The following is a 57671-nucleotide window of genomic DNA, read 5'->3' as shown; positions in this document are numbered from 1 at the left end:
GCCAGCCGGCCGAGCGTCACCGCGACCTTCTTCTGAGCGGCCTCGTCCGAGGCATAGAGCCACTCCTCGGCCAGTTCCTCGGCCTTGGCGTTGGTCCACCAGCCGAACCAGCCCGTCGTGCCCGGGCCGCGCACCAGGTTGGACAAGGCCGGGTTGCCCCAGCCGATCGCCGCGCCTGTGGTGTGGAAGATGCTCCAGCCACCCTTCTCGACCGGCTCACGGCTGTTGCGGCGCTGGACGACCGTGCCCCAGTCGCTCGCCGCCATCTCGACATTCATGCCGAGCGATTTGAGCAGCTCATGGGTGACGTCGCCGAGCGGGCCGATGTCCGGGAAGTCGCTCGGGTTGATGATGACGACCTTCTCGCCGTTGTAGCCCGACTCCTTCAGCGCCGCCTTGGCCTTGTCGAGGCTCTGCGGCATCAAATCCTCGAGCTCGCCGGTGTAATAGGGCGTGCCGCGCCACCAGAGATTGCGGCAAAGCTGCCAGGCCGTGGTGTCGTCGCCCTGCGACGCCCGCATATAGTCCTCCTGGTTGACCGCGAGCCGGATGGCGGCGCGGACCTTCGGATTGTTGAAGGGCGGCTGGAGATGGTTCAGCCGCATGATCGAGCCGCGGCCGGCCTTGTCGATGACCTCGCGGGTGATCTCGGGGCTTTGTGCCAGCAGCGGCTGCAGATCGGCGAGCGGGCGCTCCCACCAGTCGATCTCGCCCTTGGTGAGGGCGGCGGCCGCCGTCGCAGGGTCGGGCAGGATCGGCCATTCGATGCGCTTGAAATGGGCGACCTTGCCGCCGGCATTGCGGCTGGGGGGCTCGCTGCGCGGCTTGTAGGCCTCGTTCTTCTCGTAGACGACACGGCTGCCGGAGACGTATTCGGCGGCGATGAACTTGTAGGGGCCGGAACCGACCATCTCGGTGACCTGCTTGGTCACTTCGGTCTTCGCCAGCCGCTCCGGCATGATGAAGGGCGGGTTGTCGGCCTTGGCGAGGCAGTCGAGCATCATCGGGAAGGGCCGCGTCAGCTTGATCTCGATGGTGCGCTCGTCGGCCGCGTTCCAGGCCTCGACGGCCCGGGCGAGCAACTGGCCGTAGGGATCGCGCTGGCACCAGCGCTTCAGGCTCTGGATGCAGTCGGCCGACCTGACGGGCTGGCCGTCATGGAAGGCGAGACCCTCGCGCAGCTTGATCCGCCAGGTCTTGCCGTCCGCCGAGATCTCGTGGCCCTCGGCCATTTGCGGCTGCGGCTTCAGGTTCAGGTCGCCGCCATAGAGCGTGTCGTAGATATAGTAGCCATGATTGTTGGTGACGGTCGCCGTCGTCCAGATCGGGTCGAGCGAGGTTAGATTGGCTTGCGGCGCCATTTTCATCACGGTGGTGCTGGCGCCCTGTGCCACGGCCTCCCTGGCAAGGGCGGGAGCGAACAGCGCGGCGGCGGCCGTGCCCTGCAGAAACTGACGACGCTTCATCCTGACTTCCCCTTTTTTATGGTTGTGGTGACGGGCGGCTAAAAATCCCTAATCGAAGCCCAGGAAGTTCGGGCTGTCCTGCAATCGCGGCGCGGCCTCGAGCCGGGCGATGTCCGGCACCGGGCGGGCGGTGAGCGGGTCGCCGGCCAAGAGTGCCTCCAGCGCGGCCGCAACTGCAAGCACCTTGGCGTCGCCGCCGCGCGGACCGACGATCTGCAGGCCGAAGGGCATGCCGTTGCGGTCGAGCCCGACCGGCAGCGAAATCGCCGGATGGCCGACGATCGTCACCGCATAGGCGTTCGCCAGCCAGTGGAAATAGGTCCGCGTCGGCTTGCCGTCGATCTCGGCGGGATAGAGCTCCGACCAGGGCCGCGGGGAGAGCGTCATCGCCGGCGAGAGGATGACGTCGTAATCGGCGAAGAAGCGCTGCCACTCCTGGTAGATCACTGTCTGCTGCTTCAGCGCCCGGGTGATGTCGAGGGCGCCATAGCGCAGGCCCTCCTCGACATTGGCGCGGACATTGGGGCCGACCTGCTCCGGCGTGTCGCGCACCCGCTCATACTGCCCGGCGAGGAAATTGACGGCGCGCAGCACCTCGAAGCTCTCATCGGTGCCGCGGCAATCGGGGCTGGTTTGGTCGGCGCGGGCGAAGACGCCGCTGAAGCGGCCGGTCTTGTCGGCGAAGACCTCGCGGATGTGCTTCTCGGTTGGCGCGAAGCCGAAATCCGGCGTCAGCGCGACCCTGAGCGAGGCGAGGTCGCACGCTTGCGGCCGGGTGAAATCCTCGGGCCGGCGGACATCCTTGCCATGGATCGTCGTCGCCAGCGGATCGCAGGCATCGTCGCCGACCATGGTCGAAAGCAGCAGACAGAGATCGGGGACGTTGCGGGCCATCGGGCCGAGCACCGAGAGCGGGTTCCAGCCGAGCGCCCGCTTGTCACTCGGCACCAGGCCCGGCGAGGGCCGGAAGCCGACGATGCCGTTGAACGCCGCCGGGTTGCGCAGCGAGCCGCCGGTGTCGGAGCCGGTGGCGATCGGCACCATATTGGTCGCCAGCGCGACGCCCGAGCCGCCCGAGGAGCCGGCGGCCGAGCGCGACGGATCGAACGGGTTGCCGGTGACGCCGTAGACGGCGTTGCGGGTATTGGCGCCGGCGCCCCATTCCGGGGTGTTGGTCTTGCCGACGATGACGGCGCCCGCCTTGCGGACGGAAGCGACGATGCCCTGGTCCTTGGTCGGGACATGCTGGGCGAAGAGCGGGCTGCCATAGGTGGTGGTGAGGCCCGCGACGTCTTCCAGATCCTTGATGCCGATCGGCAGGCCGTGCAGTGCGGGCAGCGCATCGCCGCGCATGGTCGCGGCATCGGCCGCCCTCGCCGCGGCGCGGGCCCGCTCGTCATCGCGCGCCACCATGGCGTTGACGGCGGGGTCGACCGCGTCGATGCGGGAAAGGCAGCTTTCGAGCAACTCGCCAGCCGAGAGCTTCTTCTCGCCGATCAGGCGTCGGGCCGTCACGGCATCGAGGTCGCAGGGTTCGGTCATGGCGGTCGGCTCCGGCGCGGCAAGGGCGGGCCGTCTGCGGGCCCGTTGCCTCCAGTCGAAGCGGCTTGCCGGCCTGCGTCAACCCTCGCCGGGCGAGGAGCCGCCCCGCGCCGATCGCGCGCTTTCGATCAGGCTCCGCGCTGCCCCCTCTCCGTCTCTCCCCCGTTTCCGGGAGAGAGATGCGCCTACTGCGGCATCGGCACCGCTGCGGAATGGGGCGCGGGAGCCCTCTCCCGGAACGGGGGAGGATTGGGAGGGGGCAGCGCCGGCTTCTGACGTAAGATCAGATGTGCAGCGCGTGGCCGAGCGCCTTCAGTGCCGCCTCCTGGAAACCCTCGCCCAGCGTCGGATGGGCGTGGATCGTGCCGGCGACATCCTCCAGCCTCGCGCCCATCTCGATGGCGAGGCCGAAGGCGGTGGAGAGCTCCGAGACGCCCTGGCCGACCGCTTGCACGCCGAGCACGAGATGGTTGTCGGCCCGCGCGACGATGCGCACGAAGCCCTGCTCGCCATGGCGGGTCATCGCCCGGCCGTTCGCCGCGAAGGGGAAGAGCCCGATCTTCGTCTCGAAGCCGGCGCGCTTGGCTTCCTGCGGCGAGAGCCCGGCGGAAACGATCTCGGGATCGGTGAAGCAGATCGCCGCGATGCCGGCCTTGTCCCAGGCGCGCCGCTCGCCGGCGACGATCTCGGCGACCATCTCGCCCTGCGCCATGGCCCGGTGCGCCAGCATCGGCTCGCCGGTGACGTCGCCGATGGCGTAGATGCCGCGCATCGAGGTCTCGCAGCGCTCGCCGATGCGGATGAAGCGGCCATCCATGTCGAGCACCAGCTCCTCGAGGCCGAGATCGGCGGTGGTCGGCGCCCGCCCGACCGTGACCAGGATCTTGTCGGCCGCCAGAGTCCGCTCCTTGCCGTCGGCCGCCTCGATCCGCAGGCCGGCGCCCTTGGCGGCTAGTCCGAGGGCTTTGGCGCCGGTCAGCACCTCGACGCCGAGCGCAGTCAGGCTCTTGCCCACCGGCGCGGTCAGCTCCCCATCATAGAGCGGCAGGATGCTGTCCTGCGCCTCGACGACCGTGACCTTGCTGCCGAGCTTGGCGAAGGCGGTGCCGAGCTCGAGGCCGATATAGCCGCCGCCGACCACGACGAGGCGCTTGGGCAGTTCGGTGAGGGCGAGCGCGCCGGTCGAGGAGATGACATTGCCGCCGAAGGGCAGGAAGGGCAGCTCCACCGGCTGCGAACCGGTGGCGATGACGATCGCCTCGGCCCGTACCGTCCGCGGGCCGGTCTCGGTCTCGACCGTCACGGTCTTGCCGTCGCGGAAGCGGGCGCGGCCGTGCAGGATCTTGACCTTGGCCTTGCGCAGGAGCCCGGCGACGCCGTTGTTGAGGCGCTGGACGATGCCGTCCTTCCAGGCCACGGCCTGCTTCAGGTCCAGCGCCGGCGCGGAGACGGTGAGGCCGAACGGGGTCTTGCCGGCGGCGGCATGCGCCGCCTTCTCGAACTCCTCGGCGACGTGGATCATCGCCTTGGAGGGAATGCAGCCGACATTGAGGCAGCTGCCGCCGAGCTTGGTGCTCTCGACGATGACGGTGTCGATGCCGAGCTGGCCGGCGCGGATGGCGCAGATATAGCCACCGGGCCCGGCGCCGATGATGAGCAGCTTGCAGGTGATCTCGGTCATAGCCTGATCTCGGTCATGATTGCACTCCGCCGTCATCGGCTGGGGTTCTGCGTTGGAACCGCATCGTCATTGCGAGCACAGCGAAGCAATCCAGTCTTGTAGAGCTCTGCCGCCCCTGGATTGCTTCGTCGCTCCGCTCCTCGCAATGACGGGAAGGCGCCGACATTGCTCCCGAATCTCCGGCCCGGGCGCGTGTCATGACCGTCGACATCACATATCCACGAACAGCGTCGCCGGCGTCTCCAGCAATTGCTTGAGGCGCTGCACGAAGACGGCGGCGTCCCAGCCGTCGACGACGCGATGGTCGAAGCTGGAGGAGAGGTTCATCATCTTGCGCGGCACGAAGCTGGTGCCGTCCCAGACCGGGCGCACCACCATCTTGTTGACGCCGACGATGGCGACCTCGGGATGGTTGATCACCGGCGTCGTGGCGATGCCGCCGAGCGCGCCGAGCGAGGTGATGGTGATGGTCGAGCCGGTCAGTTCGTCGCGCGTCGCCGAGCCGTCGCGGGCGCGCTCGGCGAGGCGCGAAAGCTCGATGGCGCAGCCCCAGAGATCGCGTGCCTCGGCATGCTTGACCACCGGCACGATCAGGCCCGAAGGGGTCTGCGTCGCGATGCCGATATGGATGCCGGCATGCTGGTGGACGATTCCCGCCTCGTCGTCGAAGAGCGCGTTCAGCGCCGGCTGCTCGCCCAGCGCCTTGACCATGGCGCGCATCAGGAAGGGCAGCAGCGTCAGCTTCGGCCGTTCCGCGGTCGGCTTCCTGTTGAGCGCGGCGCGGAGTTCCTCGAGCGCCGAGACGTCGATCTCCTCGACGATGGTGATGTGCGGGATGCGCGACTTCGACAGCGCCATCTTCTCGGCGATGCGCCGGCGCAGGCCGACGACCTTGACGTCGGTGACCGCCGTCTTCGGGACGAGCCCGCCGGCGGCCGGGGCTTCCGGGCCGCGCTGGATGAAGGCGTCGATATCCTCATGCGTGACCCGGCCGGCCGGACCGGAGCCCGCGACCTGGCGCAGGTCGACACCGGCCTCGCGCGCCTTCAGCCGCACGGCCGGCGAGGCCAGCGGCTTTTCGCCGGCGGCGCGGCGCGGCGCGCCGGGGGCTGCAACAGGGGAAGGCGCCCTGGTGGCGACCGGAGCCGGCTTCGCCGGGGGCGCGGCTGGCTTGGGCGGTGCAGGCTCGACGGCGGTGGCCGAAGGGGCGGCCGCGGGCTTGGCCGCTTTGGCGGGCGGCTTCTCGGCTGCTGCCTGCTTTTCCTCGGCCTTGTCCTCGTCGGCCTTCTCCTCGGCCGCAGCACCGTCGCCGGCCACCTTCAGGCGGACGATAGCCGAGCCGATCGCGACCGTGTCGCCGATCTCGGCGCCGATCCAGAGCACTTCGCCATCGATCGGCGCCGGGATCTCGACGGTCGCCTTGTCGGTCATCACGGCGGCGAGCAGGTCGTCCTCGCGGACGATATCGCCGACCTTGACGTGCCACTCGACCAGCTCGGCCTCGGCGATGCCCTCGCCGACATCCGGCAGCTTGATGATGCGCTCGGCCATCAGCGGCTCTCCATGATCTCGCGAAGCGCCGCGCCGACGCGGGCCGGCCCGGGGAAATAGGCCCATTCCTGCGCGTGCGGATAGGGCGTGTCCCAGCCGGTGACGCGCACGACCGGCGCCTCGAGATGGTAGAAGCAGTGCTCCTGCACGAGCGCCGCCAGTTCCGCCCCGAAGCCCGAGGTCAGCGTCGCCTCGTGCAGGACGAGGCAGCGCCCGGTCTTAGCGACCGACTGGACGATGGCATCGAGATCGAGCGGCAGCAGCGTGCGCAGGTCGATGATCTCGGCGTCGATGCCGGTCTCCGCAGCTGCCGCCTCTGCGACATGGACCATGGTGCCATAGGTGACGATGGTGACGGCCCGGCCCTCGCGGCGGATCGCCGCCTTGCCGAGCGGGATGGTGAAGTGCCCCTCCTCGACCTCGCCGAGCTCATGCTTCGACCAGGGCGTGACCGGGCGGTCGTGATGCCCGTCGAAGGGGCCGTTATAGAGCCGCTTCGGCTCGAGGAAGATCACCGGATCGGGATCCTCGATCGCGGCGATGAGCAGGCCCTTGGCGTCGCGCGGATTGGAGGGCACCACGGTCTTCAGGCCGGAGACATGGGTGAACAGGGCTTCCGGGCTCTGGCTGTGGGTCTGGCCGCCGAAGATGCCGCCGCCGGTCGGCATGCGGATCACCATCGGGCAGGTGAAGTCGCCGGCCGAGCGGTAGCGCAGCCGCGCCGCTTCCGAGACGATCTGGTCATAGGCCGGGTACATGTAGTCGGCGAACTGGATCTCGACGCAGGGGCGCAGGCCATAGGCGGCCATGCCGATCGCGGTGCCGACGATGCCGAGCTCGCTGATCGGCGCGTCGAAGCAGCGATTGACGCCGTATTTCTGCTGCAGGCCATGGGTGCAGCGGAAGACGCCGCCGAAGAAGCCGACATCCTCGCCATAGACGACGACATTGTCGTCGCGGCCCATCGAGACGTCGAGGCCTGAGCGGATCGCCTCGATCATGGTCATGCGGGCCATGGATCAGACTCCCCTTCCGATGGTGACGGCCCGGTCCGAGCCGTCATTGCGAGGAGCGAAGCGACGAAGCAATCCAGGGGCGGCAGGGAGCCAAGTCTCCCTGGATTGCTTCGCTACGCTCGCAATGACGGAAGCCGTGAGAAGCGGACGGCGCATCGCATCAAACCCCGATCTGCTGGCGCTGGCGGCGCAGATGCGGCGGCAGCTCGGCATAGACGTCCTCGAAGATGTCGCGGGCCGAGGGCTTGCCGCCGGCATGCAGGGTGCCGTGGCTTTCGGCCTCCTTCTGGGCGGCGATCACGGTGGCGAGGATCTCGGCCTCGGTCTGCTTGTGGCGCTCCTCCGACCAGGCGCCGATGGCGACCAGATGCTGCTTCAGCCTGACGATCGGGTCGCCGAGCGGCCAGTCGTCCGACTCGCTCTTCGGCCGGTAGGCGGAAGGGTCGTCGGAGGTCGAATGCGCGCCGGCGCGGTAGGTGACGTATTCGATCAGGGTCGGCCCGAGATTGCGCCGCGCCCGCTCGATCGCCCATTGCGCCACCGCATAGGTCGCGAGGTAGTCGTTGCCGTCGACGCGCAGCGCCGGGATGCCGAAGCCGAGGCCTCTTGCGGCGAAAGTGCCGGAGCCGCCGCGCGCAATCCCCTGGAAGGTCGAGATCGCCCACTGGTTGTTGACGACGTTGAGGACGACCGGGGCCTTGTAGGTCGAGGCGAAGACGAGTGCGGCGTGGAAATCCGATTCCGCCGTCGAGCCGTCGCCGACCCAGGCGGCGGCGATGCGGCTGTCGCCCTTGATCGCCGAGGCCATCGCCCAGCCGACGGCCTGGACGAACTGGGTGGTGAGGTTGCCCGAGATCGAGAAGAAGCCGTGCTCCTTCGACGAATACATGATCGGCAGCTGGCGGCCGCGCAGCGGGTCGCGCTCGTTCGAGTAGATCTGGCACATCATCTCGACGAGCGGATAATCATGCGCGATCAGCAGCCCGGCCTGGCGATAGGTCGGGAAGTTCATGTCGCCCTCGCCCAGCGCGATGCGGAAGGCGCAGCTCACGGCTTCCTCGCCGGTGTGCTGCATGTAGAACGAGGTCTTGCCCTGGCGCTGGGCCATCTGCATGCGCGCGTCGAAGGCGCGCAGCGTCATCATGTGGCGCAGGCCGCGGATCAGCGCGTCCTTGTCGAGATCGGGCACCCAGGGACCGACCGCCTCGCCCTCGCGGTTGAGCACGCGGATGATCGAATAGGCGAGGTCGCGGATCTCCCTGGGCTCGACATCGACCGGCGGGCGCTGCACCGAGCCGGCCTTCGGGATCACGACATGCGAGAAATCGGGCTTTTCCCCGGGGCGGCTCGCCGGAACGGGAACATGGAACCGAAGCGGTGAGGGGGTGGTCATGTCCGCGCTCCCTTGGCTCATTCTGGCCTAGCATTCCGCCATGCGAGCAAGGCTGCAAGGCATGTCGAAGCGCGCGCGCCGCAGCGCGCTCTCCCTTGCACGCATGCTAGGCCTGCCCGATCAGGGAATCCTGCCGAACACGACTTGAATTTCGGAATAATGCGGACGATTCTTCTGTCATTGGATCAGGCAGCAGAAAGAACATCCGATGGCGGTGAAGGCGAGGCGAGGCGACGAGCTCGATGCGATCGACCGGCGCATCCTGTCGGCGCTGCAGGAGGACGGGCGGCTGACGATCAACGCGCTGGCCGAGAAGGTGGGCTTGTCGCCCTCGCCCTGCTGGACGCGGGTGCGGCGGCTGGAGGAGAGCGGCGCGATCGAGAAATATGTCGCCGTGCTGAACCATCGGGCGCTCGGGCTCGACAATGTCGTCTTCATCGAGATCACCCTCGACAAGCATGACGACAAGCTGCTCGACCGCTTCGGCGAGGCGCTGGCGCGGATTCCGGAGGTGGTCGAGGCCTATCTCGTCACCGGCGACTACGATTACCTGGTCAAGGCCGTGGTCAGCGGCACCGAGCATTACGAGCGCTTCCTGCGCGAGAAGATCTACCGGCTGCCGGGCATGCGCCAATCGCGCACGACCTTCGGCCTGCGCGCCCTGAAGCGGGCGATCTCGGTCGACCCGCTGCAGATCGCGCCGGGGTGAGTGGCGGCCGCCACTCGCTGTCATTGCGAGCGAAGCGAAGCAATCCAGAAGGTCTCGCTCTGCCGCGCCTGGATTGCTTCGGCGGCTGAAGCCGCCTCGCAATGACGGCGAAGGGTCCCGCTGCCTTCACCCCGGCACCGAGATCGCCATGCCGTCGCGCTGCGGATCGGCGCCGCCGCTGCAGTTCCCGTCCTCGATCCTGACGCCGTGCAGGGCGGCGAAGGGGTAGCTCTGGGCCGAGCGCTTGACGTCGTAGCCATCGGCCTTGAGCTCGGCCTCGACGCTCCGGCGGATGCGGTTCGAGATGTCGATCGCATTCGAGACCGCGACGATGCGCGGCGCCGCCACCGCCTCCAGCATGCCCATCTCGAAGTCGATGACGTTGCTGATGCCCTGCGCCATGGCCGGGGCGATATAGCTGCCGCCCGGCGCGCCCATGACGATGAACGGCTTGTCACCCTTGAAGACGATGGTCGGCGCGGCCGAGGAGGAGCGGCGCTTGCCGGGTGCGATCGAGCCGGCGCGGCCGGGGCGCGGGTCGAAGCGGCTCATCGTGCCGTTGTAGATGAAGCCGAGCCCTTCGGTGATCGCACCGGAAGGGCTGCCGAGCGTATGGGTCAGCGCGACCGCGTTGCCGTGCCGGTCGACCACGGTGACATGGGTGGTCTCGCGCGAGGAGGAGCGCTCCAGCCGCTTGACGTCGGCGCGCTCGCCGCGGCGGATGCTCTGCGCCTGCTCCGCCGCGTGCTCCTTCGAGATCAGGCGCTCGACCGGCACATCGACATAGGCCGGATCGCCCATGAACCGGTCCTTGTCGATGGTCATGCGCTTCATCGCTTCCGCGAGCAGCCGGACATGCTCGGCGCTCCCATGGGTCAGCGCGCCGAGGTCGAAGGGCTCGAGCATGTTGAGGATCTGCAGCATCGACATGCCGCTTGCCGGCGGTGGGCTCGTCGAGATGCGGTGGCCGCGATAGGAGCCCCAGATCGGCTCGGCCACCGAGAGCTCGTATCTGGCGAGGTCGTCGCGCGAGATCAGCCCGCCATGACGGGCGAAGTCGGCGGCAATCTCCTCGGCGAGCTCGCCATGGTAGAACAAATCGGCGCCGCCCTTTGCGAGCCGCTCCAGCGTGTTGGCCATGTCGGCGTTGACGATCGTATCGCCCGGACGCTTGGCGCTGCCGTCGGGGCGGAAGTAGAGGCGCTTTCCCGTCTCGCTGTAGCGCAGCTTGTCGGCGGTGTTGACCTGGCCGGAGCTGCTCTGGTCCTGCGACCAGAACCAGTGCATGTGCGGGCGCACCAGCACGCCCTCGCGCGCCTGCCGGATCGCCGGCGCGATCACGTCGGCCCAGTCCATCGTGCCGAAGCGCGAGAGCGCGTAGTCATAGCCCTTGACGCTGCCGGGCGTGCACACCGCGAGATGGCCGAACTCGCTGATGCCGCCTTCGAGCAGGAAGGCGAAGCCATCGCGCGACTGGCCCTGCAATTTGCCCAGCCACATGTCCGGCTTCGCCGAAAGCGAGGCGCGGGCATAGAACTCGACGATCTGGTGGATGCCCTTGCCGGGCATGTAGAGCTGCATCGAGCCGAAGCCGCCGATGCCGGACATCAGCGGATCGACCACCCCTTGCATGAAGGCGCAGGCGATCGCCGCATCGACGGCGTTGCCGCCGCGCTCCAGCACCGCCGCGCCGGCCTCGGCCGCCTCCGGCTGCGGCGCGACGATCATCCCGTTCTTCATGGGCAAGGGCTCTCTTCTCGAAATTCGGCGCGCTTCCGCCGAAATCCGACGAGGCGGGCGCCTCAGACCTGCCGCGCCACCATCATCTTCTTCACCTCGGCGATCGCCTTGGCCGGATTCAGCCCCTTCGGGCAGGCATTGGCGCAGTTCATGATCGTGTGGCAGCGATAGAGCCGGAACGGGTCCTCGAGATCGTCGAGCCGCTCGCCGGTCGCCTCGTCGCGGCTGTCGATCAGCCAGCGATAGGCCTGCAACAGCGCGGCCGGCCCAAGATAGCGGTCGCCGTTCCACCAATAGCTCGGGCAGGAGGTCGAGCAGCAGGCGCACAGGATGCACTCATAGAGCCCGTCGAGCTTCTCGCGGTCGCCCTTGGCCTGCGACCATTCCTTCTCCGGCGCCGGCGTCGTCGTCTTCAGCCAGGGCTCGATCGAGGCGTGCTGGGCGTAGAAGCGGGTCAGGTCCGGCACCAGATCCTTGACCACCGGCATATGCGGCAGCGGATAGATCGCGACCCTGCCCGCATTCTTGCCCGTGCCGCCGCACTCGTCGATGCCGGTGGTGCAGGCGAGCCCGTTCTTGCCGTCCATGTTCATGGCGCAGGAGCCGCAGATGCCCTCGCGGCAGGAGCGGCGGAAGGTCAGCGTCGGGTCGATCTTCGACTTGATCCAGATCAGCGCGTCGAGGACCATCGGCCCGCAATCCTCGCGGTCGACATAATAGGTATCGGTGCGCGGATTGGCGCTGTCGTCGGGATTCCAGCGATAGACCTTGAACTCGGTCAGCTTCGCGGCGCCGGCCGGCTTCGGCCAGGCCTTGCCCTCGATCAAGCGGGAATTCTGAGGAAGATTGAAAGCGGCCATCTGTCAGATCGTCCTCAATACACCCGCGCCTTGGGCTTGATGTACTCGATGTCGTTCGAGAGCGTGTAGGTGTGCACCGGCCGGTCGTCGAGCGTCACCGTGCGCTTGGCGTCGTCGATCCAGGCGAGGGTGTGCTTCATCCAGTCCTTGTCGTTGCGGTCCGGATAGTCCTCGCGGGCATGGGCGCCGCGGCTCTCCGGGCGGTTCAGCGCCGAATCCATGGTGACGACGGCCTGGGTGATCAGGTTGTCGAATTCCAGCGTCTCGATCAGGTCCGAGTTCCAGATCAGCGAGCGGTCGGTCGTGGCGATGTCCTCGATCCCGGCCCAGACCTGGTGGATCAGCTTGTGGCCTTCCTCCAGCGTCTCGCCGGTGCGGTAGACCGCGCAATTATCCTGCATGGTCTTCTGCATCTGCCCGCGCAGCTCCGCCGTCGGCGTGCCGCCGGCGGCATTGCGGTACTTGTCGAGGCGGGTCAGCGCGAGGTCGGCCGAGTTCGCCGGCAGCTGCGGCTGCGCCTCGCCCGGCTTGACGATCTCGGCGCAGCGCAGGCCGGCGGCCCGGCCGAAGACGACGAGGTCGATCAGCGAGTTGGAGCCGAGGCGGTTGGCGCCGTGCACCGAGACGCAGGCCGCCTCGCCGATCGCCATCAGCCCGGGCACCACCGTGTCGGGATTGCCGTCGACCTTGGTCAAGACCTCGCCGTGGAAGTTCGTCGGGATGCCGCCCATGTTGTAGTGCACCGTCGGCAGCACCGGGATCGGCTCGCGGGTGACGTCGACGCCGGCGAAGATCTTGGCGCTCTCCGAGATGCCCGGCAGGCGCTCATGCAGGATCTTCGGGTCGAGATGGTCGAGGTGGAGGTAGATGTGGTCCTTGTTCTTGCCGACGCCGCGGCCGCCGCGGATTTCCATCGTCATCGAGCGTGAGACGACGTCGCGCGAGGCGAGGTCCTTGGCCGAAGGGGCATAGCGCTCCATGAAGCGCTCGCCTTCCGAATTGGTCAGGTAGCCGCCCTCGCCGCGCGCGCCCTCGGTGATCAGGCAACCGGCGCCGTAGATGCCGGTCGGGTGGAACTGCACGAACTCCATGTCCTGCAGCGGCAGGCCGGCGCGCAGCACCATGGCGCCGCCATCGCCGGTGCAGGTATGGGCCGAGGTCGCCGAGAAATAGGCGCGGCCATAACCGCCGGTCGCCATGATCGCCATCTTCGAGCGGAAGCGGTGCAGCGTGCCGTCATCGAGCTTGAGCGCGATCACGCCGCGGCAGGCGCCGTCATCGTCCATGATCAGGTCGATGGCGAAATACTCGATGAAGAACTCGGTGTTGTAGCGCAGCGCCTGGCCGTAGAGCGTGTGCAGCATGGCGTGGCCGGTGCGGTCGGCCGCGGCGCAGGTGCGTTGCGCCGGCGGGCCTTCGCCGAATTCGGTGGTCATGCCGCCGAAGGGGCGCTGGTAGATCTTGCCGCTCTCGGTGCGCGAGAACGGCACGCCCCAATGCTCGAGCTCGTAGACCGCCGCCGGGGCGTTGCGGACGAGGTACTCGATCGCGTCCTGGTCGCCGAGCCAGTCCGACCCCTTGACGGTGTCGTACATGTGCCATTGCCAGGTGTCCTTGCCCATATTGCCGAGCGAGGCGGCGACGCCGCCCTGGGCCGCGACCGTGTGCGAGCGCGTCGGGAAGACCTTGGTGATGCAGGCGGTGCGCAGGCCGGCCTGCGAGCAGCCGACGGTGGCGCGAAGGCCGGCCCCGCCGGCGCCGACGACGACGACGTCGAAGCTGTGGTCGGTGATCGGATAGGCCTGGCCGGCATAGGCCGGGACCGAGCGGGGCTTGGTGATCGCCATCGTTTCAGGCTCCGAAAGAGAGCTTCAGCAATGCGAAGGCGCAGGCGGCGCCGACCGCGATCGCGAAGAAGGTGTTGGCCATCACGGCCACGATCTTGAGGCCCTCGCTGTGGACATAGTCCTCGATGATGACCTGCATGCCGAGGCGCATATGCACCGCGCCGGAGATCACGAAGAGCAGCATCAGGATCGCGACGCACGGATTCGCCAGCGTCGCGACCGCCGCCGCATAGGGCTTGCCGACCAGCGAGACGACGATGACGAGGAAGGCGAGCGCCAGGAAGACATTGGCGACGGCGGTGACGCGCTGCAGCCAGAAATGCCCGGTGCCGGACTTGGCCGAGCCGAGGCCGCGGACACGGGCGAGCGGGGTGCGCATCGAGGAGTTGGAGAGCATCGGCTTTTCCTCAGCGCAGGGCGTAGGCGGCGATCCAGACCAGCAGGGTCAGGATGCCGGAGACCAGCCCGCTGAATTTGGCGAGGTTCATCCGGGTCTGCGGATCGTAGCCATGGCCCGTGTCCCAGACGAAGTGGCGCAGGCCGCCGACCATGTGGTGGAGCAGGACGAAGGTGTAGCCGAACAGCACCAGCCGGCCGAGGATCGAGCCCGCGATCGCCTGCGCCATGTCATAGGCGGCAGGGCCGGAAGCCGCCGCGACGAGCCAGAGCGCGACCAGCAGCGTGCCGCCATAGAGCGCGGTCCCGGTGATGCGATGGGCGACCGACATCGCCATCGTCCAGGACCAGCGGTAGATCTGCAGATGCGGCGAAAGCGGGCGCGCCGCCGGTTTGACCTCGGCCAAGTTGAACTCTCCCGAACCTTCGAGCTCGTCTGCGAACGATCTCTTGGTATCGTTCTAGAGTGTATGGCTCTCTAACGAAACCCGACCCTTGCTGCAATGCGATAGCGGCAAAGCCAAGTTACAGAATCTAGATTCTGTAACTTTATGCAGGCGGGAAGCCCTTTTTGGAAGGTCCGGGCGAAAACCGGCTTGAGCCGCACAAGCGCTGCGAGCCAGCCAGAGCCGGCCTCGCGGCATTGTCTTGTCCCTCGGCGCCGGCACCGATGTCTGAAGGACCTCCGATGAAGATCAGCCTCAGCCTGCCGACCTTCGAAGCCGAGCTCAACACCGACCCCTGCGACCCCTACAACAACGCCGAGCTGACGCTGACCCTGAAGCTCGGCTTCCGGCAGATCAACCCGGCCGGCGGCGCCGCGGACGGAACCTATCACGACTATGGCGACGCCGCCGAGCCGACGCGCAGGATCGTCAAATGGACGAACGGCGCCTGGAACCTGTGGAAGCGCAATTTCGTCAGCTCGGCCGTCAATTTCTGGAACGGCAAGTTCTGGCTCTCCAACAATTTCGCGCTCTACGAGTTCGACAAGAACGGCGTGAAGTACCGGCCCAACATCTGGTGCAGGTTCTGCATCGAGGATCGCGACATCAGCTTCGGCGGCCACCATCAGGTCATCGACGTCGTCCGGCTTCACCACAGCGAGAACTGGTTCGGCTCGCATGCCAGCCTCTATGACAGCCTCGACACCAGGATGGTCCGCAAGGGCACCAACAGCCGGCACAGGGCGATCATGCAGCGTGCCCATGTCCATGAGGTCGGCCATCTGCTGGGTCTCGACCATGTCGATGTCGGAAAGGCGCATTGTCCGCCCGGCGGCGACACCAATGGCGCGACCTGCTACGGCGTCGCCGATGCCGACAAGAACTCGGTGATGGGCCAGGGCATGCAGTTGCGCACGACGCAGGCCATGCCATGGCGGAAGGCGATCATCGCGATCGCGACCCAGGGTGCGGCACTGACCCTGACGGACTGGGAAGCCAGGCTGCAGCGGCTCTATCCGCGGAACCCGGCCGAGATCGCCGCCGGCAGGCTGGTGACGACGCGCCAGTTGCGCCGATGATCGCGCCGGCAGAACGAAAGGCCACGCCATGCGTATCTCTCTCATGCTGCTTTCCCTGATGCTCCTCCTCGTCGGCGGAGCAGCCGGCCCGGCCGGCGCTCAGGGAAACCGGGCCGGTCTCACCTCAACAGGAAAGCGCTGCCAGATGAACGCGATCGAACGCTCCAGGTGCATTATCGAGGCCATCCTTGCCGATATCGGCAAGAACTACAGCCAGGTCGGCGGCGGCGGCATCAGCGCGATCAAGCAGAACTCCACCACCTCCTACACCGTCTCGATCTCCCAGGAGGGCCATGTCGACCTCCTGACCTACGAGGTCGCGACCGACGCCAAGGGCGGCATCCGGGTTTCGAAGAGCGGAGAGACGACGCAGTCGCGCTGAGCGCGCTTGAATCGTCACTGCTTCGCTTCGCTCGCCATGACGGGTACGCCCGCCGGCGATTGCATCTGCCTATCGCGGCAGCAGCGCCCAGTAGTCGAAATCGAGGATCACGCCCTCGGCATACTGGTCGCCCAGCTTCAGCGGGTGCTCGTCGCAGGGCAGGTTCTTGGCGGCGACGAGGCGCAGGCGCAGCGCCCCGACATCCTCCCGCCCCGGCAGTTCCGCGGCCTCCAGCACCTCGCTCCAGGCATAGACTGTGTCGCCGGCAAAGAGCGGCGCGACATGCCGGCCGGCATTGATCGCGGCGATGTGGAAGGCGTTGCCGAGCCCGTTAAACGACAGCGCCCGCGCCAGGCTGATGACATGGCCGCCATAGATCAGCCGCTTGCCGAAGCGGGTCTCACGCGCGCCATGGCCGTCGAAATGCACCTTGGCGGTGTTCTGGTAGAGCCGCGTCGCGATCTGGTGCTCGGCCTCCTCGACGGTCATGCCGTCGACATGGTCGATGCGCTCGCCGGCCTGGTAGTCGCCCCAGCGGAAGGCCGAGCCGGCGAGCCCGTCATCATAGCCGGCCAGCGAAAGCGCCGGGCAGCTCTCGCCCAGGGCCTCGGGAAGCACCGCCCTGGGCAGTTCCGGAACAGCCTCGAATTCGGCCGGCGTGCCGGGATTGCGTTTGCGCACCAGCACCCAGCGCGCATAGCTCAGCACGATCTCGCCATGCTGGTTGCGGCCGATCGAGCGGACATAGACGATGCCGGCATCGCCGCCCGAGGTCTGCTTCAGGCCGATGACCTCCGAGGCCGCCGAGAGCGTGTCGCCCGGATAGACCGGCTTCAGGAAGCGCCCATCGGCATAGCCGAGATTGGCGACCGCATTGATCGAGATGTCCGGCACGGTCTTGCCGAAGACGATGTGGAAGACCAGCAGGTCGTCGACCGGGGCGCCGGGATAGCCGAGTGCGACCGCGAAGGCGTCGGAGGACTGCACCGCGAAGCGCGAGCCGTAGAGCGCCGTATAGAGCGAGACATCGCCGGCCGTGACGGTGCGCGGCGTCGCATGCACGATGGTCTCGCCCAGCCGGAAATCCTCGAAGAAGCGGCCGGGGCTGGTCTTGGCGGCGCTGGCCTTGGGGACGCCGGTCTTGGCGGCGCTGGTCTCGGGGAGAAGGTCGGACATGGCGGGCTCTCGCAGCGGAAGCGCGATTGTGCGCTGCAACGGGGGCGGGCGTAAAGCCGTCCTTCAGCCGAAGCTCCTCGGCCGCAGACCGGCATGGAACCAGCTGATCAGCGAATAGATGTCGTAGACCGGCAGCCCGGTCGCCGCCTGCACGGCCGCGGCATAGGGCGGCATATTGGTGCATTCGAGCACGATCGCGCCGACCTCGGGATGCGCCGCGACGAGATTCCGGGCGGCCTCGACCACGTCCTGCTCGGCGAGGTCGACGTCCATGTCGTCCTTCTCGGCCTTGATCAGCACCCGGAAGAACTCGCGCCCATTCTCGGTGCCGGTGACCGGCGTGTCCGCCGGCACGCCGACGGCGGTGAGATGCGCCGGCGTCAAGGTCGCCGCCGAGACGGTGACGAGGCCGACGCGCTCGCCCGGCGGCAGGGTCGCCTGCACCCAGGGCACCTGCATCAGCGAGGAGGTCGCGACCGGGACACCGACGGCGGCAGCGAGCTCCTGCTGAAACAGCGAGAGGAAGCCGCAATTGGTGGTGATCGCCTCGGCCCCGCACCGGACCAGTTCCTGAGCCGCCGCGACGAAATCCGGCAGCAGCCCGGCGGCGCCCTTCAGCACCACCTTTTCGGGACTCGCCCCCGAAACGACGCGGTAGAGCACCGGGAACGGCCAGGTGCCGGCATTGCCCATATCGCCGGGGATGCGCGGAAAGCGCGCCTCCAGCATCAGGATGCCGAGCGGCGCGCCGTAGATCGCCTTGCCGCCCTTGGCGATGCGGGCGCCGCTCATCCCGCGACCTCCTGCAGCCGGGAAAGATCGACATTGGCGCCGCAGACCAGCACGCCGAGCCGCTCGCCGGGCTTGGGCTTGTAGGCGCCGCAGAGCAGGGCGCCCAGCGCCGCCGCGCCGCCCGGCTCGACCGCCAGCCGGAAGTCGCGCCAGAGCACCTTCTGCGCCTGCGTGATCGCTGTATCCGGCACCAGCGCGACATGGTCGACCGCGCCTTCGCAGACATCGTAGACGAGCTGGCCGACATTGCGGGCGCCCAGCGAATCCGCCGCGACCGAGGCGACCGTCACCGTGACCGGCGCCTTCGCCTCCAGCGCCGCCTGCAAGGCGCGCGAGCCCTCCGGCTCGACGCCGACGACCTTGACATGCGTGCCGGAGAACCAGGCGGCGATGCCCGAGATCAGCCCGCCGCCGCCGACAGCGACCAGCACCGTGTCGAGATCGGGCTCCTGGCTCTGCCATTCGCGCCCGAGCGTGCCCTGGCCGGCGACCGTCTCCTTGGCCGAGAAGGGGTGGATCTTGAGCGCCCCGGTCTCGGCCACGAACTTGTCGCAGGCCGCCTGCGCGTCGTCATATTGCGCGCCGCCGATACGGACCTCGGCGCCGAAGCGCCGGATCGCCTCGATCTTGGCGGGCGGCGAGATCTCCGGCACGAAGATCGTCGCCTTGACGCCGCGCTTGCCGGCCGCATAGGCCACCGCCGCACCATGGTTGCCGCCCGAGGCGGCAGCGACCCCGGCGGCCGGAACGTCCAGCGAGAGCAGGTTGTTGAAGGCGCCGCGCGTCTTGAACGAGCCGGCATGCTGCAGGCATTCCAGCTTGAGCGAGACATCGGCGCGCGAGCCGAAGGCGCCGGTGCCGAGCCGCATCACCGGGGTGGTGCGGGCGTGGCCGGCGATGCGTTCAGCCGCGGCCTCAATCATCGGGCGCGGCACGGGCTGGTCTGGCATGGGCGATTCCTGCGGAGCGGACCGATCCGGCACGAAGCTCCAGATCGCGATGGGAAGACCGTGGCTATCGCGTCCCGGCGGATCGGGAAAGGGCTTTCCGCGCCCGGCGGCGATGTGCCGGGCGACGACCAGGGCCGCGAGCGCGTCGATCTGATCGTCGCGCCTGGCCCCCTTGGGAGGAGCTGGCAGCATCCACGCCTCGGCCAGGCCCTGCGTCCGGAGCAGCGCGATGCGCTCCATTTCACCGGCCGGGTGCTTCTTGCCGAAGCGCAAGGGCCGGCCATGGTTCATCGACCAGAAGGCGACTTCCGGATGGATTTCCCTGATACGATGCCGGTGCTGAGGCGCCGCCTGCAGCAGGCGGTCGATCTCGCGGATCTTCGGGAGGATCATGAACGCCTGACGGCTGAAGCCGGCTTTCAGGGTCGAGGTTGCCCGCGCCAGCCCGCAGGCGGCCGCATGCGAGATCGCGATATCGCCCATCCCGACGACGGGCCGGTCGACCGCATAGACGGCGGCTCGGGACGGAATGCTGAAAACCGAGCCTCTGCGGCGCCCGAGCACGGCGCGTGCAGCGTCTTCGGGACCGCGCCCGCGTCCTTCGATCCAATCCGGCAGTCCGATCGGCATGTCGACTGCGATGATCGAAGGCGTCAGATCATCCTTCAGGATCGACGCGAACTCCCGGAAGACCTTGATGACAGGCGGGTTTTTGAAGCCGGCATCGCAGAACGCCGCGATCCAGCCTGCCTTGCAGCCATCGACCCCGGCGACCCAGTTCATGCTCGAATCCTCGAATTTTCGCCTGCGGGGGTGACGTTTCGAGGCCGCAGCGTTTAGTGTGCGCCGCAATAAGAACCGTCAGGAGTGTCGTCATGACCGATATCCGCCCGCGCCGCAGCGTACTCTACATGCCCGGCTCCAACGCGCGCGCCCTCGAAAAGGCCCGCGAGATCGCCGCCGATGTGCTGATCCTCGACCTCGAGGACGCGGTCGCGCCCGAGGCCAAGGAGCTCGCCCGGCAGCAGGTTTGCGACGCCGTCCAGGCCGGCGGCTATGGCAGGCGCGAGCTGGTGATCCGCGTCAACGGTCTCGACACTCCCTGGTTCGACGCCGATCTCGCCGCCGCGGCCGAGGCGGGACCGGATGCGATCCTGATCCCAAAGGTGTCCTCGCCCGAGACCCTGGCCGAGATCGGCCACCGGCTCACCGGCCTCTGGGCCAAGCCGGAAACCCGCGTCTGGGCGATGATCGAGACGCCGCTCGCCATTCTCGACTGCGAGCGCATCGCCCGCGCCTCGCATGAGCCGGCGACGCGGCTGTCCTGCTTCGTGCTCGGCACCAACGACCTCGCCAAGGAGACCCGGGCCCGCTTCGTGCCCGGCCGGGCGCCGATGCTGCCCTGGCTCACCACTGCGATCCTGGCGGCGCGCGCCCATGGGCTCGACGTGATCGACGGCGTCTACAACGACCTCAAGGACGAGGCCGGCTTCCGGGCCGAATGCGAGCAGGGGCGCGATCTCGGCTTCGACGGCAAGACCCTGATCCATCCCGGCCAGGTCGCGACGGCGAACGCCGCCTTCGCGCCGGAGGAGGCCGAGCTGACGCGGGCCCGGGCGATCATCTCCGCCTTCGAGCAGCCGCAGAACGCCGACAAGGGCGCGATCCAGCTCGACGGCCGCATGATCGAGCGCCTGCACGCCGAGATGGCCAAGCGCGTGGTGGCGCTGGCCGACGCGATCGCGGCCTGAGGCTGCCTTCGCCGCTCGTCCTCTCAGGCTCGGGGAACCCCTCTCCTGTAAGGAGAGGGGCAGGGGTGAGGTGTTCGGACTGAAAACGTTGGCCTGAAACTGGCCGCGCGGTGAGCGCTCACGGAACTGGTTACAGGGCCTACACCTCACCCTGCCCTCTCCTTACAGGAGAGGGTTTCTCGCGCTTCTATCGCCCGGGTCGACGAGCTGAGCACGTTCGCCATAGGCATTGGGCACCAGAACGAAAAAAAGGCCGGGAGCTTCCTCCCGGCCTTTCCAATTTTCGTCCAGTAGAGCGCCTCAGGCTGCCTTGCGATCCTCGAAGACGCCGCGGAATTCGCGCAGCTGCGCGAGCTGGTCGTGCAGGCGCTTCTTCTCGGCCTCGTCATGCGAACCGGCATGGCGGGTCTCGATGGTCAGGATCTCCTGGTCGAGCACGGCGAGATTGACGTCCTCGATGAAGCGGGCCTGTTCGGCGAGAATGGTCAGGCTCGTGGCGTTGACCTCGGCGATGCCGCCGGAAAGATAGAATTCCTTGCCGTTGCTGGCATCGGTCTGGACCAGCACGACGATGCCGGGCTTCAGCGCCGCGACGACGGGGGCGTGGCCGGCGAGCACCGTCATCTCGCCCTCGACCGACGGCACGATGACGCTGACGACATCGCCCGAGAACAGGATGCGCTCCGGCGAGACGAGTTCGAACTTGAAGGTGGCCATCGGCAATCTCTCCCGGGCTCGTCATGGCCGGGCTTGACCCGGCCATCTCGGAAACCAGCGTTTTCTCGTCCAGAGATTCTCAGGGTAAGCCCGAGAATGACGTTTGTGGAGCCCGCTTACGCCGCTTCGGCGGCCAGGCGCTGCGCCTTCTCGATCGCTTCGTCGATCGAGCCGACCATGTAGAAGGCCGCTTCCGGCAGGTGGTCGTACTTGCCCTCGACCAGGCCCTTGAAGCCCTTGATCGTGTCCTCGAGCGCGACGAGCTTGCCCGGCGAGCCGGTGAAGACCTCGGCGACGAAGAAGGGCTGCGACAGGAAGCGCTCGATCTTGCGGGCGCGGGCGACGGCGAGCTTGTCCTCTTCCGAGAGCTCGTCCATGCCCAGGATCGCGATGATGTCCTGCAGCGCCTTGTAGCGCTGGAGGATCTGCTGGACCTGGCGGGCGATGTTGTAGTGCTCGTCGCCGACGATCGCGGCAGACAGCATGCGCGAGGTCGAGTCGAGCGGGTCGACCGCCGGATAGATGCCCTTTTCCGCGATCGAGCGCGACAGCACGGTCGTGGCGTCGAGGTGGGCGAAGGAGGTCGCGGGCGCCGGGTCGGTCAGGTCGTCGGCCGGCACGTAGATCGCCTGCACCGAGGTGATCGAGCCCTTGTTGGTGGTGGTGATGCGCTCCTGCAGATTGCCCATGTCGGTCGCCAGCGTCGGCTGGTAACCCACCGCCGAAGGAATGCGGCCGAGCAGCGCCGACACTTCCGAGCCGGCCTGGGTGAAGCGGAAGATGTTGTCGACGAAGAACAGCACGTCCTGGCCGCGGTCGCGGAAGTCCTCGGCGACGGTCAGGCCCGACAGGGCGACGCGCATGCGGGCGCCCGGGGGCTCGTTCATCTGGCCGTAGACCAGCGCGCACTTCGAGCCTTCGCCGCCGCCCTTCTTGTTCACGCCCGACTCGATCATCTCGTGATAGAGGTCGTTGCCCTCGCGGGTGCGCTCGCCGACGCCGGCGAACACCGAGTAGCCGCCATGGGCCTTCGCGACGTTGTTGATCAGTTCCATGATCAGCACGGTCTTGCCGACGCCAGCGCCGCCGAACAGGCCGATCTTGCCGCCCTTGGCGTAGGGCGCCAGCAGGTCGACGACCTTGATGCCGGTGACCAGGATCTGGGCTTCCGTCGCCTGCTCGGCATAGGTCGGGGCCGGCTGGTGGATGCCGCGGGTGGACGAGGTCATGATCGGCCCGGCCTCGTCGACCGGCTCGCCGATGACGTTCATGATGCGGCCGAGGCACTCGTCGCCGACCGGAACCGCGATCGGCGCGCCGGTATCGGTGACCGACTGGCCACGGACCAGGCCCTCGGTCGAGTCCATGGCGATGGTGCGGACCGTGTTCTCGCCGAGATGCTGGGCGACCTCGAGGACGAGGCGGTTGCCCAGGTTCTGCGTCTCGAGCGCGTTCAGGATCTCGGGCAGCTCGCCTTCGAACTGGACGTCGACGACGGCGCCGATGACCTGCGAGACGCGGCCGGTACCGGTGTTGGCGGCGGGCTTGTCGGCGGTCTTGGTCTTGGTTGCGGCTTTGGCCATGGTTTAAAACCTCGGATTCGCGTTCAGCGTGTCGGACGACCGGCGAGCCGGCGTTTGTCTTCGGTGGTTACAGCGCTTCCGCGCCGGAGATGATTTCGATCAGTTCCTTGGTGATCATCGCCTGACGCGAGCGGTTGTAGAGCTGCGTCTGCTTCTTGATCATCTCGCCGGCATTGCGCGTGGCGGAGTCCATCGCCGACATGCGCGCGCCCTGCTCGGAGGCAGCGTTCTCGAGGAGCGCGCGCAGCACCTGCACCGTCAGGTTGCGCGGCAGCAGGGTCTCGAGGATCTCACTCTCTTCCGGCTCGTAGTCGTAGACCGCGTCGGTGACCTTGGCGCCGTCGGGGATCTCGGCCGGGATGATGCGCTGCGCCGTCGGGATCTGGGCGATCACCGACTTGAACTTCGAGAAGAACAGCGTCGCGACGTCGAACTCGCCGGCATTGAAGCGCGCCAGCAGGTTCTGGGCGATCGTCTCGGCATTGGCGAAGCCGAGCTGCTTGTAGGCGCGAAGGTCGATCACCTCGATGATGTCGGCCCCGAACTGCCGGCGCAGGATGTCATAGCCCTTCTTGCCGACGCAGATGATCTTGACGGTCTTGCCTTCGGCCTTCAGCGCGTTCGCCTTGTCGCGGGCGAGGCGGGCGATCGACGAATTGAAGGCGCCGCACAGGCCGCGCTCGGCCGTGCAGACCAGCAGCAGATGCACCTTGTCGGAGCCCGTGCCGGAAATCAGCCGCGGCGCGGCGCTCCCGGAGAGCCCGCCGGCGAGGTTGGCCAGCACCGCCTCCATGCGCTCGGCATAGGGACGCGCCGCCTCGGCCGCCGACTGCGCCCGGCGCAGCTTCGCAGCCGCGACCATCTGCATGGCCTTGGTGATCTTCTGCGTCGCCTTGACCGAGGCGATGCGGTTTCTAAGGTCCTTCAGGGAGGGCATTCGATCTCTATCCCCTACCCGTCATTGCGAGATGCGCAGCGACGAAGCAATCCAGACGACTGGCGGAACGAGGCTGGATTGCCTCGCCCCGCTCGCAACGATGGTCAGGCGAACGACTTCGCGTAGCCTTCGACGATTTCCTTCAGCTTCGCGGCGTTCGCGTCCGAAAGATCCTTCGAGGAGGCGATCTCGCCGAGCAGCGCGGCGTGCTTCGAGCGGACGAGGCTGAGCAGCCCGTCCTCGAAGGCGCGCACCTTGTTGACCGGCAGCGGGTCGAGATAGCCGTTGACGCCGGCATAGATCACGACCGTCTGCTCTTCCATCTTCAGCGGCGAGAACTGGCCCTGCTTCAGGAGCTCGGTCAGGCGGGCGCCGCGGTTGAGCAGGCGCTGCGTGACGGCGTCGAGGTCGGAGCCGAACTGGGCGAAGGCCGCCATCTCGCGATACTGGGCGAGCTCGCCCTTGATCTTGCCCGCGACCTTCTTGGTCGCCTTGGTCTGGGCGGCCGAGCCGACGCGCGACACCGAGAGGCCGACGTTCACCGCCGGGCGGATGCCCTGGTAGAACAGGTCGGTCTCGAGGAAGATCTGGCCGTCGGTGATCGAGATCACATTGGTCGGGATATAGGCCGAGACGTCGTTGGCCTGCGTCTCGATGACCGGCAGCGCCGTCAGCGAGCCGTTGCCGGCCTCGTCGCCCATCTTGGCGGCGCGCTCGAGCAAGCGGGAGTGCAGGTAGAACACGTCGCCGGGATAGGCCTCGCGGCCCGGCGGGCGGCGCAGCAGCAGCGACATCTGGCGATAGGCGACGGCCTGCTTCGACAGGTCGTCATAGATGATGACCGCATGCATGCCGTTGTCGCGGAAATACTCGCCCATGGCGCAGCCGGCGAAGGGCGCCAGGAACTGCATCGGGGCGGCGTCGGAGGCGGTCGCGGCGACGATGATCGAGTACTCGAGCGCGCCGCGCTCTTCCAGCACCTTCACGAACTGGGCGACGGTCGAGCGCTTCTGGCCGATCGCGACATAGACGCAGTAGAGCTTCTGGCTCTCGTCCGTGCCTTCGTTGATCGTCTTCTGGTTCAGGATCGTGTCGAGCGCCACGGCGGTCTTGCCGGTCTGGCGGTCGCCGATGATCAGCTCGCGCTGGCCGCGGCCGATCGGGATCAGGGCGTCGATCGCCTTGAGGCCGGTCGCCATCGGCTCGTGCACCGACTTGCGCGGGATGATGCCGGGCGCCTTGACGTCGACGCGGGCGCGGGTCTTGGCCTTGATCGGGCCCTTGCCGTCGATCGGGTTGCCGAGCGCGTCGACGACGCGGCCGAGCAGCTCCTTGCCGACCGGCACGTCGACGATGGCGCCGGTGCGCTTGACCGTCTGGCCTTCCTTGATCTCGCGGTCGGAGCCGAAGATGACGACGCCGACATTGTCGCTCTCGAGGTTGAGGGCCATGCCGCGCACGCCCGACTCGAACTCGACCATCTCGCCGGCCTGGACTTTGTCGAGGCCGTAGACGCGGGCGATGCCGTCGCCGACGGAGAGGACCTGACCGACCTCGGTGACGGACGCCTCGGACCCGAAATTGCTGATCTGGGTCTTCAGGATCGCGGAGATTTCAGCGGCGCGGATGTCCATCAGCCGACCTCTTTCATGGCAAGACGAATTGAATTGAGCTTGGTTTTCAGGGACGCATCGACCATCCGCGACCCCATCTTGACGATGAGCCCGCCGATGATGGCCGGGTCGATCTTCACGGAAAGCGCGACATCCTGGCCGGCGACACCCTTGAGGGTCGCGGTGATGTCCTTGAGCTGGGCGGCGGAGGGCTCTTCGGCCAGCGTCACCTCGGCGCTGACGATGCCCTTGGCCTCGGCGACCCTGGCGCGGTAGGCGCGGATCATGCCCGGCAGCGCGAACAGGCGGCGCTTGCTGGCGACGAGGCCGATGAAATTGGCGGCGATGCCGGAGATCCCGGCCTTGGCGAGCAGCGCCGTGACGGCGGCGACCTGCTCCTGCGCCGAGAAGGCGGGGCTGCCGATCAGCCGCTGCAGATCGGCGCTCTCGGCGATCAGCGCACTGAAGGAATCGAGATCCGTGGCGACGGCATCGACCGCCTTGGCCTCGGTGGCCAGCTCGAACAGCGCCGTGGCATAGCGCCCGGCGACGCCCGAGACAGGGGACTGTTCCTGCGATCCGCCCTGGGCCACGCTCTCGCTCTCTCTTCCAAGGGACCGCCCCGGCGACCTTCGGGCGAAGGTGGAGTGCATGGTCCCGACGCTGCGATGATCAAGCGCCCGATCGCCCTTTTCCAGGGCGTTCCGCGCTTGGATTGCGGCGGTGCACTAGCATGGGGATTTGGGGGGCGCAACCCGACGGGACGGCGCGGCCCATGCTTTGGATGCGGTCAAAGGAAGCGCCCATGCGCCAGCCGCGCGACGCGGCCGGCGAGTCAGCCCGCAGCCTCGCCGGCCGCATCGCCTTGCGCGGGCTGCACCGCCTGACCAGGCGCCGCAGCGGGGGCTGCGGCGGGCGCCGTCACCGGGGCCGCGGCCTCGACCGGCTTGAAGGCGACATAACTGCCGCCGGCAATGCCCAGCATGATCAGAAGATTGGTGTCGAAATCGGTGAAGGCGAAGCCTGTCGCCAGGTTCCAGACGAAGATCACGGCGAGCAGCACCGACCAGGCCAGCATCTGGATGCGTGGCAGCGTCGGGCCGGCACCGTCATGGAGGATGTCCTTGAAGAAGCCCTGGCTCTTGGGCGGCTCGGCAACCGGGGCGGGAGCGCCGTCCGGAGCGGCCGGCGCCGCACTGCGCGTCGGCATCTGCGTCGCCATCAGGCCGGTCGTCGCCGAGATGCCGAGCAGCAGCAGCAGATTGGTGTTCAGGATGCCGTTCACATGGCCGAGCGTCAGCCAGATGAAGATGAAGCCGAAGAACACCAGCGCTCCCCACATCGCCAGCTGCGAGCGGGCGAGGCTGTAGGGCGCCTGCGGGAGCCCGCCTTCATCCTTGCCGGCATGGTCGCGCAGCAATGTCGTCGAGCGCGCCAGCAGGACGAGCGCGATCAGCAGGGTGGCCGCCGCAGCGCCGCCCAGCCCGACCAGCGACAGCCGGTAGATCAGGATGTCGACGCTCTGCGACGTCCTTGCCTCGGGGCTGGCCCCCTCCAGGCGCGACAGGCCGACGCTGAGCCGCCGGTAGCGATCGTTCCACCGGCCATCGCCGCCGCTCTGGGTCGCGCCGGCGAGGATGTCGCGCCAGAACCGGCCGGCGTCGGAACCGCCGTCGAATTCGGAATCGAGTCGGAACAGCAGGGGCTGGGGCTTCGAGGTGGCCGCCGCATCGAAATGAAGATGGCCTGCTCGCTTGCCGCCGAGGAACAGGGTCACCCTGACCGGCGCCGGTTCCTGTTCCGCGGCGATGCGGGCGCCATTCACCTCGGCCACGGCCTCGCGATATTTCTGCTCTTCGCTGCCGGCGCTCTTCACCAGCGTGTCGGCCTGCGAACGCGCTTGCGCCGCCGTCCGCCGTATCGCGTCGACCGGCTGCCCCGCCGCGACGGCGTCCTCGACCTTGCTGTCGAGTTGCAGCGCTTCTTCCGCCTTCCCCGCGGCCGCGCTCTGGGCCAGCTTGAAGGCCGTCGAGCGCGCCGCCATCGCAGCGCGCTTTTTCGCCAGATCCTCGGCGAGGGCATCGGCATTCGCCTGCGACGACACCCCGGCCGCGACGATGCAGAGCTGGTCGCCGAGCCGCAGGGACCCGGGCCAGACTTCGAGAATCCGGAGCTTTCCGCTCTCGTCGCTCGCGGCCGACTTGCCCGCCTGCGCTTTCGCCTCGCAGGACTCCGCATCGGCCGCGGGGTGACGCCTGGCCGAAAAATGATCCACCGCGAGCAGCACGCCGCACGCCGCGAACAACAGTACGCCCAACCCGGCCCAGGCCCTCTCCGAAGACTTTTTCCCGATCATGGCCACCCCCTCCCCTGGCGAGTGACCGCAACGTAACATGCTCTCTATGGTTGTAAATTACAACTTTGCGACCGACGCGTTGGCACCAGCGGCGGCGCCCGAGAGGCCTTCTGCGCTACAGAAAGCTCTGCGGATCGACATCGACCGCCACCCTGACCGAGCCCTTGGGCCGCGGCGCCCGCTTCAGCCAGGCCCGCAGATAGCCTTGCAGGTCGATCTCCCGCGTCGTCCGGACGATCAGGCGCATGCGGTGGCGGCCGCGCAGGATGGCGAGCGGCGCCTCGGCCGGGCCGAGCACGGCGACGCCGGCCGGCGCCTCGGCTGAGCGCGCCAGCGCCCGGGCATGCGTCTCGGCCTCTCCTTGCGAACTCGCCGAGACGATCAGCCCGGCAAGGCGGCCGAAGGGCGGCAGGCCGGCCGCCTCGCGCGAGGCCGTCTCGGCGGCGTAGAAGCGCTCCGGATCGCCCGAGATCAGCGCCTTCAGCACCGGATGGGCCGGATCATGCGTCTGCAGCAGCGCCCGCCCCGGCCTCTCGCCGCGCCCGGCCCGGCCGGTCACCTGGCGCAGCACCTGGAAGGTGCGCTCGGCGGCGCGCGGATCGCCCGAAGTCAGGCCGAGATCGGCATCGACCACGCCGACCAGCGTCATGCCCGGAAAATTATGGCCCTTGGCGACGAGCTGCGTGCCGATGACGATGTCGAACTCGCCTTCCGCCACCGCCATCAGTTCCTGCTTCAGCCGCTCGGTGCCGCCGGGGAAGTCGCTGGAGAGCACGATCGCCCGTGCCTGCGGGAACAGGGTCGCGACCTCCTCGGCCAGCCGCTCGACGCCGGGCCCGCAGGCCGCCAGCGTCTCCGGCGCATGGCAGGAAGGACATTCATGCGGCCGGCGCTCGACATGGCCGCAATGATGGCAGACCAGGGCGCGACGGAAGCGATGATCGACCAGCCAGGCCGAGCAGTTCGGGCACTGAAAGCGATGGCCGCAATCGCGGCAGAGCGTCAGCGGCGCATAGCCGCGCCGGTTGAGGAAGAGCAGCGATTGTTCCTTCGCCTCGAGATTGACCTCGATCTCCCGGATCAGCGCCGCCGAAAGCCAGCGCCCGCGCGCTGGCTTGTCGCGGCGCAGATCGACCAGGCCGAGCGTCGGCAGATGCCGCCCGCCGAAGCGCTCGGGCAGCTTGAGATGGGCATAGCGGCCGCGCTCGGCATTGACCCGGGTCTCCAGCGAGGGCGTCGCCGAGGCGAGCACCACCGGGGCGCTCTCGATCTTGCCGCGCACCACCGCCATGTCGCGGGCATGGTAGGCGACGCCGTCCTCCTGCTTGTAGGCCGCCTCGTGCTCCTCATCGACGATGATCAGGCCGAGATCGCGATAGGGCAGGAACAGCGCCGAGCGGGCGCCGGCCACCACCAGCGCCTCGCCCTGGGCGATCGCCGCCTGCAGGCGCTCGCGCCTTCGCCCGCTCACCGCCGAATGCCAGAGGCCGGGCCGAACCCCGAAGCGCGCCTCGAACCGGTCGATGAACTGCGCGGTGAGAGCGATCTCGGGCATCAGGATCAGGCTCTGGCGTCCGAGCCGGATCGCTTCCGCCACCGCCTCGAAATAGACCTCGGTCTTGCCCGAGCCGGTCACCCCTTCCAGCAGCGAAACGCTGTAGGCCTTCGTCCGCACGGCAGCCGCGAGAGCCTGCGCCACCTCCTGCTGCGCTTCCGAGAGCACCGGCTGCGCATGGTCCGGATCGGGCCGGGCCGCGATCGCCTCCTGCGGCAGCGCCTCGACGCTAAAGGTGCCGGCATCGACCAGGGAATCGATCACCGCCATGCTGACCGAGGCGGCTTCCGCCAGTGCCGGCTTGCCGATCAGCAGGCCGCCTTCGGCCGCGGCGATGGCGCGGGCCCGTGCCGGCGTCATCCGCGCCGGTGGCGCGCCTGCCAGCCTGACGCCGAGCTTCGGCCGCTCCGGCCGGTCATCCGGCGGGCGGCGCAGGGCGAGCGCCAGCACCGAGCCCTTGGCGGCGAGCGTGTACCAGGCGACCCAGTCGACCAGCTTCATCAGCGCCGGGTCGAGCGGCGGCATGTCGAGTTTGGCCGTGACCTTTTTGAGGTTGCCGCCGCGGCCAGCGCTTCGCTCCCAGACCACGCCGACCGTCTCGCGCGGGCCGAGCGGCACCTGCACCACATCGCCCGGCGCCAGGACGAGCCCGGGCGGAACGGCGTAGCTATAGGCCTGGTCGAGACCGAGCGGGATCAGCACGTCGACCGTGCCGCCTTCCCGCCCCTCCTCCTGCGCATCGCTCATGCGCGCTCTCTAGCACTGATTCGGGCGGGCAGCCGATCCGGGCCGGAGCGCGCCTGAAGCGGCGCCTCAGGCGATCGAGACCTGCCGGGCCGCCAGGCGCCGCCAGGCCCAGAGGAAGACCGGCCAGAGCAGCGCCGCGATCGTCATCGACGCCAGCACCATCGAGACCGGCCGGCTGAAGAAGGGCAGGATCGACCCGTCCGACTTGATCAGCGAGGTGACGAAGCTCTGCTCGACCATCGTGCCCATGACGACGCCGAGCACCATCGCCGCGACGGGATAGCCGTTCTTCTCCATGACGAAGCCGATCATGCCGAAGGCGGCGACGCACCAGACCGCGAACAGATTGTTGCCGGCCGTGGCGAAGGCGCCGACGGCGCAGAACACCATGATCACCGGCATCACCGCCGAGCGCGGCGCGCCGACGATGCGGCTCGCCAGCCGGATCATGATGATGCCGAGCGGGATCATGATGATGTTGCCGATCAGGAAGATGATGTAGAACGCGTACATGCTCGACGCCTGCTGGGTGAACAGGGTCGGGCCGGGGTTGAGCCCCTTCATGTAGAGCACGCCGATGGCGATGGCGGTGATCGTGTCGCCGGGGATGCCGAAGAGCAGGGCCGGCACCCAGCCGGAGGCGAGCGAGGCGTTGTTGCTGGCGCCGGCCTCGATCAGCCCTTCCGGATGGCCGGTGCCGAACTTCTCCGGCGTCTTCGAGAAGCGCTTGGCCATGGCATAGCTGACCCAGGCCGCCATGTCGGCGCCGGCCCCGGGCAGCACGCCGATGATGATACCGACGATATTGCCGCGCACCTGCTGCTTGGGGTACTTCTTGGTCAGCTCGATCTGGCCCTTGAGGATGCTGCCGAGCCGGCGATGCTCCAGCTTCGGCGGCTCGCGCTCGGTCAGCGCCCGCATCACCTCGGCCAGCGCGAAGACGCCGACCAGCGCCGGAATCACCTCGATCCCGCCGAGCAGGTCGGTCGAGCCGAAGGTGAAGCGCGGCACGCCGCCGGGATTGTCGATGCCGATGCAGGTGATCAGCAATCCGAGCAGCATGGACGCGATCGCCTTGATCGGCGAGGAGCGGGCCACCAGCGTCGCGCACATCAGCCCGAGCATGGCCAGCCAGAAGTTCTCATAGGTCGAGAAGGAGAGCGCGAACTCGGCCAGCGTCGGCGCCAGCACCATCAGCGAGAGCGTGCCGGCGACGCCGCCGAGCGCCGAGAACCACAGGCAGATGCCGAGCGCCGTCTCCGCCTCGCCCTTGCGCGTCATCGCATAGGCATCGTCGACATAGGCGGCCGAGGCGGGCGTGCCGGGAATGCGCAGCAGGCAGCCGGGGATGTCGCCCGAGAAGATCGCCATCGCCGAGGCGGTGATGATCGTCGCGATCGCCGCGACCGGCGAGAGATAGAAGGTGATCGGCACGAGCAGCGCCGTCGCCATGGTGGCGGAGAGGCCGGGCAGCGACCCGACGACCAGCCCGTAGACGGCCGAGGCGAAGATCGCGATCAGCACGTCGGGTGCGAAGACGAGCCCGAAGGCCTGGATCAGGGTATCCATCGGTTCACCAGGGGAAAGGCAGCAGGCCGCCGGGCAACGGCACGCGCAGCAGCTTCAGAAAGATCATGTTGATCACGAAGGGCGCGATCAGCGCCAGCGGCACGGCGAGCTTGAGCCTGGCGCCGAAGGCCAGCGACGCCGTCAGCACCATGAGCCCCGCCGTCGGCAGGAAACCCAGCCGCTCCGAGACCAGGGCGTAGAAGATCACCAGCGCCGGCGGCAGCAGCGCCAGCCAGGCGCGCCAGGCCGGCAGCGGTTCCAGATATTCCGGCGCGGTATGGCTGGCGAGGTCGGCCTCCGCCACCTCCTCGAAATGCCGACCGACGCCGAGCACGATCAGCAGCCCGCACAGGACGAGCAGCCCGCCGACGACCATCGGGAAGGCCGCGGGGCCGACCTGCTGGCCGGGCACCGGCGGCAGTTTCGAACCGTAGAAGAAGGCGACGGCGCCGAGGGTCGCAATGGCGCCCCCGGTGATACGGTCGTTCAGTGGTGTCACGAGTAGGTCCACGCGCATGGATGTTCGAAAGATGCGAACACCGGGGCCGCCGGCCGGCGGCCCCGGTGCGCAGGTGCTTGGACTTTAGGCCTTGGCGAGTCCGGCCGCCTTCATCGCGGCCGCCATCGCCACGTCGCCATCCGCCATGAACTTGGCGAAACCGGCGCCGTCGGCGAACTTCATGCCGAAGCCGCGCGAGTTCATGAAGTCCTTGTATTCCTTCGAGTCGAAGGCCTTCTTCAGGGCAGCGGTCATCTTGGCCTGGATGTCGGCCGGCAGTCCCTTCGGGCCGCCGATGCCGCGCCAGGCACCGACCGAGTAGTTGATGCCGAGCGTCTCGTTCAGGGTCGGCACGTCCTTGAATTGCGGGTTGCGCTCCGTCGCCATGATGGCGAGCGACTTCGCCTTGCCGGCATCGATCATGGCGCGCGCTTCCGGCACCGAGCAGGTGACGATGTCGACGCCGCCGGCCGCCAGATCCTGCATGCCGGGCGCCGCACCGTTCGACGGCACCCAGGCGACATGATCGGGCTTCAGGCCCATGGCGACGAGCCAGCCGACCAGCGCGAGATGCCAGATGCCGCCCTGTCCGGTGCCCGACGCCTTGAGCTTGCCGGGCGGAGCCGCCTTGATCGCCGCCGCCAGCGCCTTGATGTCCTTGTAGGGGCTCGCCGCGCTGACCTGCACGCCCGGAGGATCCTCGTTCATCAGGCCGAGCGCGGTATAGCTCGTCGACTTCAGGTCGGTCAGGCCCTGGTGATGCATCATGGTGATCTCCACCGTGAGCATGCCGACCGTGTAGCCGTCGGGCGCCGCGGTCGCGATCGCCGAATGGCCGACCACGCCCGAACCGCCGGTGCGGTTGACGACGTTGACCGGCTGGCCGAGGTCCTTCTCCAGCAATTGCGCGACGATGCGCGCCGTCGCATCGGTGCCGCCACCGGCGCCCCAGGGGCAGATCATCGTCAGGGGCCGGGTCGGCCACTGCGCCTGGCCGAGCGCGGGCCGCGCGATCAGGCCGGTGGCGCCGGCGACCGCCGCACCCTTCAGAATTGTGCGTCTGCTGATTTTGTCCACGATAGCGTTCCTCCACTTCAATCGATTTAGAAGATGACGGCTTCTCCGCGCGCAGCGGGGTCGTCTTGATCTTCGCGCGCCATCAGAACCGATTGCGGCCGCTGAGGCAACAGCTTTGCATGCAGTATGCGCCCAGGATGCGCCGACGGCGCGCGACGACCTTACAGGGCGCAGGCGATCGGGACCACGCCCTTGCCCGCCGCCTCCACGATCGCGCCGGTGCTCAGCCCGGCATCGCCGCCGGAAGCGGCCGGGAGCTTCGCCTCGGCCCTGGCGAGCACGGCCTGCAGCGCCGTGGCACCCGCCATCGCATGGCTGCGCTGCGGCGCGACGCCCGCGACAAGCGACTTCTCGGAAGGATTGGCGGTCACCAGCCCGGCGAGCCGTCCCTGCCTGTCGAAGACCGGGCTGCCCGCGCCGCCGGGCTGCAGCGGCACCTGGACGCCGTCGCCCTTGAGCTCCCCGGCGAGCGCGACCGCGGCGCGCGCCGCTCCGGCGCCGTCGAAGCCGAGCACCACCACCGCTTCGGCCGTTTCCGACGCGGTCTCGCGCAGGACCAGGCCAGGCTGGGCCACGAGGCCCGGCACATCGAGCAGGGCAAGCCGGCTGGGCGCGTCCTGCAGCCGCAGCTTCGCCGGTCGTGCACCGACCTTCAGCCCCTTGCAGGCCTCGACCGAAGCCTGTGCCGTCAGCACCAGATCCGGGGCGACGACGAGCCCGACACCGAAGCGCTCGGTGGCGACGGGCGGCGGCGCGGTTGCTGTCGCCGGGCTGGCCGAGGGCGCTGCCGGCGCCGGCCCGGTCGGGAACGGCTCGAAGCTGTCGGCGATCGCGGTCACGACCTTGTCGAAGGTCGCCGCCACCGCCTTGTCATAGCCGACGGAGAAGCCGCGCAGGCCGGCCGGCGCGCTTTCCTGCCGGCGGAAGAACCTGCCGCCCGGCGTCTCGCCGGCGACGACGAAGAAATTCGGCTGCAGCAGCTTGTAGGTGATCCGGCGCTGCACGTTCGGATTGACGGCGATCTGCCGTTCGAACGCCGCCGCCAGCGGTTCGCTCTGCGGCCCGGCGCTGACATCGAGCGTGATCCTGCCATCGGCGCTCTGCCAGCGGCTGCCGCCGGACGGCGTCGCCTCGCGCTTCGGCAGCAGCTTCTGCGGAATGCCGATGCGCACGCCGGTGCGCTCGTCGGTGACGATGGCGAACCCCGCCGCCTCGCGGGCAATTCGCGCCAGCCGCGCCAGTTCCTGCCGCTCGGCCGGGCTTAACCGCCCGTCGGGCGCGCCGCGACCGGCCTTGAAGCCGTTGACGGCCCGGAAGGTCAGCGGGCCGAAATTGCCGGTGGCGGCGCTGTTGAGATGCCCGGTCCAGATCAGGTCGGACTGGATCGCCTTGCGCTCGGCCTCCGGCAATTCCTCGAAGAGGCGGGTCGCAACGGCGAGGGCCGGATCGGCAGCGCGCCGCTGCGCCAGCGCCGGTCCCTGCAGCAGGACGAGCATGAGGACGAGGCCGGACATCGACCGGAAACGGATCAAGACGACCTCCCCTTCGAGCCGGCGTCGGCATCGCCGGCTGGCGCGCTATTCAGCGCGAGCGCTGCCGCCGAGGCAAGAGGGCAAGGGCCAGGGCAAGGCGCAAAGGCGGGGCCGAGAGCCCGGATCAGAGCCAGGGCGGCGAAAACCGCTCAGACCCGGCCAAACGTACCGGTTGGCCCGGCCGGGCGAGTTGCGCTGGCCGGGCCCGGTGGTAGCTTCGTTTCGGCCGCGACGCCACGACACGTCATCGCGCCGACGCCTGCCGCTGCCATTTTTGCGCCGCATGCCTTCCCGGAGACCGAGCCATGACCCTCCTCGCCCGTCTCGCCCTCCTCCTCGGTCTCGCTGTCGCCGCGGCGCCGGCCTTCGCCCAGAAGGCCTATGTCAGGCCGGACCTCGCCAGCGACGGCCAGCGGCTGGAGGAGCGGCTGAAGCGCGAGGTCGGGGCGAGCCAGCGACCCTTCGCGACCCTGCTGCGCGACGGCAATGCGGCGATCGCCCGCGGCGAGGCCCGCGCCGCGCTGCCGCTCGCCAACGCGGCGGCGATCGCAGAGCCCGCCAACCCCGCCGGCTGGCGGCTGATGGCGCAGGCCGCGAGCGGCATCGAGCCGCGCGATTATCGCGAACGCTATGAATTGCGCGAGCGGGCGATCAGCGCCGCCTATCTCGCCTATCAGCGCTCGAGCTCGCGCCCTGACGAGGCGACCTCGCTCGGCGTGCTCGCCCGCGTCTTCGAGAAGAACGAGCTCTGGCGCCCGGCCCTGACCAGCTACCGGCTCAGCCTCGACATCGCCGACAACGCCTCCCTGCGTAGCGATTACGAGGCGCTGCGCGCCCAGCGCGGCTTCCGCCTCACCGGCAACAAGGTCGATTCGGACGCGGCGAGCCCGCGCGCCTGCTTCATCTTCTCCGAGCCGCTGGCGCGCGGCCGCGTCGACTTCGCCCCTTATGTCGCCGTCACCGGCAAGGGCGACTTCGCCGTCAGCGCCGAGGACCGCCAGCTCTGCGTCGACGGGCTGCGCCATGGCGAGCGCTACGCCTTCGTCATCCGCCAGGGCGTGCCCTCCGCGCTGCCCGACGAGAAGCTGCTGAAATCCGCCGATTACGAGGTCTATGTCCGCGACCGCGCCCCGTCCGTGCGCTTCACCGGCAAGAACTACGTGCTGCCGCGCACCGGCCAGCAGGGCGTGCCGGTGGTCTCGGTCAATGCCGACAAGCTCGATCTCGAGGTCATGCGCATCGGCGACCGCAACCTGATCAACTCGGTCCATTCCGAGGACTTCCTCAGCCAGCTCGGCAGCTACAACGCCAGCCAGATTGCGGCCGACAAGGGCGCCAAGGTCTGGTCCGGCCAGATGGACGTGAAGTCCGAGCTCAACAAGGACGTCACCACCGCCTTCCCGGTCATGGAGGCGGTCGGCCGGCTCCAGCCCGGCGTCTATGTGATGTTCGCCAAGCCGACCGACGGGAAGGCGGTGAGCCCCTCGGACGACGACTACGGCTATGACGGCTCGACCAGGGCGACGCAGTGGTTCGTCGTCTCCGATCTCGGCCTGACGAGCTTCTCCGGCCCCGACGGCGTGCATGTGCTGGTGCGCTCGCTCGCCGACGCCGCCCCCGTCGCCAATGCCGAGCTGCGCCTGGTCGCCCGCAACAACGAGGTGCTGGCGACGGTCAAATCGGACGCCAACGGCTATGCCCGCTTCGATGCCGCGCTCGGCAAGGGCCAGGGCGGCAATGCGCCCGGCCTCGTCACCGCGACCTTGGCCGAGGATTACGGCTTCCTCGATCTCAAGCAGACGGCGTTCGATCTCTCCGATCGCGGCGTCAAGGGCCGCGTCGCCCCCGTCGGCCTCGACGCCTATCTCTACACCGAGCGCGGCGTCTACCGTTCGGGCGAGACGGTCTACCTGACCTCGCTGCTGCGCGACGCCAAGGGTGCCGCCGTCACCGGCCTGCCGCTGACGCTCGTGGTCAAGCGCCCTGACGGCGTCGAATACCGCCGCCGCCAGGTCGAGGACCAGGGCGCCGGCGGACGCAGCCATTCGATCCCGCTGATCTCCGGCGCGCAGACCGGCACCTGGCGCGTCCAGGCCTATGCCGACCCGAAGGGCGCCGCGATCGGCGAGGTCTCCTTCCTGGTCGAGGACTATGTCCCCGAGCGGCTCGAGCTGACGCTCGCCGCCAAGAAGCCGGTGCTGCAGGCCGGCGAGCCGGCCGAGATCGACGTCAACGCCCGCTATCTTTACGGCGCGCCGGGCTCCGATCTCGACGTCACCGGCTCGATGACGGTGCGCGCCGCCGGCCAGAGCGCGATCCCCGGTTTCGCCGGCTACGAGGTCGGCCTCACCGACGAGGCCTTCGAACCGCAGCAATCCGAGTTCGAGGAGACGGCCAGGACCGATGCGAACGGCAAGGTCACGATCGTCAATCCCGTCGCCGAACCGGAAGCCAACCGCCCGCTCGAGGTCGAACTGACGATCCGCGCCGGCGAGCCCGGCGGACGCGCCATCGCCCGCTCCGTCACCCTGCCGATCGTGCCCAGGGGCGCCGCCATCGGCGTGCGCAAGACCTTCAAGGACGGCGAGCTCGGCAATGGCCAGACCGCGACCTTCGAGGTCATCATGGCCAATGGCGACGGCCGCCGGATCGGCCGGCAGGGCGTCAAGTGGACACTCTCCAAGGTCACCCGCAACTATCAGTGGTTCTATCAGGACGGACGCTGGAACTATGAGGGCGTGAAGTCGACGCGCCGCGTCAGTGATGGTGAGATCGCGGTGGCCGAGAACGCACCGGCCCGCATCGCCGCGCCGGTGCAATGGGGCAATTACCGGCTCGACGTCAGCGCCGACGGCGCCGACGCGACCGAGACCAGCGTCTCCTTCAACGTCGGCTACGAGACCGACAAGACTGCCGACCAGCCCGACGTGCTCGATGTCGCGCTCGACAAGGCGGCCTACGCCGATGGCGAGAGCATGCAGGTGCGGCTGACCGCGCGCTTCACCGGCAGGGCGACGCTCGCCGTGCTCGGCGATCGCGTCAACGAGATCCGCACCGTCGATGTCTCGCCCTCCGGGACGACCGTCACGCTGCCGGCGAAGTCGGACTGGGGCGCCAGCGCCTATCTCGTCGCCCTCGCCCATCGCCCGATGGACCAGGCGGCGCAGCGCATGCCCGGCCGCGCCATCGGCCTCAGCTGGTTCAGCGTCGGCAAGGACGAGCGCAAGCTCGCCATCGACCTCAACGCGCCCAGCCTCGTCCGCCCGCTTTCGACCCTGTCGCTGCCGATCAAGGTCACGGGCGCCAGGGCCGGCGAGGAGGCCTTCGTCACGGTCGCGGCCGTCGATGTCGGCATCCTCAACCTGACCCGCTTCGAGAGCCCCGATCCGAGCAGCTACTTCTTCGGCCAGCGCCAGCTGGGTCATGAGCTGCGCGATCTCTACGGCTATCTGATCGACGGCATGCAGGGCGTGCGCGGCGCCATCCGCTCCGGCGGCGATGAGGCTCCGCAGCTCAATGGCGAGGCGCCGACCCAGGAACCGCTGGCGCGCTATTCCGGCGTGGTCAAGCTCGGCCCCGACGGCACCGCCAAGGTCGATTTCGAGCTGCCGGCCTTCAACGGCTCGGTCCGCGTCATGGCCGTGGCCTGGTCGGCCGGGCGGACGGGCGAGGCCAGCGCCGACGTCTTCGTCCGCGACCAGCTCGTCGCCCAGGCGACGCTGCCGCGCTTCCTGGCGCTCGGCGACCAGTCGCGCTTCCACCTGCAGATCGACAATGTCGAGGGGCCGGCCGGCTCCTATCTCGTCGATCTCGACGTCAAGGGGCCGGTCGTCGTCGGCGCCGATGCGACCCGCAGCACGATGACCCTGGCCGCCGGCGCCAAGGGCTCGCTGACGATCCCGGTCACCGCCGCCGGGCTCGGCCGCGCCAGCTTCGACGTCAAGGTCACCGGCCCGGGCGGCATCGGCACGGTGCAGAACCTCGCCGTGCGCGTGCAGCCCTCGACGCAGACGATCGCGCGCCGGATCGTGCGGCCGATTCCCGGCGGCGGCTCGCTCACCGTCTCGGCCGACCTGCTCGCCGACCTCGTGCCGGATTCAGGCGCCGTCTCGGTCTCGGTCTCGCCGGTCGCGGCGCTCGACGTGCCGGCGATCCTCAAGGCGCTCGACCGCTACCCCTATGGCTGCACCGAGCAGACGATCAGCCGGGCGCTGCCGCTGCTGGTCGTCAACCGGCTCGCCTCGATGGAACAGCTGGCGCTCGACGGCAATGCCGACGAGCGCGTCACGGCGGCGATCGAGCGCGTGCTCGCCCGCCAGGACGGCAACGGCTCCTTCGGCCTGTGGAGCGTCGGCGGCGACGATCTCTGGCTCGACGCCTTCGTCACCGACTTCCTGACAAGGGCCCGCGAGCGCCAGTTCGCCGTGCCGCAGATCGCCTTCAACCTGGCGCTCGACCGCCTGCGCAACCAGGTCGTCAACACCAGCGAGATCAACAAGGAGGAGGCCGCCGGCATCGCCTATGCGCTCTATGTCCTCGCCCGCAACGGCCGGCCGGTGATGGGCGACCTGCGCTATCTCGCCGACAACAAGCTCGCCGACTTCGCCTCGCCGCTCGCCCGCGGCCAGATCGGCGCGGCGCTCGCCTTGCTCGGCGACCGCACCCGCGGCCGCACCGCCTTCGTCAGCGCGCTCGACCGTTTGCAGCAGACCAGCGATGACGGGCTCTCGCGCGCCGATTACGGCTCGCGGCTGCGCGACGGGGCGGCACTGCTCGCCTTGATCGCCGAGAGTAATGGCGACCGGGCCGATCTCTCCCGGGCCAGCGGCATCGTCGAGAACGCCCGCGCCACCTCGCGCTACACCTCGACGCAGGAGAACATGTGGATGGCGATGGCCGCCGCCGCGATGGCGCGCGAAGCCGAAGGCATGGCGCTGACCATCGACGGCAGCGAGCGCAAGGGCGCCTTCTACCGGACGGTTCCCGCCGCCGCGCTGGAAGGCAAGCCGCTGGTGATCGGCAATCCGGGCACGGCGTCGGCCAATGCGGTAATCACCGTCTCCGGCATCCCGACCACGCCGGAGCCGGCGCTGAACCAGGGCTTTGCGCTCGAGCGCACGCTCTTCACCATGAAGGGCGAGAAGGTCGACCCGTCGCGGCTGCGCCAGAACGAGCGCTATGTCGTCGCCCTCAAGGTGACGGAGCCGGCGCTGCGCTATGGCCGGCTGCTGCTCGTCGATCCGGTCCCGGCCGGGCTCGAGATCGAGAACGCCAACCTGACCGAGGGCGCTTCCGTCGAGGGGCTGAACTGGCTGAAGCAGGAGGTTCCGCCGGTCCATACCGAGGCGCGCGACGACCGCTATGTCGCCGCCTTCACCCGCAATGGCGGCAGCAGCCAGCCGCTCTCCTTCACCGTCGCCTACATCGCCCGGGCCGTCTCGCCCGGCCGCTATGTCCAGCCGGCGGCGGTGATCGAGGACATGTACCGGCCCGACCGCTTCGGCCGCACCGGCTTCGGCACGGTCGAGATCAGCTCGGCGAGGTGAGGGCAATGCCGAGCTCTCGCCACGCAAGCAGCGCGCCTCTCTCCCCCCTTGTGGGGGAGAGATGGAGAGGGGGGTAGTCAGCCGTGCGGTCGGGACAGGAGCAGAGCGGAAATGCCGGTCACCCAGTCACCCCCCTCCCAAACCCTCCCCCACAAGGAGGGAGGGCTGCCGCGCGGTTCCGGAGGGGGTTCCGGCAGGCTTTGGTCGCAGCCAGCGCGCTCAGCGCCACCGCTATCGCCACCCTCCTCTGGTACGCCGCGACCCTCCCCCCGCTCGACCTCGCCGCCGCCGGCGACCGCTCGACCGTGGTGCTCGACCGCGAGGGCAAGCTGCTGCGTCCCTTCCTCACCGGGGACGGCCGCTGGAAGCTGCCGGTCGGCGCGGCCGATGTCGATCCGCGCTATCTAGCCATGCTGAAAGCCTATGAGGACAAGCGCTTCGACAGCCATGCCGGCATCGACCCGCAAGGCATCGTCCGCGCCGCCGGCCAGATGCTGGCCAATGGCCGCATCGTCTCGGGCGGCTCGACGCTGACCATGCAGGTCGCACGCCTGATCGAGCCGCGCCGGGAACGCTCGCTCGCCGCCAAGCTGCGCCAGGCAGTGCGGGCCGTCGAGATCGAGCGACGCTTCGGCAAGACGGAGATCCTCGACCTCTACCTGACGCTCGCCCCGTTCGGCGGCAATCTCGAAGGCGCGCGCGCCGCGAGCTTCGCCTATTTCGGCAAGGAGCCGAAGCGGCTCTCGACCGCCGAGGCAGCGCTGCTGGTGGCGCTGCCGCAATCGCCGGAGCTGCGCCGGCCCGATCGCTTTCCGGAAGCGGCGCGCAAGGCGCGCGAGCGCGTGCTCGCCCGCGTCGAGGCCGCCGGCATCGTCACGCCGGATGAAGCAGCGGCAGCGCGCGAGGAGCCGATCCCGAGCGCGCGAAGGCCCTTCCCGGCGCTGGCGCCCCATACCGCCGAGCAGGTCGTGGCCGAGGCGCCCTCCGCCCGCAGCCATCGCCTGACCCTCGACGCCCGCTGGCAGGCCAGCCTCGAGCATCTCGCCCGCGAGCGCGCCGCGGGCCTGAGCCCGCAAGTCTCGATCGCCATCCTCGCCGTCGACAACGAGACCGGCGAGATCCGCGCCTCGGTCGGCGGCGTCGACTATTTCGACGCCGGGCGCGCCGGCTCGCTCGACCTGACGCAGGCGCTGCGCTCCCCCGGCTCGGCGCTGAAACCCTTCATCTATGCGCTCGCCTTCGACAACGGCCTCGCCCATCCCGAGACCATGCTGGAGGACCGGCCGACCCGCTACGGGCTCTATGTGCCGGAGAATTTCGACCTCGGCTTCCAGGGCATGGTCAGCGCCCGCAGGGCCCTGCAGCTCTCGCTCAACCTGCCGGCGGTCGAGCTGCTCTCGGCGTTCGGCCCGCAGCGTTTCCTGTCGCGGCTGAAGGGCACCGGCGCCGCCATCGCCCTGCCGAAGGACAGCGGCGCCCCCGGCCTCGCCATCGGGCTGGGCGGTCTCGGCATCACGCTCTTCGACCTGACGCGGCTCTATGCCGGGCTGGCGCGCGGCGGCGAGGTCGTGCCGCTCCGGGTGAAATCCCTCGGCCCTCATCCGGAGGAGCCGCGTAGCGGCGTCTTGAAGGATGATCCAGAGCGCTCTGGAACCGTCCTTCGAGACGCGCCTGACGGCGCTCCTCAGGATGAGGGCCCGGCAGGGCTGCGCCTCGTCGAGCCGGTCGCCGCCTGGTATGTCGCCGACACGCTGCTCGGCGCCCCGCCGCCGCTCAACGCCGCGCCGGGGCGGCTCGCCTACAAGACCGGCACTTCCTATGGCTACCGCGACGCCTGGGCCGTCGGCTTCGACCGCAAGCACACGATCGGCGTCTGGGTCGGCCGGGCCGATAATGGCGCGGTTCCCGGCCTGGTCGCCCGCGCGGTCGCCGCGCCGATCCTGTTCGACGCCTTCGCCCGCATCGGCCACGACCCGCGCCCCTTCGTCCAGCCGCCCGGCACGATCACCGCGACCAGCGCGACCCTGCCGCCGCCCCTGCGCCATCTGCGCCAGGACCTGCCGAAGACCCTGGCGGCGCTGGCGACGCCGGGGCTGAGGCTCGCCTTCCCGCCCGAGGGCGCCCGGATCGACCTTTCCGCCTCCACCCCGGAAGGCGGCCGGCCGCAGCTCGGCCTCAAGGTCGCCGGCGGCGTCGCGCCCTTCACCTGGCTGGTCGACGGCGCGCCGGTGACCGGCCCGATCCGGCGTCGCGAGGCGGCCTGGCAGCCGCCCGGCAAGGGTTTCGTGCGGATTTCGGTGGTCGATGCCGCCGGCGCCAGCGAGAGCGTCTCGGTCAGGCTGCAATAGCACCGCGTCTTTCCGGGGCGCTGCGCAGCAGCGAGCCCGGAACCCATGAACACGCCCCGGGCGGAAAAGCACTGTCGTCGTAGAGCCTTATCGAACCCGCATCGTGTTCATGGGTTCCGGGTTCGGCCTTCGGCCGCCCCGGAATGACGGCGGCGGCTCATTCGGCCGGGTGCGGGTGTGCCGCCTCGGGCAGGTTGCGCGCCGTGTGCGTGCCCCGCGCCAGATAGCTGTAGGCGACCGGCACGACATAGAGCGTGAGCAGCGTGCCGAAGGTCATGCCGCCGACGATGACCCAGCCGATCTGCGAGCGGCTCTCGGCGCCGGCGCCGGAGGCCAGCGCCAGCGGCACCGCGCCGAGCACCATGGCGCCGGTGGTCATCAGGATCGGGCGCAGGCGCAGCTCCGCCGCATCGACCAGCGCCTCAAGCATCTCCTTGCCTTCCTCGCGCAGCTGGTTGGTGAATTCGAGGATCAGGATGCCGTGCTTGGTGATCAGCCCGACCAGGGTGATCAGGCCGATCTGGCTGTAGACGTTCATCGTCCCGCCGGTGAAATACAGCGCCGCCAGCGCCCCGGTCATCGACAGCGGCACCGAGACCATGATCACGACGGGATCGACGAAGCTCTCGAACTGCGCCGCCAGCACCAGATAGATGAAGCCGAGCGCCAGCAGGAAGACGAGCGCGATCGACGTGCCCGACTCCTTGAACTCGCGACTCTGGCCGGAATAGTCGATCTGGAACGAGGCCGGCAGCACCTTGGCGGCAGCCCGCTCCAGCACGGAAAGCGCGTCGCCGAGCGAATAGCCCGGCCCCGGCACCGCGGTGATCGTCGCCGAGCGCAGCTGGTTGAAGCGGATCAGCTCCTTGGGCGCGACGCTCTCCTCGATCTGGACGAGGCTGGAGAGCTGCACCACCGCGCCGCCGCGGCCCATCAGATAGATCGACTGCAGCGTCTGCGGCGTGTTGCGGTCCTGCCCGGCGACCTGGAGCACGACGTCGTACTGCTCGCCGTTCATGTTGAAGCGCGTCACCTGGCGGCCGCCGAGCAGCGTCTCCATGGTGCGGCCGATGACGTCGACGCCGACGCCGAGATCGGCGGCGCGCTGCCGGTCGATCGAGACCTTGATCTGCGGCTTGTCGAGGATGAGGTTGCTGTCGATATTGGTCAGCGCCGGATGGCCCTGGACCTCGGCGATCAGCCGGTCGACGTTCTCCTTGATCTCCGCATAGGAATCGGAGGAGCGCAGCACGAACTCGACCGGCTTGCTGTTCGCCCCGCCGCCGCCGAGCGAGGGCGGGTTGGTGGCGAAGAGGCGGATGCCCGGGATCTGCGACAGGCCCTTGTTGAGCTCGGCGACCAGGTCCTGCTGCTTGCGCTGGCGCTGTTCCCAGGGCTTCAGCCTGGCGAAGGCGATGGCGCGCGTCACATCGGGGAAGCCGACGATGACGAGATAGGTCTCGACCTCCGGGATATTGCGGAGATAGTCCTCGACGCGGCGCGCATAATCGGCGGTGAAGGACAAGGTCGCGCCTTCCGGCGCCACGCCGATCGCGGTGATCGTGCCCCGGTCCTCGACCGGCGCCAGCTCCGAGCGCAGATTGCTGAAGAAGAAATAGCTGCCGCCGGCGACGCAGAGCGCCAGCACCACCACCACCGGCCGGGCCCGCAGCGCCAGGCGCAGCGAGCGGCGATAGCCATCGGCCAGCCCCTGGAAGCCGCGCTCGAGCAGGTTGTAGAGGCGGCCATGCGAGTCGTGGTGGCGCAGCAGCTTGGCGCACATCATCGGCGTCAGCGTCAGCGCGACGAAGCCGGAAACCAGCACGGCGCCGGCGAGGGTCAGCGCGAACTCGATGAAGAGCTTGCCGGTGCGCCCGGTCGAGAACGCCATCGGCGCATAGACGGCCACCAGCGTCAGGGTCATCGCCACGACCGCGAAGGCGATCTCGTTGATGCCGCGGATCGCCGCCTTGTTCGGCTCCATGCCGTTCTCGATATGGCGGTGGATGTTCTCCAGCACGACGATCGCATCGTCGACGACCAGGCCGATGGCGAGCACCATCGACAGCAGCGTCAGCGTGTTCACCGTGAAGCCGAGCGCATACATCAGCGCAAACGCGCCAACCAGGGAGACCGGGATGGTGACCAGCGGGATCAGCGTCGCCCTGAGCGAGCGCAGGAACAGGAAGATGATCAGGACGACGAGGACGACCGCCTCGATGATCGTCGTGTAGACCGCCTTGATCGAGCGGTCGATGAAGATCGAGGTGTCGTAGGAGGTCGCGATCGACATCCCGTCCGGCAGGTCCTCGGTGATGCTTGGCAGGGCCGCGGTGACGCCGGAAGAGACGTCGAGCGGGTTTGCCGTCGCCTGCTTGACGATGCCGATCGTCACCGAGGGCGTGCCGCGGAACCAGGCGGCGTTGCGCTCCTCGCGGGCCCCGAGCTCGACCTTGGCGACGTCGCTCATCCGCACGGGGAAGCCGTTGACGTCCTTGACCGTGATCTTCTGGAACTGCTCCGGCGTGGTCAGGCTGGTCTGCGAGAGCACGGTGAATTCGCGGTCGTTGCTCTCGATCCGGCCGGAAGGAATCTCGACGTTCTGCGCCCGCAGCGCCGCTTCGAGGTCCTGCACGGTGATGGCATAGGCCGCCATCCGGGCCCGGTCGAGCCAGATCCGCATCGCATATTGGCGCTGGCCGAGGATTCGCACTTCGGCGACGCCGGTGATGTTCTGGACCCGGTCGGCGATGAAGCGGTCGGCGAAATCGGTCAGTTCCAGCGGCGAATGCCGGCTGCTGGTCAGCGAGAGATAGAGGATCGGCTGGGCATCGGCCTCGACCTTGGCGATGACCGGCTCGTCGATTTCTTCGGGCAGGCGCCCGCGCACGCGGCTGACGCGGTCGCGCACGTCGGAAGCGGCGACGTCGGGGTCGACGCTCGGACGGAAGCGGACCGAGATGAAGCTGCGCTCCTGCCGGCTGGTCGAGGTGACGGTCTCGATGCCTTCGATGCCGGCGATCGAGTTCTCCAGGACCTGCGTGACCTGCGTCTCGATGATCTCGGCGCTGGCGCCGCGGTAATCGGTCCGGACCGAGACGACCGGCTCGTCGATGTTCGGATATTCGCGCACCGTCAGCCGCGTATAGGAGACGAAGCCGATCAGGACGACGAGCAGGCTGAGGACGGTCGAGAGGACCGGCCTGCGGACGAAGAGCTCGAACAGGCTCATTGCAAGCTGCCCGGCGCGGCGCCCGGCAGCGCGCTCGTCTGCACGGTCTTCTTCTGCTTGATCGCGACCACGGAGCCCTCGCGCAGGCGCATCTGTCCGGCGGTGATGATCTGCATGCCGGCTTTCAGCCCGCTCACCACCTCGACCTTGCCCGGCAGGCGCTTGCCGAGCTCGACCGGGACGCGCTTCGCCTTGCCGTTCTCGACGATGAAGACCATCTTGCCGATCCCGTCCGGCACCACCGCGGTCTCGGGGACGATCAGGGCGCCCTCGCGCTTGTCGACCACGATGGTGATGCGCGCGAACAGGCCGGGCTTCAGCACGAGATCGGCATTGGGCACCTTGGCGCGCAGGCGCACCGCCCGGCCGTTGACGTCGACCACCGGATCGATCGCGAAGATCTGGCCGAGGAACGGCCGGTCCGGCACGGCATCGACCTTGAGCTGCACCGGCTGGCCGACCTTGAGCTGGGTCATGAAGATCTCCGGCACCCGGAAATCGACCTTGATCGGGTCGATATTGGTGAGCGCGACCAGCGGCTTGCCGATCGAGATATAGTCGCCGACGCCGACCGAGCGCAGCCCGACCACGCCGGTGAACGGCGCCTTGATCGTCGCCTGGGCGAGCTTCGACTGGACCAGCTGGACGCGGGCCTCCTGCGAGGCGAGCTGGGCCGTCGCCTGTTCCAGCGCCACCTGGGTGCCGGCGCCGCGCTGCACCAGCGAGCGGTTGCGGTCATAGGTGTCGCGCGCCAAAGAGAGATCGGCCTGGGCCTGCTTGAGCTCGGCGTCGAGGATCGCGGTGTCGAGCTTGACCAGTTCCTGGTCCTTGCTGACGCGCTCGCCTTCCCGGAAGCCGAGCGCCACGACCCGGCCGGCGATCTCGGAAGCGATGATGATGGCTTCGTCGGCCGCCAGCGTGCCCAGCGCCTCGACCTCCTCGTTCACCGTAGCGCGCTCGACGACGCCGACCTCGACCGGGACGCCCGGAGTCGGGTTGGCGACGGCATGCGCCTGCGCCGGCTGGCTGACGGCGCGGAAGTGCTTCTGGTAGCCATAATAGCCGCCACCCGCCAGCCCGACGATCAGGAGAAGGAGGAAGAAACGCTTCATGAGGCTGGACGCTCCGGTACCGCGTGTTTAACTTAGACTGGACGGTCCAGTTTGATAAGGTCTCAAATAGGCGGAAGCATGTCGGAAATGTCGATCGAAGGCCGTATACTCCCCGCAACGACGGAAGCAAGGTCGATGCCGGCGGAGAAATCGCGGCCGAGCAAGCACGATGCGATCACCCGGGCGGCCGCCGAGATGTTCCTGGCCGAAGGCTTCGACCGGGCCAGCCTCGACCAGATCGCCCAGCGTGCCGGCGTCTCCAAGCAGACCATCTACAGCCACTTCGCCGACAAGGAGGCGTTGTTCAAGGCGATCTGCGCCGAATTGACCGAAAAACTGACGATTCCGCTGCGGAAACCGCTGAAACAGAACGCCGACCTGCGCAGCATCCTCGTCCGGTTCGGCGAGGACGCCCTGGCGATGATGCTGCATCCGGCCTCGCTCGATCTGCACCGCCTGATCGTCAACGCCGCCGCGCGCTTTCCGGAGCTCGGCCGGGCGGCCTATGAGGCCGGCGCGAACCGGATGCTGGCGGATCTCGGAGCGCTGATCGTCGAGCGTTCACGATCCGGTGATGGCTTCGCGCGGCACGTCGAGAGCGAGCGCGCCGCGGTCCTCGCCGAGCAGTTCGTCGGCATGCTGCGCGGCTTCCATCAGGCGCGCGGCCTGCTCGGCGTCGATCCGGCTCCGGCCGAGGCGCTGCAGGCCTATGTCGCCGGCTGCGCCGACCTCCTGCTGCGCGGCGCCTGAGCGGGCAGACCCGGCGTCACGGCACTGTCATCTGGCCTCGATACCGCTCCGCTCGCTCAATGCGAGGAGAAGCGGCGATGCTGCGCATCGAAGGCCTGACCAAGCGTTTCGGCGGCAACACCGCCGTCGACCATCTCGACCTCTCGATTCCGAAGGGCGAGATGGTCGGCGTCATCGGCCGTTCCGGCGCCGGCAAATCGACCCTGCTGCGCATGCTGAACCGGCTTTCCGAGCCGAGCGCCGGCCGCATCCTCAGCGGCGAGCGCGACGTCACCGCCCTGCGCGGCGCCGCGCTGCGGGCCTGGCGGCGCGACACCGCCATGATCTTCCAGCAGTTCAACCTCGTCGGCCGTCTCGACGTGCTGACCAATGTCCTGCTCGGCCGGCTGAACCACCGCTCGGCCGCGCTGACCCTGGTCAAGAGTTTCGCGCAGGACGACAAGATCCGCGCCATCGCCGCGCTCGAGCGTCTCGATATGGGTCATCTCCTGGCGCAGCGCGCCGAGACCCTCTCCGGCGGCCAGCAGCAGCGCGTCGCCATCGCCCGGGCGCTGGTGCAGGAGCCGCAGATCATCCTCGCCGACGAGCCGATCGCCTCGCTCGACCCGCGCAACAGCCAGATCGTGATGGACGCGCTGTTCCGGATCAACCGCGAGGACGGCATCACCGTCATCTCCAACCTGCACCATCTCGACATCGCGGCGAAGTATTGCGACCGGCTGATCGGCATGGCCGCCGGCAGGATCGTCTTCGACGGCCCACCGCACGCCCTGACCGGCGCGATCGCGGCCGAGCTCTACGGCATCGAGGCCAAGGATGCCGGCGCCGAGGCGCTCGACGCGCTCGACGCCATCGCCAGCTCCGAAGCCAGGCGCGCCAGACAGAACGTCGCCTGAGCGGGCCCGCCGCCGGCAACGCTTAACCCCAGACCACCAGCCAGTCCAAAGGAGCATCCCATGCCGACCCGCCGTCATACCCTCACGCTCGCCGCCGGCCTCGCCGCGACGTTCGCCGCCCCGGCGTTCGCCCAGAATGCCTCGGCGCAGGACTGGAAGGCCAAGTATCCGGAGCTGGTCTTCGCCATCATCCCGGCCGAGAACGCCTCGGGCGTGACCGAGCGCTACACCCCCTTCGTCAACTATCTCGCCAAGGAACTCGGCACCAAGGTGACGCTGCGCATCGCCAACGACTATGCCGCGATCATCGAGGGCCAGCGCGCCGGCAACATCCACATCGCCTCCTATGGCCCATCCTCCTTCGCCCGCGCCCGCATGACCGGCGCCAAGGTCGACGCCTTCGCCATCGAGACCAATCTCGACGGCACCAAGGGCTATCACTCGGTCTTCTATGTGAAGAAGGATTCGCCCTATCAGAAGGTCGAGGACCTGAAGGGCAAGAATCTCGGCCTGGTCGACCCGAACTCGACCTCGGGCAACAATGTCCCGCGCTTTGCCCTGAACGGCATGAAGATCGAGCCCGAGACCTTCTTCGGCAAGGTCGTCTATACCGGCAGCCACGAGAACGCGATCATCGCCCTGCAGCAGGGCACCGTCGATATCGTCGCCAACTGGTGGAACGACGAGCAGGAATCGAACCTGCAGCGCATGGTCCGCAAGAACATGGCCAAGGCCGAGGACTTCCGCATCATCTTCAAGTCCGAGCAGATCGTGAACTCGCCGATGGCCTATCTCACCGACATGCCGGAGGAGTTGAAGGCCAAGATCCGCGACGCGGTCCTCAACATCGCGAGCAAGGACAAGGCCGCCTTCGACAAGATCTATGAAGGCAAGCAGGGCCCGCTGGTCGCCGTCGACAACAAGGCCTACGACCCGATCATCGAGCTCAACAAGTTCGTCGACGAGCTGCGCAAGAAGAAGTCCTCGTAAGCAGGTCGGCCCTGCAGAGCTGAACGCGGGGACCCCCTCTCCTGTAAGGAGAGGGGCAGGGGTGAGGTGTAGGCCGTTTCGCGGTTGTCCTCCCTTCAGGGCTCCAACTCGCCAACTGGTTAGCTGGCCATCCCCTCACCCTGCCCTCTCCCTATGGGAGAGGGTTCCCCGCGCCTCACGCGGCAAGGGAAAACCACCCATGACCCTCGCGATCGACCGCAACGACCCTGCCGTCGCGGCCCATGCCGCTCTCTACCGGCGCGAGATCGGCGCGAGGCGGCTGCGCACGCTGCTCGGCGCGGCGCTCTTCGTCGCCTGTGTCCTCCTCGCCGCGATCGGCTCGGAGGTCGACCTTGCGAAGTTCGCCGAAAACGCCTGGCGCTTCCCGAAATACATCCTCGAGACCATCCCGACGCTGCGCCTCGCGACGCTCGGCGCCGATCTCAAGGAATGGTACTGGGGCCTGAACGGCTGGTTGAAGCTGCTCTGGCAGACCCTGCTGATCGCCTATGTCGGCACCGTGCTGGGTGCCGTCGGCGGCTTCCTGCTCTGCTTTGCCGCCGCCGGCAATCTCGGCCGCTCCAGATGGCTGCGCTGGGCGACGCGCCGCTATCTCGAATTCTGCCGCACCGTTCCGGAGATCGTCTTCGCGCTGATCTTCGTCATCGCCTTCGGGCTCGGCCCGCTGCCGGGCGTGCTCGCCATCGCCATCCACACCATGGGCGCGATGGGCAAGCTCTTCTCCGAGGTCGTCGAGAACATCGACATGAAGCCGGTCGACGGCCTCGCCGCCACGGGGGCGGGCTGGTGGCAGGTGATCCGCTTCGCCGTGGTACCGCAGGTCCTGTCCAATTTCGCCAGCTACGCGCTGCTGCGCTTCGAGATCAATGTCCGCGGCGCCTCGATCATGGGCTTCGTCGGCGCCGGCGGCATCGGCCAGGACCTGATCGAGGCGATCCGCAAATTCTACTTCACCGATGTCAGCGCCATCCTGCTGCTGATCATCGTCACGGTGATGCTGATCGACTACGGCACGGAGCGCCTGCGCCATGCGTTGCTGAGCCTGGACCACGGCCGATGAGCCTCACCCTATCGACTGCCGACCGCGCCGCCCTCGTCACCCGCCACAAGGCGGCGATCGACGGCTCGCTGAAGACCCGCCTCGTCACGCTCGCCGTCATCGGCGGCCTCATCGGGCTCTTCCTCTATGGGCTGACCACGCTCGAGACCTCGTTCTGGAAGATCATCGCCGGCTTTGCCAATCTCGGCAGCTTCGTGGCGCTGATGCTGCCGCCCGATCCGGGCTCGCTCGCCCGCGCCGTGATCTTCGTCAAGGCGCTGTTCGAGACCATCGCCATCGCCTTCCTCGGCACCATCCTGGCGGCGATCCTCGCCTTCCCGCTCGGCTTCCTCGCCGCCAAGAACGTCGTCGCCAACCGCGTCGTGCATTTCCTGGCGCGGCGTTCGATGGATACGGTGCGCGGCGTCGATGCGCTGATCTGGGCTCTGATCTGGGTCAATGTCGTCGGTCTCGGCCCCTTCGCCGGCATGCTCGCCATCATGACCAGCGACCTCGGCGCCTTCGGCAAGCTGTTCTCCGAAGCGATCGAATCTTCCGACCGCAAGCCCGTCGAGGGCGTCGCCTCGGTCGGCGGCGGCAAGCTCCACGAGATCCGCTTCGGGCTGATCCCGCAGGCGCTGCCGGTCATCGCCAGCCAGGTGCTCTACTATATCGAGTCGAACACCCGCTCCTCGACCATCATCGGCATCGTCGGCGCCGGCGGCATCGGCCTCTATCTCGCCGAGACGATCCGCACGCTCGAATGGCAGCAGGTCTCCTTCCTGATCCTGCTGATCCTCGCGGCGGTGACGGCGATCGATTTCCTCTCCGGCAAGCTGCGCTTCGCCATCATCGGCAAGCGGGCGCTCTGAGCGTTCCCTTCTCCCCTCGGGGGAGAAGGTGTCTGCGAAGCAGACGGATGAGGGCAGGACGACCGGCCACGCCAGTCAGTCGTCCATCTGTCCTTCCCTCATCCGTCAGCGCTTCGCGCTGCCACCTTCTCCCCCGAGGGGAGAAGGAAGATCCCCGAACGGCTCGACGACCATCTCCATGCGCTCACCGGCGAAGGCGCCGAAGATCAGATGGATCGGCGTCAGATCCGGCAGCGCGTCGACCGCATGGGCCTGCAGCACCGCCGCTCCCGGCTCGAGCTTGAGCAGCATCGCCTCGCGCTCGGTCGCAGGCCGCGCCGCGAGCCGCGTCGAGCGCCGGACATAATCGGGAATGCCGCTGGCCTTGAAGGCTGCGGTGATCGACGCGCCCGCCTCGATGAGAATCGCATCGAAGCCCGGAAAGCGCTCGACCTCGAGATAATGCAGGCCCGTGCCGACCGGCGTGCCGCCGGCCCGGCTCAGCGTCTCGATCGCCCAGAGCGGCGTGCCCTCGGGGAGGCCCAGCGTCGCACAATGCTGCGGCTCGCCGGCCACGATCGTCGCTGACAGCATCGAACTCGACACTCCGATGCCGGCCGCGCCGAAATTAGTGCGCAGGCTGACGCGACGGCCGATCCGGTAGGGAAAGCGCGGCGCCGTGACCTGCGTGCCGCGCCCGCGCGAGACCGTGACGAGCCCGCATTCGGCGAGATGGCGGAAGGCCTGCCGCACCGTGTGGCGGTGCACGCCATACTGCTCGGCGAGCGCCACCGAGGCCGGCAGCGTGTCGCCCGGCCGGTACTCGCCCTGCTCGATCGAGGTCGCCAGCGCGTCGGCGATCCGCCGCCACGCCGTCCCGCCATCGCCGGCCCGCCCTTCCGAGGCGCTGTCCGTCATGAAAATTTCATCTGAAATGTATAGACCTTTCTCACGTTCAACCCCATAATAGTCTAGACATTAGCGCTTGGCGAGAGGCCCGCATCTGATGGACGAAACCGCGAAACGGCAGCACTGGATGGCCGTGCTGGCCCGCGCCTCGCAGCAGGAGATCGAGGCGCTGCTGCAGCAGGCCCGCCCCCTGCCGACCCATGAGGTTCTCAAGGCGCCGGAAACCGGCACCGTCATGGTCGAGGGCCGCGCCGGTGGCGCCGGGCGGCGCTTCAACCTCGGCGAGGCGACGGTGACGCGCTGCGTCGTCCGGCTCGAAAGCGGGACGATGGGCTTCTCCTACGCGCTCGGCCGCGATGCCGGAAAGGCGCGGCTCGCCGCGGTCACCGAAGCGCTGCTGCAAGGCGAGGGCGAAACCGGCCCGCTGCGGCGCGGCATCGCCGCACTCGCCGCAAGCCAGCAGGCGGCGCGCGAGCTCGCTTCGCGCAAGGCTGCGGCGACCAAGGTCGATTTCTTCACCCTGGTCAGGGGCGCGTGACGATGCAGAGCGACAGCCAGATCCATGCCGGCTTCTCCGACCCGGTTTTCCAGTCGCAGGCCGCCTTCCGGGCGCTGCTGACGGCTCTTTCCGAGCCCGGTCTCGTGCAGGATATTGGCAGCGCCTTGCAACCGCCCGCCGGCCTCGAAGCTGCTACCGCCATCGCCCTGCTGACGCTGGCCGATTACGAGACGCCGATCTGGCTGCCGCCCTCCCTGAAGGGCGGCCCGGCCGGCGCCTGGCTGCGCTTCCATTGCGGTGCGGCGCTGGTCGAGGATCCCGCCGCCGCAGCCTTTGCCGTGATCGACGGCAGGCTCAAGGCGCCGCTGCTTTCCGCCTTCAACCCCGGCGACGACCAGTTCCCCGACCGTTCGACCACGGTGATCGTGCAATGCGCGGCGCTGACCGCCGGCGATGCCGTCATGCTGGCAGGCCCCGGCATCGCCGGCAGCCGCGCGATCGCGCCGTCCGGCCTGCGCCCCGGCTTCTGGGCCGAGATCGAAGCCAATGCCGCGCTCTACCCGTGCGGCGTCGATCTGATCCTGAGCCATGGCACACAGGCGCTCGGCCTGCCGCGCTCGACGCAAATCCTTGAGGCTTAGCCGATGTATGTCGCGGTCAAGGGCGGCGAGGCCGCCATCCTCGCCACGCATGATCTCGTCGCCGAAGCCAGGCGCGGCGACGAGAACGTGCCGGAACTCGCCGTGACCCAGATCCGCGAGCAGATGGGCCTCGCCTGCGCCCGTGTCATGAACGAGGGCTCGCTCTACGATCCCGATCTCGCGGCGCTGGCGCTGAAGCAGTCCCAGGGCGACGCCATCGAGGCCGCCTTCCTGATGCGCGCCTACCGCACGACGCTGCCGCGCTTCGGCTCCTCCGAGCCGGTCGATACGGCCAGGATGGCGATCCGCCGCCGCGTCTCGGCGACCTATAAGGACCTGCCCGGCGGCCAGGTGCTCGGGCCGACCTATGACTACACGCACCGGCTCTTCGATTTTTCGCTGATGGAGGAAGCACGCGTCATGGTCGGGCCTGACCCGACCATCTCGGGACCAGAAAGCGACTCCGGGGCTCATCCGTCGGGAGATGCCCGGGTCGAGCCCGGGCATGACGCGAAACCCCTCGACGCCTTCATGCCGCGCGTGCCCGACATTCTCGGCGCCGAGGGTCTGATGGAGGAAGAGGCCCCGCCCGCAGGCGATCCGCGCCCCTTCGACCTGACCCGCGAGCCGGTCTCCTTCCCCGCCGAGCGCGATGTCCGGCTGCAGGCGATGGCGCGCGGCGACGAGGGCTTCCTGCTCGGCCTCGGCTATTCGGTGCAGCGCGGTTTCGGCGGCAACCACCCCTTCGTCGGCGAGGTCCGGGTCGGAGAGGTCTCGGTCGAATTCGTGCCGGAGGAGCTCGGCTTTGCCGTCGATCTCGGCGAGATCACCCTGACCGAATGCCAGATGGTCAACCAGTTCACCGGCTCGAAGGACGTCCCCCCGCAATTCACCCGCGGCTATGGACTCTCCTTCGGGCACAGCGAGCGCAAGGCGATGTCGATGTCGCTGGTCGACCGGGCGCTGAAATGCCGCGAGTTCGGCGAGGCGGCGGACTATCCGGCGCAGCAGGACGAGTTCGTGCTCTACCACTCCGACAATGTCGAGGCGGCCGGCTTCGTCGAGCACCTGAAGCTGCCACATTATGTCGATTTCCAGGGCGAGCTCGAGCTGATCCGCCGCATCCGCAGGGAGCGGGCGGAACGGCTGGCGCGCGAGGACGAACCCCTGCCGGAGGTCGCGGAATGAACGCGCATCAAAAGCCCGCCGGCGAAACCGCCCGACCGGCCTACAACTACGCCTATCTCGACGAGCAGACCAAGCGGATGATCCGCCGGGCCCTGCTCAAGGCGGTGGCGATCCCGGGCTACCAGGTGCCGTTCGGCTCGCGCGAGATGCCGCTCGCCCGCGGCTGGGGCACCGGCGGCATCCAGGTCACCGCCGCGATCATCGGCCCGGACGACAGGCTGAAGGTGATCGACCAGGGCGCCGACGACACCACCAACGCGGTCTCGATCCGCCGCTTCTTCGAGCGCACTGCCGATGCCAGGACGACCGAAGCGACGGAGGAGGCGACGATCATCCAGACCCGTCACCGCATCCCCGAGGCGCCGCTGAAGGCCGGCCAGATCATGGTCTACCAGGTGCCGCAGCCGGAGCCGCTGCGGAAGCTCGAGCCGCATGAGGCCGAGACCCGCAAGATGCACGCCTGGGCCGAATACGGCCTGATGCAGGTCAAGCTCTACGAGAACATCGCCCGCTTCGGCGAGGTGACCACGACCTATGATTATCCGGTCATGGTCAATGGCCGCTATGTGATGGCGCCCTCGCCGATCCCGAAATTCGACAATCCGAAGATGCAGATGTCGCCGGCCCTGCAGCTCTTCGGCGCCGGCCGCGAGAAGCGCATCTATGCGGTGCCGCCGCATACCAGCGTCAGGAGCCTCGATTTCGAGGATCATCCCTTCCGCATCCAGAGCTGGGCAGAGCCCTGCGGGCTCTGCGGCGCCAAGGACAGCTATCTCGACGAGGTGGTGATCGACGACCAGGGCGGGCGCATGTTCGTCTGCTCCGACAGCCATCATTGCGAGACGCGGCGCGAGGCCGGGCATCGCGGCGCCATGCTCGCCGACGCCTCGGCCCTGCATCTGGTCGAGGACGAGGCCAAGCCATGAACATGCAGGTCAATCCGCAGGAACTTTCGCTCGAACCTTCGCCGCTGCTCTCCGTCTCCGGGCTGAGCCGCTTCTATGGCGAGCGCATCGGCTGCACCGGGGTCTCCTTCGATCTCTGGCCGGGCGAGGTGCTCGGCATCGTCGGCGAGTCCGGTTCCGGCAAGTCGACGCTGCTGCGCTGCCTTGCCGGCATCGACCGGCCCGACGAAGGCGAGGTGCTGTTCCGCGGCGGGCCTGCGCCGCTCGACATCTACTCGGTCGCCGAACAGGAGCGCCGCCGCCTGATGCGCACCGCCTGGGGCATCGTCCACCAGAACCCGCGCGACGGCCTGCGCATGGACGTCTCGGCCGGCGGCAATGTCGGCGAGCGCCTGATGGACAATGGCGCCCGCCATTACGGCAGGATTCGCGAGAAGGCGCTCGACTGGCTCGCCCGCGTCGAGATCGCCGAGAACCGCATCGACGACCGGCCGCGCCAGTTCTCCGGTGGCATGCAGCAGCGCCTGCAGATCGCCCGCGTGCTGGTCTCCGAGCCGAAGCTGGTCTTCATGGACGAGCCGACCGGCGGGCTCGATGTCTCGGTGCAGGCAAGGCTGCTCGACCTTTTGCGCGTGCTGGTGCGCGATCTCGGGCTGGCTGCGATCATCGTCACCCACGATCTCGCCGTCGCGCGCCTGCTCACCGATCGGCTGATGGTGATGAAGGACGGCCGCGTCGTCGAGCAGGGCCTGACCGACCAAGTCCTCGACGATCCGCACCATGCCTACACGCAGCTGCTCACCTCGGCGGTGCTGAGCGTATGACGGCCTTCGACCACAAAGGCGCGGGGAACCCTCTCCCGGAGGGAGAGGGCAGGGTGAGGGGTTGGCCGTTTGACGGTTTGCAGCGACCTCACCGCTGGTTCGCTGTCAGGTTGGTGCTCAACTGGTCCCGGGGCCGACAACTCACCCCTGCCCCTCTCCTTACAGGAGAGGGGTTCCCCGCGCCCTTCACGGGCTGCTCGCTTCCGTCACATCCTCGTCATCGCGCCGGCACAAGGCATTGAAGCCATGACCACCATGATTCACGTCGAGAACGTCGCCAAGGAGTTCACCCTGCACAATCAGGGTGGCGTCCGCCTGCCGGTGTTCGGCAATGTCAACTTCTCGGTTGCCGCCGGCGAGGCGCTGGTGCTGGCCGGCGCGTCGGGGGCTGGCAAGTCGAGCCTGCTGCGCATCCTCTATGGCAATTACCGGCCGACCTCGGGCCGCATCGCCATCACCCATGGCGGGCAGCCGATCGACATCGTCACTGCCGTGCCGCGCACCGTGCTCGACATCCGCCGCCGCACGCTCGGCTTCGTCTCGCAGTTCCTGCGCGTCATCCCGCGCGTCTCGGCGCTCGACATCGTCCGCGACCCGCTGCTCGCCCGCGGCGTCTCGCCTGAGGACGCCTCCGAGCGCGCGAAAGCCATGCTGGCAAGGCTCAACCTGCCACAGCGGCTCTGGGACCTCGCGCCGGCGACCTTCTCCGGCGGCGAGCAGCAGCGCGTCAACATCGCCCGCTCCTTCGTCGACCCCTCGCCGATCATGCTGATCGACGAGCCGACCGCCTCGCTCGACGCCGGCAACCGCGACGTCGTGGTCAGGCTGATCGCCGAGGCGCGCGAGCGGGGCTCGGCGATCGTCGGCATCTTCCATGACGAGGCGGTTCGCGAAGCCGTCGCGACGCGCTATCTCGACATCACCGATTTCCGGAAGGCCGCCTGATGACCACCATCCT

Annotated in this window: 45 protein-coding genes (1 of these 45 running past the window's edge); 17 read left to right on the top strand and 28 right to left on the bottom strand. The window is 68.5% G+C overall.

Translation table 11 applies throughout. The features are described 5' to 3' along the window. From V6M56_RS05405 to V6M56_RS05380, 6 genes are all read right to left on the bottom strand, one after another. Positions 1-1466 carry the 5' portion of an ABC transporter substrate-binding protein gene (locus tag V6M56_RS05405; RefSeq protein WP_332681901.1) on the bottom strand. 121 nt of this gene lie to the left of the window's left edge, so the window shows 1466 of its 1587 coding nt (coding positions 1-1466); its start codon is at positions 1464-1466; the stop codon falls past the left edge of the window. Between the two features lie 48 nt (positions 1467-1514). Next, the gene (locus tag V6M56_RS05400; protein WP_332681899.1) at positions 1515-3008 is read right to left on the bottom strand and encodes an amidase; all 1494 of its coding nucleotides are present in this window, start codon (positions 3006-3008) and stop codon (positions 1515-1517) included. A 283-nt stretch (positions 3009-3291) separates the two neighbouring features. Further along, on the bottom strand, positions 3292-4689 hold the full coding sequence (lpdA, locus tag V6M56_RS05395) for a dihydrolipoyl dehydrogenase (protein ID WP_332681898.1): 1398 nt from the start codon (positions 4687-4689) through the stop codon (positions 3292-3294). Between the two features lie 210 nt (positions 4690-4899). Then, complete coding sequence (locus tag V6M56_RS05390) at positions 4900-6240, bottom strand: dihydrolipoamide acetyltransferase family protein (RefSeq protein ID WP_332681896.1); 1341 nt, start codon at positions 6238-6240, stop codon at positions 4900-4902. Continuing rightward, positions 6240-7256 (bottom strand): alpha-ketoacid dehydrogenase subunit beta, encoded by a 1017-nt coding sequence (locus V6M56_RS05385; RefSeq protein ID WP_332681894.1) that lies wholly within the window; start codon positions 7254-7256, stop codon positions 6240-6242. The genes V6M56_RS05390 and V6M56_RS05385 overlap by 1 nt, the downstream gene beginning before the upstream one ends. A 160-nt stretch (positions 7257-7416) precedes the next feature. Beyond that, positions 7417-8649 carry a 3-methyl-2-oxobutanoate dehydrogenase (2-methylpropanoyl-transferring) subunit alpha gene (locus V6M56_RS05380; RefSeq protein ID WP_332681892.1) on the bottom strand — a complete coding sequence of 411 codons (1233 nt, stop codon included), beginning with the start codon at positions 8647-8649 and terminating at the stop codon, positions 7417-7419. A 208-nt stretch (positions 8650-8857) separates the two neighbouring features. On the opposite strand from V6M56_RS05380, the gene V6M56_RS05375 reads away from it, so the two are divergent. After that, positions 8858-9358, top strand: a complete 501-nt coding sequence (locus tag V6M56_RS05375; protein WP_332681891.1) for an Lrp/AsnC family transcriptional regulator — start codon at positions 8858-8860, stop codon at positions 9356-9358. 126 nt (positions 9359-9484) lie between these two features. Here the strand turns inward: V6M56_RS05375 and ggt are convergent, their stop codons facing one another. From ggt to sdhC, 5 genes are all read right to left on the bottom strand, one after another. Further along, a complete protein-coding gene (ggt, locus tag V6M56_RS05370; RefSeq protein ID WP_332681889.1) occupies positions 9485-11098 on the bottom strand; it encodes a gamma-glutamyltransferase in 1614 nt (537 codons plus the stop codon). 62 nt (positions 11099-11160) lie between these two features. After that, complete coding sequence (locus tag V6M56_RS05365) at positions 11161-11958, bottom strand: succinate dehydrogenase iron-sulfur subunit (RefSeq protein WP_332681887.1); 798 nt, start codon at positions 11956-11958, stop codon at positions 11161-11163. Between the two features lie 14 nt (positions 11959-11972). Further along, the gene (gene sdhA / locus V6M56_RS05360; RefSeq protein WP_332681886.1) at positions 11973-13805 is read right to left on the bottom strand and encodes a succinate dehydrogenase flavoprotein subunit; all 1833 of its coding nucleotides are present in this window, start codon (positions 13803-13805) and stop codon (positions 11973-11975) included. 4 nt (positions 13806-13809) lie between these two features. After that, positions 13810-14202: a succinate dehydrogenase, hydrophobic membrane anchor protein gene (gene sdhD / locus V6M56_RS05355; protein ID WP_332681884.1), complete on the bottom strand. Its 393-nt coding sequence runs from the start codon at positions 14200-14202 to the stop codon at positions 13810-13812. 10 nt (positions 14203-14212) lie between these two features. Beyond that, positions 14213-14608: a succinate dehydrogenase, cytochrome b556 subunit gene (sdhC, locus tag V6M56_RS05350; RefSeq protein ID WP_332681883.1), complete on the bottom strand. Its 396-nt coding sequence runs from the start codon at positions 14606-14608 to the stop codon at positions 14213-14215. 281 nt (positions 14609-14889) lie between these two features. Between sdhC and V6M56_RS05345 the strand changes: the two genes are divergently transcribed. After that, on the top strand, positions 14890-15726 hold the full coding sequence (locus V6M56_RS05345; protein WP_332681881.1) for a zinc metalloprotease: 837 nt from the start codon (positions 14890-14892) through the stop codon (positions 15724-15726). Positions 15727-15871: 145 nt separating this feature from the next. After that, on the top strand, positions 15872-16108 hold the full coding sequence (locus V6M56_RS05340) for a hypothetical protein (protein WP_332681879.1): 237 nt from the start codon (positions 15872-15874) through the stop codon (positions 16106-16108). Between the two features lie 69 nt (positions 16109-16177). Here V6M56_RS05340 and V6M56_RS05335 read toward each other — a convergent pair whose 3' ends face one another. The 3 genes from V6M56_RS05335 to V6M56_RS05325 form a co-directional block, all read right to left on the bottom strand. Further along, complete coding sequence (locus V6M56_RS05335; protein ID WP_332681878.1) at positions 16178-17284, bottom strand: MaoC family dehydratase; 1107 nt, start codon at positions 17282-17284, stop codon at positions 16178-16180. Positions 17285-17347: 63 nt separating this feature from the next. Beyond that, positions 17348-18076 carry an aspartate/glutamate racemase family protein gene (locus V6M56_RS05330; protein WP_332681877.1) on the bottom strand — a complete coding sequence of 243 codons (729 nt, stop codon included), beginning with the start codon at positions 18074-18076 and terminating at the stop codon, positions 17348-17350. Next, positions 18073-19809: a serine/threonine dehydratase gene (locus V6M56_RS05325; protein ID WP_332681876.1), complete on the bottom strand. Its 1737-nt coding sequence runs from the start codon at positions 19807-19809 to the stop codon at positions 18073-18075. The genes V6M56_RS05330 and V6M56_RS05325 overlap by 4 nt, the downstream gene beginning before the upstream one ends. A gap of 92 nt (positions 19810-19901) precedes the next feature. Between V6M56_RS05325 and V6M56_RS05320 the strand changes: the two genes are divergently transcribed. Then, positions 19902-20777 (top strand): HpcH/HpaI aldolase/citrate lyase family protein, encoded by an 876-nt coding sequence (locus V6M56_RS05320; protein WP_332681874.1) that lies wholly within the window; start codon positions 19902-19904, stop codon positions 20775-20777. A 300-nt stretch (positions 20778-21077) separates the two neighbouring features. Here V6M56_RS05320 and V6M56_RS05315 read toward each other — a convergent pair whose 3' ends face one another. The 11 genes from V6M56_RS05315 to V6M56_RS05265 form a co-directional block, all read right to left on the bottom strand. Further along, positions 21078-21494, bottom strand: coding sequence for a F0F1 ATP synthase subunit epsilon (locus V6M56_RS05315; protein WP_332681873.1), 417 nt, complete (start codon positions 21492-21494; stop codon positions 21078-21080). Between the two features lie 116 nt (positions 21495-21610). Continuing rightward, entirely contained in the window at positions 21611-23077 is a 1467-nt protein-coding gene (gene atpD, locus V6M56_RS05310) for a F0F1 ATP synthase subunit beta (RefSeq protein WP_332681872.1), read from the bottom strand. A gap of 67 nt (positions 23078-23144) precedes the next feature. Next, the gene (locus V6M56_RS05305; protein WP_332681870.1) at positions 23145-24014 is read right to left on the bottom strand and encodes a F0F1 ATP synthase subunit gamma; all 870 of its coding nucleotides are present in this window, start codon (positions 24012-24014) and stop codon (positions 23145-23147) included. Between the two features lie 104 nt (positions 24015-24118). Then, the gene (gene atpA / locus V6M56_RS05300; RefSeq protein ID WP_332681869.1) at positions 24119-25648 is read right to left on the bottom strand and encodes a F0F1 ATP synthase subunit alpha; all 1530 of its coding nucleotides are present in this window, start codon (positions 25646-25648) and stop codon (positions 24119-24121) included. After that, a complete protein-coding gene (locus V6M56_RS05295) occupies positions 25648-26220 on the bottom strand; it encodes a F0F1 ATP synthase subunit delta (protein ID WP_332681867.1) in 573 nt (190 codons plus the stop codon). Before V6M56_RS05295 ends, atpA begins: the two co-directional genes overlap by 1 nt. A gap of 242 nt (positions 26221-26462) precedes the next feature. Next, a complete protein-coding gene (locus V6M56_RS05290) occupies positions 26463-27983 on the bottom strand; it encodes a hypothetical protein (protein ID WP_332681866.1) in 1521 nt (506 codons plus the stop codon). A gap of 115 nt (positions 27984-28098) precedes the next feature. Then, on the bottom strand, positions 28099-30285 hold the full coding sequence (locus V6M56_RS05285) for a primosomal protein N' (RefSeq protein WP_332681865.1): 2187 nt from the start codon (positions 30283-30285) through the stop codon (positions 28099-28101). Between the two features lie 66 nt (positions 30286-30351). Then, on the bottom strand, positions 30352-31854 hold the full coding sequence (locus tag V6M56_RS05280) for a tripartite tricarboxylate transporter permease (protein ID WP_332681864.1): 1503 nt from the start codon (positions 31852-31854) through the stop codon (positions 30352-30354). Between the two features lie 4 nt (positions 31855-31858). After that, entirely contained in the window at positions 31859-32353 is a 495-nt protein-coding gene (locus tag V6M56_RS05275) for a tripartite tricarboxylate transporter TctB family protein (protein WP_332681862.1), read from the bottom strand. Positions 32354-32437: 84 nt separating this feature from the next. Next, positions 32438-33430 carry a tripartite tricarboxylate transporter substrate binding protein gene (locus tag V6M56_RS05270; RefSeq protein WP_442881086.1) on the bottom strand — a complete coding sequence of 331 codons (993 nt, stop codon included), beginning with the start codon at positions 33428-33430 and terminating at the stop codon, positions 32438-32440. 161 nt (positions 33431-33591) lie between these two features. Further along, the gene (locus V6M56_RS05265) at positions 33592-34962 is read right to left on the bottom strand and encodes a serine protease (RefSeq protein ID WP_332681861.1); all 1371 of its coding nucleotides are present in this window, start codon (positions 34960-34962) and stop codon (positions 33592-33594) included. A gap of 305 nt (positions 34963-35267) precedes the next feature. Between V6M56_RS05265 and V6M56_RS05260 the strand changes: the two genes are divergently transcribed. Both V6M56_RS05260 and pbpC read left to right on the top strand, forming a co-directional pair. After that, on the top strand, positions 35268-40508 hold the full coding sequence (locus V6M56_RS05260) for an alpha-2-macroglobulin family protein (protein WP_332681860.1): 5241 nt from the start codon (positions 35268-35270) through the stop codon (positions 40506-40508). 200 nt (positions 40509-40708) lie between these two features. Further along, positions 40709-42856, top strand: coding sequence for a penicillin-binding protein 1C (gene pbpC / locus V6M56_RS05255; RefSeq protein ID WP_332681859.1), 2148 nt, complete (start codon positions 40709-40711; stop codon positions 42854-42856). A gap of 157 nt (positions 42857-43013) precedes the next feature. Here pbpC and V6M56_RS05250 read toward each other — a convergent pair whose 3' ends face one another. Together V6M56_RS05250 and V6M56_RS05245 are read right to left on the bottom strand one after the other, a co-directional pair. Then, positions 43014-46088 carry an efflux RND transporter permease subunit gene (locus tag V6M56_RS05250; RefSeq protein ID WP_332681858.1) on the bottom strand — a complete coding sequence of 1025 codons (3075 nt, stop codon included), beginning with the start codon at positions 46086-46088 and terminating at the stop codon, positions 43014-43016. Continuing rightward, positions 46085-47200, bottom strand: coding sequence for an efflux RND transporter periplasmic adaptor subunit (locus tag V6M56_RS05245; RefSeq protein ID WP_332681857.1), 1116 nt, complete (start codon positions 47198-47200; stop codon positions 46085-46087). The genes V6M56_RS05250 and V6M56_RS05245 overlap by 4 nt, the downstream gene beginning before the upstream one ends. Positions 47201-47335: 135 nt before the next feature. Here V6M56_RS05245 and V6M56_RS05240 point away from each other — a divergent pair, with 135 nt between their 5' ends. From V6M56_RS05240 to phnE (V6M56_RS05220), 5 genes are all read left to right on the top strand, one after another. Continuing rightward, positions 47336-47950, top strand: coding sequence for a TetR/AcrR family transcriptional regulator (locus V6M56_RS05240; RefSeq protein WP_332681856.1), 615 nt, complete (start codon positions 47336-47338; stop codon positions 47948-47950). Between the two features lie 77 nt (positions 47951-48027). Next, positions 48028-48846 carry a phosphonate ABC transporter ATP-binding protein gene (gene phnC / locus V6M56_RS05235; protein WP_332681855.1) on the top strand — a complete coding sequence of 273 codons (819 nt, stop codon included), beginning with the start codon at positions 48028-48030 and terminating at the stop codon, positions 48844-48846. A gap of 60 nt (positions 48847-48906) precedes the next feature. Then, positions 48907-49836, top strand: a complete 930-nt coding sequence (gene phnD, locus V6M56_RS05230) for a phosphonate ABC transporter substrate-binding protein (RefSeq protein WP_332681854.1) — start codon at positions 48907-48909, stop codon at positions 49834-49836. A 199-nt stretch (positions 49837-50035) separates the two neighbouring features. Then, positions 50036-50917 carry a phosphonate ABC transporter, permease protein PhnE gene (gene phnE, locus V6M56_RS05225; protein WP_332681853.1) on the top strand — a complete coding sequence of 294 codons (882 nt, stop codon included), beginning with the start codon at positions 50036-50038 and terminating at the stop codon, positions 50915-50917. Continuing rightward, entirely contained in the window at positions 50914-51768 is an 855-nt protein-coding gene (gene phnE, locus V6M56_RS05220; RefSeq protein WP_332681852.1) for a phosphonate ABC transporter, permease protein PhnE, read from the top strand. The genes phnE (V6M56_RS05225) and phnE (V6M56_RS05220) overlap by 4 nt, the downstream gene beginning before the upstream one ends. Positions 51769-51873: 105 nt before the next feature. Here phnE (V6M56_RS05220) and phnF read toward each other — a convergent pair whose 3' ends face one another. After that, positions 51874-52665 carry a phosphonate metabolism transcriptional regulator PhnF gene (gene phnF / locus V6M56_RS05215; protein ID WP_332681851.1) on the bottom strand — a complete coding sequence of 264 codons (792 nt, stop codon included), beginning with the start codon at positions 52663-52665 and terminating at the stop codon, positions 51874-51876. Between the two features lie 88 nt (positions 52666-52753). Here phnF and phnG point away from each other — a divergent pair, with 88 nt between their 5' ends. The 6 genes from phnG (at position 52754) to phnL (ending at position 57658) form a co-directional block, all read left to right on the top strand. After that, positions 52754-53194 carry a phosphonate C-P lyase system protein PhnG gene (phnG, locus tag V6M56_RS05210; protein WP_332681850.1) on the top strand — a complete coding sequence of 147 codons (441 nt, stop codon included), beginning with the start codon at positions 52754-52756 and terminating at the stop codon, positions 53192-53194. Positions 53195-53196: 2 nt separating this feature from the next. Next, positions 53197-53796: a phosphonate C-P lyase system protein PhnH gene (gene phnH / locus V6M56_RS05205; RefSeq protein ID WP_332681849.1), complete on the top strand. Its 600-nt coding sequence runs from the start codon at positions 53197-53199 to the stop codon at positions 53794-53796. Positions 53797-53799: 3 nt separating this feature from the next. After that, positions 53800-54984 carry a carbon-phosphorus lyase complex subunit gene (locus V6M56_RS05200; RefSeq protein WP_332681848.1) on the top strand — a complete coding sequence of 395 codons (1185 nt, stop codon included), beginning with the start codon at positions 53800-53802 and terminating at the stop codon, positions 54982-54984. Continuing rightward, positions 54981-55910, top strand: coding sequence for an alpha-D-ribose 1-methylphosphonate 5-phosphate C-P-lyase PhnJ (locus V6M56_RS05195; RefSeq protein ID WP_332681847.1), 930 nt, complete (start codon positions 54981-54983; stop codon positions 55908-55910). Before V6M56_RS05200 ends, V6M56_RS05195 begins: the two co-directional genes overlap by 4 nt. 2 nt (positions 55911-55912) lie before the next feature. Further along, positions 55913-56713 (top strand): phosphonate C-P lyase system protein PhnK, encoded by an 801-nt coding sequence (phnK, locus tag V6M56_RS05190; protein ID WP_332682036.1) that lies wholly within the window; start codon positions 55913-55915, stop codon positions 56711-56713. A gap of 246 nt (positions 56714-56959) precedes the next feature. Further along, positions 56960-57658, top strand: a complete 699-nt coding sequence (gene phnL, locus V6M56_RS05185) for a phosphonate C-P lyase system protein PhnL (RefSeq protein WP_332681846.1) — start codon at positions 56960-56962, stop codon at positions 57656-57658. Positions 57659-57671: the final 13 nt, after the last annotated feature.

Origin of the sequence: Allobosea sp. (genome assembly GCF_036675845.1) — a bacterium.
In the GTDB taxonomy this organism is placed as follows: Bacteria; Pseudomonadota; Alphaproteobacteria; order Rhizobiales; family Beijerinckiaceae; genus Allobosea.
This window is presented reverse-complemented; position numbering and strand designations above follow the sequence as displayed.

What these genes read in the sequence shown, in the direction of transcription:
- V6M56_RS05400 (WP_332681899.1), bottom strand. Translation starts at nt 3,008, where the DNA reads ATGACCGAACCCTGCGACCTCGATGCCGTGACGGCCCGACGCCTGATC.
- lpdA (WP_332681898.1), bottom strand. Translation starts at nt 4,689, where the DNA reads ATGACCGAGATCACCTGCAAGCTGCTCATCATCGGCGCCGGGCCCGGT.
- V6M56_RS05390 (WP_332681896.1), bottom strand. Translation starts at nt 6,240, where the DNA reads ATGGCCGAGCGCATCATCAAGCTGCCGGATGTCGGCGAGGGCATCGCC.
- V6M56_RS05385 (WP_332681894.1), bottom strand. Translation starts at nt 7,256, where the DNA reads ATGGCCCGCATGACCATGATCGAGGCGATCCGCTCAGGCCTCGACGTC.
- V6M56_RS05380 (WP_332681892.1), bottom strand. Translation starts at nt 8,649, where the DNA reads ATGACCACCCCCTCACCGCTTCGGTTCCATGTTCCCGTTCCGGCGAGC.
- V6M56_RS05375 (WP_332681891.1), top strand. Translation starts at nt 8,858, where the DNA reads ATGGCGGTGAAGGCGAGGCGAGGCGACGAGCTCGATGCGATCGACCGG.
- ggt (WP_332681889.1), bottom strand. Translation starts at nt 11,098, where the DNA reads ATGAAGAACGGGATGATCGTCGCGCCGCAGCCGGAGGCGGCCGAGGCC.
- V6M56_RS05365 (WP_332681887.1), bottom strand. Translation starts at nt 11,958, where the DNA reads ATGGCCGCTTTCAATCTTCCTCAGAATTCCCGCTTGATCGAGGGCAAG.
- sdhA (WP_332681886.1), bottom strand. Translation starts at nt 13,805, where the DNA reads ATGGCGATCACCAAGCCCCGCTCGGTCCCGGCCTATGCCGGCCAGGCC.
- sdhD (WP_332681884.1), bottom strand. Translation starts at nt 14,202, where the DNA reads ATGCTCTCCAACTCCTCGATGCGCACCCCGCTCGCCCGTGTCCGCGGC.
- V6M56_RS05345 (WP_332681881.1), top strand. Translation starts at nt 14,890, where the DNA reads ATGAAGATCAGCCTCAGCCTGCCGACCTTCGAAGCCGAGCTCAACACC.
- V6M56_RS05340 (WP_332681879.1), top strand. Translation starts at nt 15,872, where the DNA reads ATGAACGCGATCGAACGCTCCAGGTGCATTATCGAGGCCATCCTTGCC.
- V6M56_RS05335 (WP_332681878.1), bottom strand. Translation starts at nt 17,284, where the DNA reads ATGTCCGACCTTCTCCCCGAGACCAGCGCCGCCAAGACCGGCGTCCCC.
- V6M56_RS05330 (WP_332681877.1), bottom strand. Translation starts at nt 18,076, where the DNA reads ATGAGCGGCGCCCGCATCGCCAAGGGCGGCAAGGCGATCTACGGCGCG.
- V6M56_RS05325 (WP_332681876.1), bottom strand. Translation starts at nt 19,809, where the DNA reads ATGAACTGGGTCGCCGGGGTCGATGGCTGCAAGGCAGGCTGGATCGCG.
- V6M56_RS05320 (WP_332681874.1), top strand. Translation starts at nt 19,902, where the DNA reads ATGACCGATATCCGCCCGCGCCGCAGCGTACTCTACATGCCCGGCTCC.
- V6M56_RS05315 (WP_332681873.1), bottom strand. Translation starts at nt 21,494, where the DNA reads ATGGCCACCTTCAAGTTCGAACTCGTCTCGCCGGAGCGCATCCTGTTC.
- atpD (WP_332681872.1), bottom strand. Translation starts at nt 23,077, where the DNA reads ATGGCCAAAGCCGCAACCAAGACCAAGACCGCCGACAAGCCCGCCGCC.
- V6M56_RS05305 (WP_332681870.1), bottom strand. Translation starts at nt 24,014, where the DNA reads ATGCCCTCCCTGAAGGACCTTAGAAACCGCATCGCCTCGGTCAAGGCG.
- atpA (WP_332681869.1), bottom strand. Translation starts at nt 25,648, where the DNA reads ATGGACATCCGCGCCGCTGAAATCTCCGCGATCCTGAAGACCCAGATC.
- V6M56_RS05290 (WP_332681866.1), bottom strand. Translation starts at nt 27,983, where the DNA reads ATGATCGGGAAAAAGTCTTCGGAGAGGGCCTGGGCCGGGTTGGGCGTA.
- V6M56_RS05285 (WP_332681865.1), bottom strand. Translation starts at nt 30,285, where the DNA reads ATGAGCGATGCGCAGGAGGAGGGGCGGGAAGGCGGCACGGTCGACGTG.
- V6M56_RS05280 (WP_332681864.1), bottom strand. Translation starts at nt 31,854, where the DNA reads ATGGATACCCTGATCCAGGCCTTCGGGCTCGTCTTCGCACCCGACGTG.
- V6M56_RS05260 (WP_332681860.1), top strand. Translation starts at nt 35,268, where the DNA reads ATGACCCTCCTCGCCCGTCTCGCCCTCCTCCTCGGTCTCGCTGTCGCC.
- V6M56_RS05250 (WP_332681858.1), bottom strand. Translation starts at nt 46,088, where the DNA reads ATGAGCCTGTTCGAGCTCTTCGTCCGCAGGCCGGTCCTCTCGACCGTC.
- V6M56_RS05245 (WP_332681857.1), bottom strand. Translation starts at nt 47,200, where the DNA reads ATGAAGCGTTTCTTCCTCCTTCTCCTGATCGTCGGGCTGGCGGGTGGC.
- V6M56_RS05240 (WP_332681856.1), top strand. Translation starts at nt 47,336, where the DNA reads ATGCCGGCGGAGAAATCGCGGCCGAGCAAGCACGATGCGATCACCCGG.
- phnC (WP_332681855.1), top strand. Translation starts at nt 48,028, where the DNA reads ATGCTGCGCATCGAAGGCCTGACCAAGCGTTTCGGCGGCAACACCGCC.
- phnD (WP_332681854.1), top strand. Translation starts at nt 48,907, where the DNA reads ATGCCGACCCGCCGTCATACCCTCACGCTCGCCGCCGGCCTCGCCGCG.
- phnE (WP_332681853.1), top strand. Translation starts at nt 50,036, where the DNA reads ATGACCCTCGCGATCGACCGCAACGACCCTGCCGTCGCGGCCCATGCC.
- phnE (WP_332681852.1), top strand. Translation starts at nt 50,914, where the DNA reads ATGAGCCTCACCCTATCGACTGCCGACCGCGCCGCCCTCGTCACCCGC.
- phnF (WP_332681851.1), bottom strand. Translation starts at nt 52,665, where the DNA reads ATGACGGACAGCGCCTCGGAAGGGCGGGCCGGCGATGGCGGGACGGCG.
- phnG (WP_332681850.1), top strand. Translation starts at nt 52,754, where the DNA reads ATGGACGAAACCGCGAAACGGCAGCACTGGATGGCCGTGCTGGCCCGC.
- phnH (WP_332681849.1), top strand. Translation starts at nt 53,197, where the DNA reads ATGCAGAGCGACAGCCAGATCCATGCCGGCTTCTCCGACCCGGTTTTC.
- V6M56_RS05200 (WP_332681848.1), top strand. Translation starts at nt 53,800, where the DNA reads ATGTATGTCGCGGTCAAGGGCGGCGAGGCCGCCATCCTCGCCACGCAT.
- V6M56_RS05195 (WP_332681847.1), top strand. Translation starts at nt 54,981, where the DNA reads ATGAACGCGCATCAAAAGCCCGCCGGCGAAACCGCCCGACCGGCCTAC.
- phnK (WP_332682036.1), top strand. Translation starts at nt 55,913, where the DNA reads ATGCAGGTCAATCCGCAGGAACTTTCGCTCGAACCTTCGCCGCTGCTC.
- phnL (WP_332681846.1), top strand. Translation starts at nt 56,960, where the DNA reads ATGACCACCATGATTCACGTCGAGAACGTCGCCAAGGAGTTCACCCTG.